Origin of the sequence: Klebsiella sp. P1927 (genome assembly GCF_018204675.1) — a bacterium.
Lineage (GTDB): Bacteria > Pseudomonadota > Gammaproteobacteria > Enterobacterales > Enterobacteriaceae > Klebsiella > Klebsiella pneumoniae.
On the sequence record NZ_CP073379.1, the window covers coordinates 57,672 to 114,075 of the forward strand.

A 56,404-nucleotide genomic window follows, 5' to 3' on the forward strand; every position below is an offset into this window, starting at 1 on the left:
AGGAGAATGGCGGGCATCGGAGGAAGGAGAATGGCGGGCATCGGAGGAAGGCACCCCACAGGGTGCGGTTATCTCGCCGCTGCTGGCAAACATCTACCTCCACTATGTCTTCGATCTGTGGGCGCATCAGTGGCGACGCCGCCATGCCACAGGCAATGTGGTCATGGTCAGATACGCAGATGACATAGTCATCGGGTTCGACAAGCGAATCGACGCTCAATGCTTTCGTATAGCCATGCAGCGCAGACTGAAGGAGTTCGGACTCGCGGTACATCCGAAGAAAACCCGACTGACGGAGTTCGGCCGCTTCGCAGCCGAAAACCGCGCCAGCAGGGGAAAAGGTAAACCAGAAACGTTCAACTTCCTCGGGTTCACGCATATCAGTGGGAAAGATCGTAGTGGCAGGTTCATGCTGATACGAAAGACACGCCGGGACAGGATGACGGCGACACTGAAAGCGATCAAGGACGGACTACGAAAGCGCTGGCATTACTCAATCCCCGAACAGGGAAAATGGCTCAGGATAGTGGTTCAGGGATACCTGAACTACCACTCAGTCCCGGGCAACTATCCCATGATGCGGAAGTTCAGGATATACGTAACAGACCTCTGGCGACGGGCGCTGAGGCGCAGGAGCCAGCAGGATGATACGACATGGACGAAAGCAAACAGACTGGCAGCCGTATGGCTGCCGAAGGTTCGGGTTCTGCATCCATGGCCTGTGGAGCGGTTCACCGCCAGACACCCAAGGCAGGAGCCCGGTGCGTGAATAGCGCACGCCGGGATCTGTGCGGGGGGTACCCGGTAACGGGTATCCCTACCGCGACATTATTTTGCGGAGGCCGTTTTTTTTCAAGTCATCTTGTTGCCGTTGTCTGTAACCATTTGCTGTTCCTGCAAAAACAGGGAAATTTCAGAAGGATCGCTGCCAGTCCGGAGAATCGTTATCTAATAAAATGTAATATACTGACGTACAGTGCATTTATTCTGAGTGGAGTGATTATGAATACGGGTTTAAGGCAGGTTCTGCGATATGCAGGCGTCCCGGTTGACGCCGCTGAACCGGTGCGCCGGCAATTCGGTAGCCGCCTGATTTTAATCGTGACGGTTGCTCTTCTTCCGCTGTTGATTGTTGACGTCCCTCAGTGGCTATTTGTGCTCTCTCAGATTATCTGGGGAAGCGGTATGTACATTGGTATCTCCGTGGCCAGTGATAAACCAGATCGCCGATAAGCTCAGAACGAGAGGTCTCCCGGGCCGCCTGGTGACGGGCAGCTGATAAACTGGCGCCATGCCATCAACACCGGATAAGGACGTCGCCGGCTTGTCTTTGCCGCCGGCTCCGCTTTGTCCGGCCCCCTCCCTCCGGTCTGCGGCCTTTATACGCAGCCATCGCGTCGCGATGCCAGCTTCTGCTTTTCTCCCTGCGCTCGTAAACCGCGACAGGGGACCTCATGTTGTATCTCCTGCATCGCTTCGGGTAGTGCCGTGCCTTCACTTTAGCCCGGCCGCTGCAGATGCAAGGGTTCGCTGGCGCCGCCATCCTCGCCCGGTCGCAGTTTTTTTAGGAAGCTCGCCGTTCTTCCCGTCGTTTTCTCGCTCAGGTTCGCTCTAAAACCGTCCAGACCAGCTTCGTGCTTTATCTGCGCTGCGGCCTCCGGTGTCGCCCTTGCATCTTCCGCTTTCCGCCGGGCTGTCGTGTCGGCACGGCACAACCCGGTGCCGCAATCTTATGAACCTGTGGAGGTTGCTATGTATCATGCCCGTCAAACCATGCTGAATGTAGAGGAGTCCGACCGTCTCTCGTTCCTGCCGGATCTGTTTGGTAACGATTTTCTGGCCGGAGAGATGCAGGTCTATGCGCTCGCTGAGAAACACATCACCGATTACTGCGGAGGCTTCTGGCATTTCATCCGTATTCCGGAGGGCGGCGGCTACATGATGCCTGACGGTGACCGTTTCCATCTGACTAACCCGGATAACTGGTTTGATCGGTCCGTCAGCGCGGATGCGGCCGGAGTTATCATTACGGCGCTGGCGATCAACCGCCGTATCTGGCTGCACCATGAACGCGGTGATGCTGCCCTGACACGCCACCTGATGCTGCGGGAATCGCAGCTGTGGAATTTCATTGACTCTCATGACGAATGCGCTGCTATTTACGCGGCTCTGGACTGATACTATATCGGGGCGCCCGACGCCCCGTTTAAGGTCAGAGACGGCACGATCTGTGAGGAGCTTACCCGGCTTCGCAGATCGGTGCGGCCGCGCGAAAATCCTGGCAGGCTTCGCCTGCCAGTGAGGCGGTTCGCCACACCTGCGGCGCTGCGTACTGGCCTCACCTCAACAGGTCGCCAGTTAAGGATTAAGAGCGTAATATCTGCGTACCTTTTCTTCTTTTGCTGATTTTGCGTATGTCGCAGTGGAATATTGCCTCTTTTTCAAAGGAGGAGCAGGACAAAGTTGCCGTCGATAAGGTGGCTGCTGATGTTGCCTGGCAGGAGCGCATGAACAAGCCCGTCATGCCGGAACTTGTTGAACGGGAACAGCCTGAACACCTGCGCGAATATTTCCATGAACGGTTCCGCGTACATCGACTGAACAGTCAGCAGCTGCCGCGCGCAAATGCACCCGAATATAATAAACCGGGCGATGATCAGCAGAATTGATTTTCTTACTCAGTGTGTCCAGGGAGGGTAATCTGTGCGTATGTCTCTGATGTTTGCTGCCGTGACGCTTTTAACCGGTATTAACCTGTTTTTTATTCCGTTTCAGCCTGTTCCGGCTCTGTGGGGGGCTATCCTGGCCGTTGCTTTTGTTCTGATTAATGTCGTGGCGGATAAGCTGCGCCTCTGGAGTGGTATTGCGTGGATTATCGTTGCCGGCATCATCATAACGCTGATGCTGAAGGGGAAAGAGCCGGGTGACGAATTTCGTGTCCTGATCACCGTTTTCGCTTTCCTGGCTTCAATCTGGTATAGCGTTGCGCAGTTCAGGAAGGAAAATAAGCTCCGTTCCTGACGCCCCGTCTGGTATGCCGCCGGTTTATCATGGCTTCTTTCCGGCGGCATGAAAAACATATTCTCTCCAGCCTGCATCTTTACGTTTCCGGCTTGCTCCCTGCTGTCTGTCTGCTTTCTCTTCTTCTTCCTGCTGTGATGTCTCTTTTTAACCCTTAAAGGCTTTAAAAGCACACCCGCACTGGACACCTTCGGCTCCCGGCCAGCTGCGCTGTCCAGTCGTCGAGCCACACTCCGCTAACCGCGAAAAGACGCGGTAAACTCCGCCGAACCCGCTACGCGGTTTCGGGCCTGGCGGCTAGTGTCTGATGTCTGAAGTCAAGGTCAACGGCAGCGCTTGCTGCGACCGTTCCGGCCGCGCCGCTTTCACCGTGCCGGCGATAAAGCTGCCGGCACTCTGCAGGGCAACGCCGTTTCGCGCCCGCGCTCTTCGTCGTTGCGGCGGGTGCCTGCTCCTTCCCCCTGGCGCCGTATCACCCGTTTGAGTCCATTCGCCGGGGCTGAGACAAGCACAGTCGCCATCATCCGTCCAGGGTAAATGGCACGCGGTAAACCGCGCCCTGGACAGCTGCCGTCGCCCGTGCTCGTTTACGCCCTTGCGGCGAACGGCTCTCAAACGGGTGAAGTTAATACCAGGGGGCAGGTTCAGCAGGTCCCCGCACAAAGTCAAAACCGCGGCCCCGGCAACTCAACGGGTGATGTTCTTTAAAAATCAGGAAAAAGAAAAATGCAGGATCCTTCATTGCGAACGTATCGGATCGCATTTCTGGGAAGCAATGCCAGCGGCAATCTGCCGATGTTTACCCGGGTGCAGGCCACGACCGGAAAACGGGCGATAAAAGCGTTTATTGAACGCTGTGAACCCGTCAAAGGCTGGTTTCTGGGCGCACCGGAAGACATTACCGATCAGGTTCAGAAGGAGGAAGAAGAGGCGGGAAGCAAACCGCAGGTATGAAAAAAGCAGGGTAAACCCTGCTTCTCCCACGCCGTAAAAATCGCACGAACGGTTTTTCCGGCTTCGTTAACTACCATAAGGAGTCAACTTTATGATCGTTTCTATTTTTTCACCTTCCGCAGGCGCTGTAAAGCCCCGTCGTCATTCGCGCATTCTGCGCGCAGATATCACCGCACCGGAGATTGATCCCGCTCTCAGAGCTTTCGGGCGTCATATCGCCAGAAGTCACCGCAAAGGGCGCGGTGTCCACATCCCCGCGATGAAAAATACCGCCCTCGGGCAGGTACTCCGCACGCTGGAACTGAAACGCGCATTTAACTGATGAGGTGAGCCGCCCCGCGAGGGGCGGCAACTGCAGGAAGGAGAAAACACAATGACACCGACTACCGCACAGATCATGACGGAAAATACCGTCAGCCAGACTTACCGGGCAACCTATTCACCCGATGATAATAAATTGCGACTTTACGCATCATTACGGCTCGATGAAGAAACGTATTCCCTGATCAACAAAGCAGGCTTTCGCTGGGCGCCCAAACAGAAACTCTTTGTGGCGCCAGCCTGGACGCCGGGGCGGGAGGATGTCCTGCTTTCGCTCGCCGGTGATATCGAGGACGAGGACAGCACCCTGTTTGATCGCCAGGAGCAGCGCGCCGGGCGGTTCAGTGACTACAGTGACCGGCGGGCGGTTGAATCGGAGCAGGCGCTTGCGCATGTTGATTCGCTGGCATCGGCTGTCCCGCTGGGACAGCCGATCCTGGTAGGCCACCACAGCGAGCGCCGCGCGCGCCGGCATGCGCAGAAAATTGAGAGCGGCATGAAACGTGCCGTGATGCTGTTCGAGCGTGCGGAATACTGGGAACAGCGCGCGCAGGCCTCTCTGCGGCACGCAAAATACAAGGAGCGTCCGGATGTGCGTTACCGCCGTATCAAAAAAATCGAGGCGGAATTACGCAAGTCCCAAAAGCACATTGCCCGGTCTGAAAAGTATATGACGATGTGGCGTGCGCAGACGCTCGATCTGAAAATGGCGTTACTGGTCAGTAATTATGATCATATTCATGCCTGCTTCACGCTCGACAAATACCCCCGCCCGGCAGAGAAAAGCCAGTATGAGGGCTCGATGTCTCTCCATTCTGCCCTGTCGGAGGAGATCATTACTTTTGAACAGGCGCGTGATATTGCGATCCGCTGTCATGAGCGCACGATTAACCACCAACAGCGCTGGGTTAATCATTACCAGAACCGCCTGGCCTACGAACGCGCGATGCTCAATGAAAACGGTGGCGTTGTCACCCGAACACAGGAATTTGAACCAGGCGGGCAGGTACTGAGCCGGGGAGAATGGTTAACCATTCTCCGGGTTAACCGGAGTAAGGGGGAGGTGAGTTCAGTCGAAACGCCCGGTTATCGCTTTCTGGGCTACAGCGGCACGATGAAACTCACGCCCGACCGTATCACGGACTACAAAGCCCCGACAGCGGAGGAAGCCAGCGACGCGAAGAAAGCGGCGAAGCGCCCACCGATCGTCAATTATCCGGGGGAAGGGTTCCGGGAAATGACAAAAGCCGAGTGGGCGAAATTACCCGCTGATTATAAAGGCGTGCGGGGTGCTGCAGAAACCGAAACACACGGCGCCTACCGCTTCCGCCGGTGCATGACGCACGGTTGTACGCTCGTGAATGTGTATATCACAGACATGAAAACCGTTGAAATTCCGAAAAAATAGCAGGAAGGCTCCCCGGCATCTTGCCGGGGAGGTCAGGGAGTACATTCATGCATCATGACCTTAAACACCGTATTCAGGCGATGCGGGTCAAACTGGAAGGGCGCGCCCCTGTCGCTGAAATTCGGGGTAGCTCGCAACTTTTTGTCACCCCCTCCCCGGAATGTCGCCGGTTAGTTGAGCTGGCTGATGTCCGGGAAACCGATCGCATTCTGGAACCCAGTGCCGGAACGGGCGCCATACTGCAGGCGATCAGGGATGCAGTCCCCCGGGCGAAGTGTGACGCCGTGGAGCTGCACGCCGGGTTAGCCCGTCACCTGCAGGCTCATTTCCCGGAGGTCCGGATCTGGTGCGGAGATTTTCTCGAATATCATCCGGAGCGCCGGTATACACGAATTATCATGAATCCGCCGTTTAATCGCGGTGATGATATCCGGCATATCCGGCGGGCATTAACTCTGCTTGAGCCTGGCGGGATTCTGACGGGCATATGTCTGGACGGGCCGCGTCAGCAAAAGGCGCTGGAGTCCCTGGCGGACGTCTGGGAGCCGTTGCCACGGGGAACATTCACGTATACCCAGGTAGCGACCGCCATTCTCAGAATAACCGTCTGATGACACGTTAAGCCGGCGGGGCACCTGTCCCCGTCTGGCCGCGCCTCGAAAGACCGCGCGCCTGCGGCGCCGGGAAAACCGGGCCGCGCTGACGCGCCGCCCGCATTTCCTTTCCGCGTCTTCCCTGTTTGCTGCCTGCTGTTTGCCTGCTTCCTCTCCTTCTCCCTGCTGTGATGCCTCTTTTTAAACCTTAAAGGCTTTAAAAGCATACCCACACTGGACACCTTCGGCTCCCGGCCAGCTGCGCTGTCCGGTCGTCGAGCCACACTCCGCCAGGGCAGCTGCTTCGCACCCGCCGGGCTCCGCCGAACCCGCTACGCGCTTTCGGGCCTGACGGCTAGTGTCTGATGTCTGAGGTCAAAGTCAACGGCAGCGCTTGCTGCGGCCGTTCCGGCCGCGCCGCTTTCACCGTGCCGGCGAAGGACTGCCGGCACTCTGCGGGGCAACGCCGTTTCGCGCCCGCGCTCTTCGTCGTTGCGGCGGGTGCCTGCTCCTTTCCCCTGGTACCCGTATCACCCGTTTGAGTCCATTCGCCGGGGCTGAGACAAGCACAACCCGTCTTGCTGTCCAGGGGACGGCAGAGCCTTTCGCAATAAATTTTTCCCGGCCATTCCGCTGCGCTTCATTAGACCGAAAAAAATTTCCCGCTCACCCCCGGACATCTGCACCGGGCCGTGCTCGTTTACGCCCTTGCGGCGAACGGCTCTCAAACGGGTGAAGGTTATATCCAGGGGCAGGTTCAGCAGGTCCCCGCACAAAGTCAAAACCGCGGCCCCGGCAACTCAACGGGTGATGGTTAAAAAATTAAACAGGTGAAGGAGAATAATATGCGTTTAGCATCCCGATTTGGACTTACTCATTCCATTCGTCAGGAACGCCCACTGACTAACGATGAATTGGTCAAGGTTGTACCTTCTGTGTTTTCAGAAGAAAAGCATAATTCACGTAGTGATCGCTATACCTATATTCCAACCATTACACTGCTGGATAAATTACGTGAAGAAGGTTTCCAGCCATTTTTTGCCTGTCAGTCACGAGTAAGGGATGAGGATAAACGGGGGCATACTAAGCATATGGTAAGACTTCGCCGTGAAGGGGCCAATAAAGGAACAGAAGTACCCGAAATCATTCTTCTTAACTCGCATGATGGATCGTCCAGTTATCAAATGATCCCGGGTATGTTCCGTTTTGTATGCACAAATGGCCTTGTGTGCGGTACGTCGTTTGGTGAGATTCGTGTACCTCATAAAGGTGATATTGTGGGAAGGGTTATCGAAGGTGCTTACGAAGTTTTGGGAATTTTCGATAAAATAACTGAAGGCGTTGATGTCATGAAGTCTATTACCTTAACCAAGGAAGAACAGCGTCTGTTTGGACAAGCTGCATTAACCTACCGATATGAAGATGAAAATAAATCTCCGGTCAGTATTGAACAGATAATTCATCCGCGCCGTTATGAAGATAAAAAAGATGACATCTGGACTACATATCAAAGGGTCCAGGAAAATCTGATTAAAGGCGGTTTGCCTGGCCGAACTGAAAAAGGGAAAAGAACAACAACCCGGCCAGTAAAAGCAATTGATGGTGATGTCAAACTCAATAAGGCATTGTGGTTAATTGCGGAGAAATTCCGCACTCTTAAAGGCTAATTATAAGCGCCGGGCAGCTGTCCGGCGTTTTGATGGTGGGAATACTTATGTTTGAATTTAAAGCTGTCTGTATCAGTATTTCACATATGGAAGAAGGTGATATCAGAGTTCTTCAGGTGCTTTCATCAACAACCAATTATCTAACTTGCGATAGTTACTTAGAGTGGATACATGATACACCTTATGGTTGTGTTATAAGGATGTATGATTTCAAACGCCATCTTCTGGCGCTAAAAAGAGGTGGGGTGTCAAAATTTTTACGCAAAAATCTCATACTAATGCACCGGGAGGGCGGGTATCTGCTTTTTCATTTTGATAGTGATGCCGATTATTATCCAGGTATAGATGCCGTAGATTTTTAAGAAATTCAAGCCTTCTTATATCAGAAGGCTTTTTAGTTCATGGCGATTTTCTGATCTTTAGAAGAAGTTCGTTTGCTTGCTTTGATAGCCGTGTAGTAGTAATGGATCTTCTTCGCATACTCGTAACGTCTTGCTGCCTGGCGCGGGGTCTTTTTGAAGCCTGCATTGTATGCCCCGACTGCATCCCACGAAACGCCCCACTTTTTAAACGCCTGAGCCAGATAATAGGCTCCGGTGTAGATGTTAAGACAAGCATCGCTAAGAAGATGATCCGGTTTTATTCCATATCGCGACAGTTCGTTGAAATGCTGCGAGTCAATTTGCATCAAGCCTGATCCATAACCCGTAACAGGATTACGACCAATCGCATCAATTTTAAATCGTGATTCTTGCCATGATATAGCACGCAGGAGATCCGGATCAATTTTGTAATCCCTGCCAGCCATATCAAAGCAGTCTGCTGCCATTGATGACAATGGTATTAAAGACAGGATGATACCAAACGCTGCTCCCTTCATGAATTCCCCTCCGTGCCAAATCCCGGAATAACCTTAACCCATCCAAGACCGAGACTCAACATATATGCACTCCTCACCACAAAATGACCACACACTACGCAAAATTAAAATTTTGCAGATTTCACTTTAGCTTCAGTGGCTTAACTGTAGTTATATTACATTATGTTATTTTTCTTTATATATATGTGAGTTGCCGGCGAGTCAGTAGTAAGTCGTCGGTAAGTCTATAGCGACTCGTTTATGACTCACTCTTTTATAATCATATATTTAAAGCGACTTAACTCTAGACTTAAGTCGCCATGTGACTCGTAATGCAACTTTCTTAGACTCTAGACTTAAGTTTAGAGTTGTAAAGAAGGTAAACTCGCGTTATCTTCTCGCCATAATAACTTGCTTGATGCTGTTTTTAATAAAGGAACCGATATGGCCAGGGTACAAGCTTATGCTAGTGATGAAGTTGCAGAGAAAATTAATGCAATAGTGGAAAAGCGAAGGGCTGAAGGGGCAAAGGAAAAGGATGTCAGTTTTTCAAGTGTCGCTTCGATGCTCCTTGAATTAGGGCTTAGGGTTTATGAGGCTCAAATGGAAAGAAAAGATTCAGGGTTTAACCAAACTGAGTTTAATAAGATTTTGCTTGAGAATGTCATGAAGACTCAGTTTACCGTATCCAAACTTTTGGCTATTGGCTCTCTAAGCCCTCATGTTACAGGTGATGAACGATTCGAGTTCCGCAGCATGGTGAGTAACATTCGAGAAGATGCAAAAGATGTTATTTCTCACTTCTTCCCCGAGCAGGAAGAAGAGTAAGAACTGGTGTGTGTTTATGGTGGTTTGTAATTAATTCAGTAGTAAAAAAAGAATAATGATCTAGCTTTAAAAAGTGACATGGAAGAATAAGGAATATAGAATACTTACAGGGTTGTAATAAAATTTGTTGAAGCGTTGACGTCCGGGGCTAGTCCCCCCGAACGTCAACTATCCATAGTGTCCTTTCCAGGAGGCGCCTATGTGTGCGAAGGATCGTAGTCATATTGCTGTGCGCAGTCAAACAGATTCCATTCATTCTATGCGCGAGATGCTTAATATTTCATCTTGCCCTGCTTTTATTCGTGATTCCCGGGGCGAAGTAATTCACACCAGCCCAACCTTTGACAAAATTTTCTTAACATCTGGTGGAACTGGAGCATTTGATACACCCAGAGCACCTGGAAGCTGGTTTCTGGATCTCTCCCTGGAGATCAAACTGGAACTGATGCAGTCAGAACTGAAATCGTTTTCAGAAGGTTCCGCTGTACTTGTTAAAAATATTTGGTTGGCAGGTTCACTTTGGACTGTTTTTATTGAAACGTTCTCGATTAATGAAGATACATACAGTAAATGGGTTTTTATAAATGAAGATGAACCGATGCCTCATCCTTCAATGGAATACAATGACTTTTCTATAAAGATGCAAAGATATATCGAAAGAATTCAGCGCTCAGCAAAGTCTGACTGGGCTATCTTTAATCTGTATGCGGTTGGGTTTTCTCATGCATCTATTTCGAAGATTACAGGTGTTGGGGTGCAAACCTCAAAAAATACAGTTAGTAAAATAAAAAAGGAACTGAGCTTTGATAATCGTGACTATATCATAATGTCATCGATCTATACTCTAAGTTATGGAAAGTTTATATCGAATGTGGTTTCGATATTAAACGATGGTGTTAATTTTTTGTTAAATCAATAGTACCGTCGGTACTTTTGATTTGTGAAAATAATTTACTCAAGATTTCTCCTTAGTTTGTTTACTTTTAAATCCTCCAATGTAAGATTTATTAAAGGTTGGTAATCTTACTTTGGAGGTCGATTGGAAAGAGCGATTAGGAGCAACGCACGACCTGCGCCTGGAAAAAATGTGCTTTTAAAATTAGATGAAGAAACTAATCGTCGACTCATCAAAGCAAAAGACAGAAGCAGAAGAAGTAAAACAGCTGAAGCTTATTTGAGACTGAAAGATCATCTAGAACGTTTTCCGGACTTTTATAACTCGGAACTAGCCGTACCAGGAGGTGAAAAGGAAGAGTGATTTAACATCATAGTCAAAAATCTGTTTTATATATCAACCATTCTTTTTAAAGGAAATAAATATGAATGCTGTATTAAGTGTTCAGGGCTCTGCTGTCTCTGAAAAAACCAAACCGTCTTTTATGTCCCGCGTTTTCAATAAAAAGAAAGCCCTGAAAGTCGCTAAAGTTGCGCTGCCGGTTGCTGCTGTGGCGGCGTTCTTCCCGGATGCTGCGATGGCCACCACCACGGCAACCGACCTGATGAAGTCCGGGGATGCGACCGTTAAAGGCACGTTTGGTAAGCAATCCAGCGTAGTCAAATGGGTGGTTCTGGCAGAAGTCGTCGCCGGTGGCATCATGTACATGATGACCAAAAACGTGAAGTTCCTGTTTGGCTTCGCGATTATTTCCACCTTTATAACCATCGGTATGTCGGTCGCCGGTTACTGACAGGAAGCACGTGATGACGGGAGACGAATTAAAGCGATACCGTTTCCCGGAAACACTGACTAACCAGTCCCGCTGGTTTGGCTTATATCTCGATGAACTTATCCCGGCCGTGATTTGTCTCGGCTGGGGTTTCTGGACCAGCAAGTTCATTTTTGGCATAGCTTCAGCGGTACTGGTTTTCTGGGGTATCAAGAAACTGAAAAAAGGGCGGGGCAGTTCCTGGCTACGCGACCTGATTTACTGGTATCTGCCAACCTCCCTTCTTAAAGGTTTCTTTCATGATGTTCCGGACTCCTGTTTCCGGCAGTGGATTAAATAAATCAACGGGGAAATAACATATGGAACATGGTGCCAGACAAAATACCACCCGCGTTATCGCTGTGGGATTTATCAGTCTGGGGACACTCCTGACCCTCAGTCTTGCAACCAATATTATCCAGGGCATAAATAATTACCGTCTGCAGACGGAACAGAAAGTGGCGGTGACACCGATGTTATTCCGTGCACCCTTTGCGGTGTCTCAGAACCAGGCTGACGCCTCTTATATTGAGCAGCTGGGCCTGTCCTTTGTTGCCCTGCGTCTGAATGTCACGCCGGAAACGGTTGATGCCCAGCATCAGCAGCTACTCCGGTATGTATTACCTGCCTCGCAGAACAGCCTCAAGGTCCATCTGGCTGAAGATGCGAAACGCATTAAAGACAATAACGTTAATTCCACCTTTTATATGACGTCGATGCGTGCCTGGCCGGCAGAGAACCGCGTGGATATCCGGGGTGAGCTGAAAACGTGGATTGGGGATTCCAAACCCTACAGTGAAATTAAAAGTTATGTCATTCAGTTCAGTCGTGTCGATGGTGTCAGCTGGCTGGCGCGTTTTGGAGAAATAAATAATGAAAAAAATTAACCCGTTATTTATTTCAGGCTGTCTGCTGTTGGTCGCCCCTGCGATGTCCGCGACCCTCAGCGGTACGCTGGAGCCGACAGTGGTTCCCCTGACCAATGGCGGTCAGGCAAATATTGCCGTGAGTAACACCGATCCGAATCTGTTCACAGTACCTGGCGATCGCATCACGGCGATAAACAGCCTGGACGGCGGCCTGACAAATCAGGAGCAGACCGACAGCGGCGGCGCCATTCTGGCGACCGTCAGTAAAAAACCATTCACCTTCATTGTGGAAACCGAACGCGGGCTGAACTTCTCCATTCGTGCCGTGCCCCGTGCGGGCTCAGGCCGGACAATTCAGCTGGTCAGCGAGCTGGCGGGTACCCCCGGTCCGGCAAAAGCCTGGGAAGAGTCGAACCCCTATGAATCGTTACTGGTTTCGCTGAATCGCGCCGTGCGCCAGGGCAGCGTACCCGATGAGTATCAGTCTGTCCCCGTCACCTCTGAAGTGCTGCAGGCGCCGGCTGGTCTGCGCGCCACTGCCGACAGGGTCTGGGTCGGCCACCACCTGAAAGTCGTCCGTTACAGTCTGGATAACGTCTCCCTGTCGCCCCGTATGGTGCGTGAAAGCGATTTCTGGCAGCCCGGAACACGTGCCGTCATGTTCAGTACCCCGGCGGGCCTGCTGACTGCCGGTGGTCGCATGCAGATCTGGGTCACGACGTCAGATGAAGGAGTGAAGCGCTGATGGCCAACTTCAACACGCTGATCAAACGTAAGCAATATATCTGGCTGGGACTCATTCTGGCGGGCGGCGCAGCAGCAGTCGGAGGCGGGCTGTATCTGTCAGATCTGAACATGAGCTCTGATGAGGAAGCCCCGGCTCAGGGCGAACCCGCGCCGGATATGACCGGGGTGGTCGACAGCAGCTTCAACAGTAAGGTGGAGCAGCACGCGACAACAGAAATGCAGGCGACTGCCGCTGATCTCAACAAGCGTTTTGACTCCCTGCAGGGGGAAGTGGACCTGCTGAGTAAGGCGCGAACCGCTGACCAGATACGTATCGACAAACTCAGCAGTGACAATGAAGCCATGCAGAATCAGCTGAAGGCGCTGGGCGTGAAACCGGCTGTCTCTGGTGGCGAGCCCGCGCCGACTCCTCCGTCACCGCCACCCGGTCCGGAAGGTGAGCCGCAACCAGCCAGTTATCCGCCGCAGACCGGCGCCGCGGTACCGCCTCCGACGGCATTCTATCCGGGGAATGGTATGGCACCGCCGCCGCAGGTCAGCTACCAGTCTGTGCCGGTACCAAACCAGATACAGCGTAAAACGTTCAGTTACGACAAAGGAAAGAACGCGAAGTCATTGCCGTACATTCCGTCGGGGAGCTTTGCAAAAAGCATGCTTATCGAGGGGGCAGATGCCAACGCGTCTGTTACCGGGAATGAATCCACTGTACCGATGCAGCTGCGTATCACCGGTCGCGTGGAAATGCCAAACAGCAAAACCTACGACCTGACAGGGTGTTTTGTGGGGCTTGAAGCCTGGGGCGACGTATCGAGTGAGCGCGCCATTGTCCGGACCCGCAATATCAGCTGTATCAAAGGTGATAAAACCATCGATCAGCCCATTAACGGCCACGTGTCATTTATGGGGAAAAACGGGGTTAAGGGAGAGGTGGTGATGCGTAACGGAAAAATCCTCGGCTGGGCATGGGGGGCCGGTTTTGTTGACGGGATTGGTCAGGGCATGGAACGGGCTTCACAGCCGGCAGTTGGCCTGGGGGCAACCGCATCTGTTGGCGCCGGTGATGTTCTGAAAATGGGCGTCGGCGGTGGTGCATCTAAAGCTGCACAGACGCTGAGCGAGTACTACATCAAAAGGGCCGAGCAGTATCACCCGGTCATTCCGATTGGTGCCGGCAATGAAGTCACCGTGGTCTTTCAGGATGGTTTTCAGCTGAAAACGATTGAAGAGCTGGAAGCGGAAAAGAACGGGCAACAGCAGGCTCAGAATCAGGAGGCGGAGCCTGCACCGCAGGCTGATGCACATCATCAGTCAGGCGGCGGTATGAACGGATTCAATACTGACGAGATGCTGAAGAAGCTGGGCAAACTTGATCCGCGGGAGTTCTCTCCGGGCGCAGCGCCGCAGGGGGAAAATAATGGCTAAGTCTCTCATTACTGCTGTTCTGTCAGCACTGCGCTGGGCTCACTGGCTGGTTAAGTATGCGGTGGTCTATCCGCTGGCCATGATGATGTTACTGGTTGTTCTGGTGTTCCGGACGGGACCGTACACGTTCGGCCAGACGCTGGTGAAAACCGTAGAGTCTGTGCAGCAGGAGGGATATGTCATTCAGGACTGCACCGGGCCGAAAGAACTCAATGGTGATGCGGTGAACGCACCACTGCCTCCGGTTTTACAGGAAGACTGCACCACCGTCAGTACGGATGCGGCAGGGTATGCAGCATATATCGACCAGAGCTATACGCATAATATTCTCTGGCTCTGGCTGCTGATGGCGGTGGTGTTTACCGGGATCGCTGTGGTTTTCCGTCGGACTCCTGTCCGCAGGGGGAGCATACGGAAAAACGGTGTTGTCGTCGGAGAGGCTGGTTCGGGTTCTTCAGGGCTGATTCTAGCCCGATCTGATGTCAGCCAGATTAAGCGTGTTTACTATGAAATGAGTCCGGATGAAGGGGATAAATTTGTTCGGGCGATTAAGGAAAATACCCAAATCAGGATGAACCTGAAGAAATAACCGATAAATAGCGAGAAATATCATGAAGGAATTAATGCTGTTAATTCCTCTGGGCAGCGCTTTGCTCTTAACCGGGTGTGCGGGCACAGAGACCGAATTTCAATGTAATGCCACGACGTCGGATACCTGTATGACGATGGAGCAGGCAAATGAAAAAGCGAAGCTGAAGGAGGTACGCAGTGATGCAAAGCCGGCTGCGGCCGGGTTGCCACAACTGGCTGAGGGTAATTTCAGAACCACGTCAGTTAATTCGTTCCCGTTGCCGCCTCAACCCAACCTGAACCGGGCCAGAGTGGCAGCGGAGAGAGAACGAGCACGTGCAGTGTACCTAAATAATCCAACGGCAAAGAATGAGGCAATATATTTCGAAACCGAGAAAAGGCTCCAGTCTTTGCCGGTAGTGAAAATGTCTTTACCAGTAGTGGCGTCAACGTTTACGTCACCGTCAACACCGCCAGGTAATTATCCCCGGCCATTAAGAAAAGGGGAGGAGACAACGTCATTGTGGATAGCGCCGTATGTGGATTCAGATGATGTATATCACCAGCCGGCAACGGTTCTTTTTGTCGTAAAACCATCGGCGTGGGGACAGCCTCGCCTTAATTGATTCACAGCGCCATTGCTGGCGCTGCAGTAGTGTTCCATTTCTGAATTATAACGAGTGCCCTCTGCGTTGAAAGGGATGGGCGGTAGCGTGTGAAATGAACGTCGATAACGAAAAATGAAAGGATTTGAAAAATGACTGACTCAATAAAATATCTATGGCTGCTTTTGCGCGAAGATTCGTCATATATTTTTATGTTGATGTTGATTGTTGGCACTGCCGTAGTAATGTCTTTCTTTTTGCAGAGGTTGTTTGTGTCATGGTGGGGTAAGTCAATCATTCTGATAATGTGTATTGTCGTCGCGATTACAGAAGTTTTTGGCTTTCTTGAGCCTGAGTCAACATATAAACAGATTCAAACCAGAAAACAGGATGTCATCTATACGCTGAAAAACTGCAGAATCTCCGCATTTGAAGCGCAGCAGGCAGGGTTTCTGGCTAAAGCGAAAGATGGCTGGTCTTGTCCGGATGGCGTAACACGGTTTATGGATGTGAGATACAGAGATAAGGCAGAGGTTAATAAACTTAGCACGGAGGGTAAGTAACGTGATGGATGAATTATTCAAATGGCTGCTTGCTCTTGCTTTTTCAGTATATCTATTGCTGTTTGCTTTCAGTAATGACCCTGTACCAGAAGCGCTAGCACACCACTGGACTCATGACTGCCACTTGCTGGAGAGGAATATTGATAAAGGTTTATTCTCTCCCACGCAAAACCGACTTCAGTGTGGTGATGTTATTGAAAATGTCAGTATGGCTGATTATGACAGAGCGATAAGTGGCGATAAGCAAGAAACTACCGCAGAGGCAATGAAATAAATATTCATTCGTTAATATATAAACAGAGGCAATAAAGTATGCATGCCTTTATTTTTCTGGTGCTGATGACACCGAGTAGTGGCGGTGGAATTTGGGATATTACTCCCATGCCTAATACAGATGTCTGCATAAAAATGCTACGGGTACTCGAAGCACGTGGAGGCAGAGGTTACGGAAGTAATACGGGAGAGTGCATTGAAATTAAAACCCGCGAGCCTTTGAACAGCGTGATGGAAACATTGAGTGAGGGTGGGTAAATGGCTGAATACCAGTTAAGTTTTGATGGTTTTGTACGACTGTTTTTTGCAATGGCAATCATTATCTGTGGTTACGGCTATGTAATTATTGGTGTTTTTATAAGAGATACGTTTGTCTGTATTTTAATGTTGTTTGGGCTTACAGGTCTCAGTGCTTTATTTTCTTTCATGGTATTCATGGATAAAAACATGTGGGCCGGTTCTCCTGATTTGACGCTGTCAGTAATAACGGGGTTTTTTACAGCCACAGTCATCTTTTATATGTTTTATGTCTTGATTTATTCCTTTGAACGGATGGGGGCAGGTGAATAGTAAGACCGATGGTCAGTATTAACAATCTCACGTTATTTGAAAGTATGCAGCATAAGGAATAAGAAAGTGAAAGCGTACTATATACTCGGACATAACGTTGCATGGCTTAACGGTATATGCCTGATTCTTTTTGTTATTGGTGTGGTCGGTGCGCTGGCAATGGTTGCCATCCCTGAAAAATTCAATCTTCGAGTTAACAGAGGCGATACATTCATATACTGTGCTCTTATAGCGGTGGTTGGGTTTTCCGGGATGTTCGTTATCTCCATTCACTCATTTTCGATGGATGAACTTGAAGCAGGTAGACACTGGAAAGACGACTGCAAGACACTTGAGGTAAACATGCCGACAGGCGCTTTTACCAGCCCTGTTAATAAACTGGACTGTGATGGCATCATCATTAATGTGCCTCAGGGACAGTATGGTGTATATATCCATCAGTGGGAGTTATATAAAGCTAAAACAAAATAAAATGCTGATTAACAAACTGGATTGACAGGTAGGGATGGAACAATGGAAAGACAACAAGATATTGAAGAGCGCTCCCGGGATTTAATAAAAAATGCCGATGAAAAAGAAAGGCAAGAATTGAAATGTTTTGATCTGCAATATGGTGTTTATTTGGTTCTTCTTTTCCTTGTGTTAGCTGGATATTTTTTTGTGCAGTATGAAGATTTTCGAGATCAGCAGGCCGCCACGCCAGAACAACTGCAAAGTATTATTCATGAGACACCTTGTGCAGGTGAGGTGTTACTTCTAGCAATTCAAACTAACACTGGCACTTCGTCAGAGCCATTAACTTTTGGTGACGCAAAAAAGATGGCGTCCGAATGCAAGGATAAAGAAGAGATTAAAGCAGTACGTGAAAAACAACTTAACGCACTGAACGATATGAGCAAATAATCAGGGGATGGATATGATGCTGTTTTTTAGAAAGTATGGATTTTTGTTTATCCCTCCAGTCTACTGGCTCATCTATCTGGGAGTCAGGCTGACGTACAATGGACTGGTCGGAGAGTTTTCTCCTGATTTCTTTCAGAGTATTCGACATGATGGTGTCTTTATCATCTGTAGTTTGTGTGTCTTTTATTTTTTCTGCCTGGAAGTGGATGTTAGTGATGGGGAGTTCTCAGCGTTCATTCTGTTCCTGATTGTCTTCTTTCATGTGGTTTTATTATTTATCACTCTGCTTATTAGTTTGTGGCGAGGGGCGATGTTGTTGGATGCGATCTTTACGGGTCAGATTATTGCTTCCATGTGTTTATTGTTTTTCATTCCTGTGTTTTCCATTATAAGAAGGAGTTTCTAGTGCGGCTGTGAATATTCTTCTTGCCATTTATTACCCTTGTTGTTTTGAATTGCTCTTAAAGGAACGCCCGCATGAGTAATAACATCATCGATACTGTCACCCAGGCTGTGAATTCACTGGTATCAGCACTGAAGCTGCCCGACGAATCCGCGAAAGCCAATGACACGCTGGGCAGCATGAATTTCCCCCAGTTCAGCCGTATTCTGCCCTATAAGGATTATGATTCCGCGACCGGTCTGTTTATTAATAACAAAACCGTCGGTTTTATGTTTGAGGCGCGTCCTTTACCCGGTGCGGATAAAAGTATCGTCGCCACACTGGAGCATTTACTGCGCAGCAAACTTCCCAGGGGCGTCCCGGTCAGTTTTCATCTGGTCTCCAGCAAACTGGTCGGCAATGATATCGACTATGGTCTGCGTGAATTCCGCTGGAGCGGTAAACAGGCTAAAAAGTTTAACGCCATTACCCGCGCCTACTATCTCCGGGCGGCGGAAACACAATTTCCCCTGCCGGACAATCTGGATTTGCCCCTGACGCTGCGTAACTACCGCGTGTACATCTCCTGCTGCGTGCCCCGGAAGAAGAACTCCGCCACGCAAATTGTGGAGATGGAGAACCAGATAAAAATCCTGCGGGCGTCACTGGGCGGGGCTTACATTCCGACGCGTATCCTTGATGCGGCCGGGCTGGTCGAACTGATGCGTGAGCTGATAAACCCGGACCCGCACGAAATGTACCGCGTACCGTATAAGCTGGACCCCTATCAGGATCTGAACTATCAGTGTGTCGATGACAGCTTTGATATGCAGGTCACCGCTGGTCATCTGAAAATTGGCCGCCTGGGGCGCGACGGGAAAGAGTGCGTGACCCGGGTGACGAGCTACCATCTGGAGAGTGATCCGGAAATGGCCTTCCTCTGGACCGCTGCGGACAACTACGCCAACCTGCTTAACCCGGAGCTCTCCATTTCCTGTCCCTTTGTCATCACGCTGACGCTGATGGTGGAGGACCAGGTGAAGACCCAGAACGAAGCCAACCTGAAGTTCATGGACGTGGAGAAGAAAAGCAAAACCTCCTACGCGAAGTACTTTCCGAACGTGATAAAGGAAATGCAGGAGTGGGGCGATATCCGCCAGCGACTGTCGACCAACCAGACCTCCCTGGTGTCCTATTTCTTTAATATCACCACGTACACCGCAGACAGCACAGAGGCCTCTCTCGCCGCTGAACAGCAGGTGCTCAACAGCTACCGTAAAGGCGGTTTCCAGCTTATCCCGGCCCGCTACCATCACCTGCGTAACTTTCTGGCCATGATGCCGTTCAAATGCGGCGAAGGCCTGTTTAAAGAGCTGCAGGCGGCAGGCGTGGTGAAGCGGGCGGAGACGTTCCAGGTGGCTAACCTCCTGCCGATCGTCGCTGACAGCCCGCTGGCGCCGGCGGGACTCCTGGCGCCCACCTATCGAAATCAGCTGGCGTTCATCGACCTGTTCTACGAGGGAATGAACAATACCAATTTCAACATGGCGGTCTGCGGGACGTCCGGGGCGGGTAAAACCGGTCTGATTCAGCCCCTCATTCGCAGTGTGCTCGACTCCGGCGGGTTTGCCTGGGTGTTCGACATGGGCGATGGCTATAAGTCCCTGTGTGAAAACATGGGGGGCGTATACCTCGATGGCGATACCCTCAAGTTTAACCCGTTCGCCAACGTGCTGGATGATGCTCACTTCGACATGTCAGCAGAACGTATACGCGATCAGATGTCGGTGATGGCCAGTCCGAACGGCAACCTCGATGAAGTCCATGAAGGCCTGCTTCTGAAGGCAGTGCAGGCGGCCTGGTTAAGCAAACGTAATCATGCACGCGTTGATGACGTAGTACATTTTTTACAGGACGCGAAGGACAGCGATGAATACGCTGATTCCCCAACAATCCGGGGCCGTCTGGACGAGATGATAATCCTGCTCGATCAGTACACGGTGAATGGGATCTACGGGGACTATTTCAACTCAGATAAACCAACACTCCACGATGATGCCCGGATGGTGGTACTGGAGCTCGGTGGCCTGGAGTCGAGGCCATCACTGCTTATCGCAGTGATGTTCTCATTGATTATCTACATCGAGAACAGGATGTATCAGTCACCGCGTGGCCTGAAAAAACTGAACGTCATCGATGAGGGCTGGAAGCTCCTTGATTTCAAGAATGAAAAAGTGGGGCAGTTCATCGAGAAAGGCTACCGTACCGCGCGTCGACATACCGGCGCATACATCACCATCACGCAAAATATCGTGGACTTCGACTCCCCGACCGCATCGAGCGCCGCACGTGCAGCGTGGGGGAACTCATCGTACAAGGCCATTCTGAAACAGTCAGCGAAGGAATTTGCCAAATATAACCAGCTGTACCCGGATCAGTTCAGCAAGCTGGAGAAAGACATGATTAACGGCTTCGGTTCGGCCAAAGAGCAGTGGTTCTCCTCTTTTATGCTGCAGGTGGAAGCGAACTGCTCCTGGCACCGCCTGTTCGTCGACCCGCTCAGCCGGGCGATGTACTCCTCAAAAGGCCCGGATTTTGAGTACATGAAAGCGCGACGGGAAGAGGGGGTCGATATCCACGATGCGGTGTACGGACTGGCGTGCAACAACTTTAAAGAAGAAATGGCTGAGCTTGAATCCCGAATACCGGTGAATGACATGGAGGATAAACAGTGATGAAAAACAACACCGAACAACCAGTCAGAACGACGTCTCTTACCTTGCGCCGGGCATCCGTCATCGTCGCTCTCGTGCTTTTCGTCCTGGCAACCAGCGCGTTTCTCTCGCGCGTGGTTCTGGAGTACTCCACGCCGCGGGTGGTGGCTTTTGATATGAAAAAGACGCTCGACAGCTTTATGGACAGTGTGAGTCAGAAGCAGCTGACAGAGGCGCAGTCAAAAGCGCTCTCTGACCGGTTTAACGACGCGCTGGAGAAGAGTCTGGCGGAGTATCAGCAGCAGCATCATGTGGTCATTCTGGTTTCACCTGCCGTGGTTCAGGGCGCGCCCGATGTGACCCGCAACATCCAGCACGACATTGCCCGCCGGATGAAAGGAGAACAGTAATGATACGACTGAAAGGCTGTCTGCTCGCCGCCTGTCTGTTATCGCTGCTGACTCAGGCGGCTGATCTCGGTACCAGGGGGGATTTATGGCCCGTCCGGGAGCAGGACATGCTGCAGCTCATCACGCAGCGTCTGCAGTCGCTGCAATCCTCTGGCCAGTGGGACCAGACGATGGATGCGTTTAAGCAGCGGGTTATCGAGAACAGTCAGCGTCCGGCGCCGGTGGAGGGCATTAAGCGTGCGGAGAAATACGAGCAGCGCTGGTTTGATCCCAGCATCCGCCTGACCGAAGACCTGAAGGACAATGAGGGGCGGGTGTTTGCCCGCAAGGGCGATGTGGTGAACCCGCTTAAAACCGTACCGTTTGTCCAGACCCTGTACTTCATCAATGGTGACGATGCCGACCAGCTGGCCTGGATGAAGCGTCAGGTGCCGGAAACCCTGATGAGCAAAATTATCCTGGTGCGTGGCAGTATCCCGGACACCTCCGCAGCGCTGGACAGCCGGATCTATTTCGACCAGAACGGTGTACTGAGCAAGCGATTTGGCCTGACGGCGGTCCCGGCGCGGATCACGCCGGCGCCCTCCGGTGAACGGCTGAATATTGAGACCTTCCCGCCCGTCCCGCACCCCTGATCTGGGGCTGCGTTTTATTCAAAAGAGGTAACCGATGCCGATGATACTGGCCTTAATAATCCTGCTCACGATGCTCTTGCTGACGCTAATGTGGTCCACCATCCGTAAGCAGGAGAATGTCATACGGGAACTCAGTACAAGAGAAAGCTGGCTGGAGAGAGAGGTTGAGCGTCTCAGGACCGATAACGAGAAGCTGTACCGCTGGCTGAGATACAACGGTGAAAAGGTTATCGATGAAATGACTTGTGAACTCGATGCACTGTCCGCCGTTCGCCAGACGAACAGGGATTCATACCGTCGCCAGCTTTACCTCTTCGACTGCCTGTCCCTGATGGTGTGGGCCGGGATGGAGGGTGCCGAAGACTCTACACGGGAAAAGGTCCGCAATAAAACCGATGCCCTCCGTCTTGTTCTCAGGGAGAAAACTGACGAATGAAAGCCATGTTTTTTTTAATCTGCATCGCGTTCTCAACGTTCAGTGGCCGCGCCGCCGCAGACCCCTCCTGTGAGGGCCGGTTTGTTAACCCGATCACCGATGTGTGCTGGCGCTGCATCTTCCCTCTGTCGCTCGGCAGCGTGCAGGTTGGTAAAGGCGACCTGCCTGATACCAGCAATCCCGGCAGTCCCCTGCAGCTGTGTCCGGCTCCGCCACCGCTTTTTGTTCGTCCCGGCCTGGCCATCGGGTACTGGGAGCCGATGGCCATGACGGACGTCAGCCGTTCGCCTGGCTGTATGGTCAATCTGGGGGGCTTCAGTATCAATCTCGGCAAGACCGGCATGGGGACCGCGAGAAAGGACGATAAGCAGGTGAACGGCGCTTTTTATCACGTTCACTGGTACAAGTACCCACTGACCTACTGGCTGAACATCATCACCTCCGCAGGCTGTCTGGAAGGCGGAGACATGGATATAGCCTATCTGTCCGAGATTGACCCGACCTGGGTGGACAGCAGCCTCACCACCATTCTGAATCCGGAAGCCATCCTGTTTGCCAACCCCATCGCACAGGGCGCCTGCGCAGCGGATGCGCTGGCCAGTGCATTCCATATGCCTCTGGATGTCCTCTTCTGGTGTGGTGGAAGCCATGGCTCACTTTACCCGTTTAACGGCCAGGTCAGTAATGAGTCCAGCCCGCTGCAGTCGTCGGTACTGGTCAGTGAGCGTATGGCCTTCAAGCTCCACCGGCAGGGACAAATTATGGAGAGTATCGGGAAGGACAAGGCAGTCTGTTACGAATATCCCTCCCCGATCATCCCGAAAGAACGCTGGCGCTATCAGATGGTGAACATGTATCCGGACAGTGGTCAGTGCCATCCGCTTGGACGCAGCGTGATGCGCTGGGAGGCCGGCAAAAATCCGCCCAACACCCGCAAGAACTATGGCTACCTGATGTGGCGTAAACGTAACTGCGTATTTTTGTAAGTCAGACAGGAAAAGGATAAATGATGGAAAAAGAACAGAATCAATGTTGCCAGCAACCCCTCCTGCATCAGGATGTATCTCCCACTACATCCCGGGTCACTTTCAGCACGGATAAAAAGGTACTAACGGCAGAGCAATACAGAGACTGGCAATACATTGGCGCTACCCTCAGAGAAAAAATGCAGTCGAATAACTGAATATGTGATGCAGGACTATGCATTTGTCATGACCTGTAGCAATAGCCAGGCACATAACTCTCTCTAATTGAGGCAATTATGAATAAAGGAATCACCGGGCTGGCCTGGGGGCTGAGTCTGCTCTGCACGACGGCGTCAGCCGCTGACAATATTAATACTCCCGGGGACCAGCAGTGGCTGAAACAGCAGGAGAACCTCAGCGAACAGCTGCGCCAGCATCCGGATAAACAGCTGCAGCAGGAGCTTGAGGCGCAAATCAGCCGCAATCCTCTACCGAAATCAGACCGCCAGTTTATCGATAATCTGGTCAGCCAGCAGAAAGCGGCGAATCAGGAAAAGCCGGCAGAAGGAGCGCTGTACTTTGTCTCCTTCTCGATACCTGAAGAGGGGCTGAAGCGGATGCTGCACGAAACCCGGCAGTACGGCATTCCGGCGACACTGCGTGGGCTCGTCAATAACGACATGAGGACCACCACTGACGCGGTGCTGCAGCTGGTGAAGGATGGCGTGACCGACGGCGTGCAGATTGACCCGACACTATACACGCAGTACGGCATCCGGAGTGTGCCGTCTCTGGTGGTACGGTGTCAGGCCGGGTATGACGTGGTACGCGGTAACATTCACGTCAAACAGGCGCTGGAGAAAGTGGCACAAACCGGTGACTGCGCACAGCTGGCCCGGCAAATACTTGATGCGCACTCGAATGCCGCCGGGAGCCAGCCATGAAAGACAGACCGTACTTCATAGCGTTACCGGAAATGGTGAGGGATGAGGGAGGGTGGAAATGAAGACGGTTATTTCCGTGCTGACCGCGCATTTTTTAGTCCTGAGCGCCTTTATCTGGCTGGCATCTCCCGCCTGCGCTGACAGTGGAAGTGACTATAAAGCTGGTTCGGATTTTGCGAAACAGGTGCAGGGCAATGGTCTGAACTCACTGAAAAATTTCAGTGGTGAGCAAAACCTGCCGGGGTATACCGCCAACCCGAATCAGACAAAATACTACGGCGGCGTCACTGCCAGCGGAGACAGCTCTCTGAAAAGCGATTCAGCCCTGGAGTTCAGCCAGGGGGACACAGGCAAAGCGGTTACGGAGTCGTTCACAAACCGGCCACCGGATCAGATATCTCAGGATGCGCCGTTTATTCAGGCCGCAAAGGATACAGAATCCCGTGCCGACAGCATTGTCGGCGATACCGGACAGTCCTGTACCGCCCAGGTTGTGAACCGCAGCGAGTTCACAAACCATACCTGCGAACGTGATCTGCAGGTGGAAAATTTTTGCACACGGGAAGCGACCCTGAAGGATAACGCCACCACGCAGAAAGTTAACCGAACCTATCAGCAGGTGGTGACGCTGAATTATGCCCGGAGTACCCGGCAATGGAGTGGCAACCTGACGATCCCGACCAATGGTCGTCTGCTGAATGCCTCGGTGGATGGTGAGCCTCTGGTGATCCCCTGGATTGAAGAATGCGATTCCGAAGGGAAGGTGCGGGATAGCTGCAAGAGTGCAGTGAGTGAAAGCCTGACCCTCTTTGAACGAACGTTCCCCATTGATGTGATCAGCTGGCCACGTTCAGAATCGATGTGTTCAGGCGGTCAGAACACGCATTGTACGAAATATACCTATGACGGGAAGGGGAAGATTCATCAGTCGTTTGGTGTGGACAAAGCGGCCACTGCTGGGCAGAACTTTTCAGTAAGCAAAACATCACGGACCGTATCATCGGCCAGCCAGAAACCCGTACAGGTCACGGTCACCCTGGTGATGGAAGAAACCGAAACCGTCTATGCACCTGAAGTCGTCTGGGTTGAAAGCTGTCCGTTCAGTAAGGATGAAGGAAAAAAAACGGGCGAGGAATGTATCAGCCCGGGAGGAACGCGAACCATCACCCTCGGAGGCAGGGATTACTCGTTCACGGAGGCCTGCTGGAAATATAAGGATACCTGGCTCACGCAACCGGCGGACAACGGCTCCTGTGAAAGCCTGATGAAAAATACGGCTTGTACTCTGTCATCCCGCCAGTGCGCCTTCTCCAGCGAGGAAGGCACGTGCCTGCATGAATATGCAACGTATTCCTGCGAAACCAGGACGAGTGGCAAACAAATGATCTGCGGCGGTGATGTCTTCTGCCTTGATGGTGAATGTGACAAAGCCACGTCCGGGAAGAGCAACGACTTTGGGCAGGCGGTGTCTGAGCTGGCGGCACTGGCTGCCGCGGGGAAGGACATCGCGGCACTGAACGGGGTGGATGTCCGGGCCTTCACCGGAAAAGCGAAGTTCTGTAAGAAGTTTGCTGCGGGCTTCAGTAACTGCTGCAAAGACAGCGGCTGGGGCCAGGATGTGGGGCTGGCACGCTGCAGCAGCGAGGAAAAGGCGCTGGCAAAAGCGAAAAAAGACAAGCTGACGGTCAGTATCGGGGAATTCTGCTCTAAAAAGGTTCTGGGGATTTGCCTGGAGAAAAAAAGGAGCTATTGCCAGTTCGACTCAAAACTGGCGCAGATCGTTCAGCAGCAGGGAAGAAACGGTCAGCTGCATATCGGTTTTGGCGGCGCCAGCAGTCCTGACTGTCGGGGGATTACGGTTGAAGAGCTCCAGAGGATCGACTTTAACATGCTTGATTTCACCAACTTTATGGACGACCTGATGAAAAATCAAAAAATACCGGAAAACGATGTTCTCACCAATAAAACCAAAGAACGAATTAAGGAAATCATGAGTCAGCAATCCGCGCAATAAACCATGCTGCCTAATAAAGAGACCGATAATCATGAAAATTAATTTTCACAAACAGCCTGCCATTGATTTTGTCCTGAGATTAACACTGACAGTAATCATTATTTCTCCGGTGATTTATTTCTCCTGGGATGCAGTCAAAGGGACGTCGGGAAGTGATTGTGTCGAAAGTGTGGTCTTTATTCTTATGGCTGGGTTTGCCATGTCTGTGTGTTATTTATTTTTCTCAGTCCTGGAGAAAGTTATAAATGCAAGGAAAAGCAAAGATGAATCGATATATCACGATTGAGAAATTTATAGACATTCTGAATGAAGAGAATTTACCCCAGGAGCATCATGTTATGGTGCTGGCTGTTCTTGCGGATATCTCTCTGCATACAGACAGGTTCCTGATTAACTCGTCCGAACTGGTTCAGATGGCCGCTCAGTACTCACCTGCTTTCCAGAAACTGCCAGCGGACCGGCAGGCTTTTATATCTTCAGTACTGAGCATGCCGCTATTCCTTATTATGTGACCAGGAGAGTTAATGGAAGAGAAAAAAGCATACGGGCTGGTCATGGTGTTTGTCGGGGTGTTTGTCTTTCTCCTGGTCAGCATTATGTCGTACAGCCTGTGGCGGGACAGGCAGGTTAACGCATTTATGACAACCAACCGGGCATGGGGGATCCAGTGCGACACTGTTTCTCAGGCCGCGTGGGTGATCAGGGACGGGGAGCGGGTGGACCTTCAGATAAATCATCTGCCTCTGTACTGCAGCGGTTATCGCTTTGAAGCCCGTGATGATGCAGGAAAGATACAGCGCCAGCTCGATAAATACAGTGTCTATCAGCATCTGTCACGCCAGTCGCATTAATTCATAAAAGGGTATTTGCCATGCGAACAATACATGCCGCCATGCTGGCGGGGTGCCTTTGCTGCGCCCTGATGCCGGCTTTCGCCAAAGACGCGGGCTGGCAGTGGTACAACGAGAAACTGAAGCCCCGTGATGAGGACAGGAAAGCCGTACCAGCGGCACCACCGCCGCAAATGGATATTCTGGAGAAACTCGCCACACTCCAGGCGGCCACCAAACGGTCGTTGTACGAAGCCATTCTGTATCCATCGTCTGAAAACTTCGTGAAGTATTTCCGGCTGCAGAACTACTGGACGCAGCAGGCAGGTTTGTTCTCGATGAGTGCGAAGAAAGCGATGCTGGAAAACCCCGAACTCGATTACAACCTGCAGTACAGCCACTACAACGGCACGGTAAAAAACCAGCTCGCTGCCGACTATGCCGAACAGCGACAGGCTATCTCCACCCTCGCACAGCACTACGGCGTGATGTTCTTCTACCGGGGCCGGGAAGCGATCGATGGCCAGCTGGTCCAGGTGATTAAAAATTTTCGCGAAACCTATGGCCTGAGCGTGATACCGGTGTCGGTTGACGGAGTGATTAACCCCATGCTGCCCGACAGCCGGCCGGACCAGGGCCAGGCAGAGCAGCTTGGCGTGAAGTTCTTCCCCGCGATGATGCTGGTTAACCCGAAAAGTGGCCAGGTGAAGCCTCTCAGTTACGGCTTTATCAGTCAGGACGACCTGGCGAAACAGTTCCTCTATGTCTCCAGTGACTTTAAACCGAATTTCTAAGGAGTGTGTCATGCGAAATATTCGTTTTCCGGATTTAGATATCACCGGGATGTGGGTGCTGGCCGTGGGCGTGTTTTTCCACCTGATAGCCCGGCTTGTCAGAAAACAGCCTGAAATGGCCGTGCAGGCCGCTGAAATTCTGGGATTAGGAATGGTGGTGTTCGGGGGATACCGCATTCTTAACGCCCTCATTGCTGAAGCCGAAAAAGAGGAGAAAGCCTGTGAAAAGCATCCTGAAGAACATCGCTAAGACGCCGCTGGCGGCGCTGGCTCTTTCCCTTGCTCTGGCCGGACTGGCACAGGCGGGAACGTTCGATGAGGTGAAGTCGCTCTGGGATCCGCGGGGAATCTCCGGTACTGAAACGGCTTCCCCGCAGAGCGACACTCCCCAGGTGGAGAGCGGGGCATCTCAGCCACGCTGGTTACGACTCAGCAACGGAAAGCAGGTGGACCTGCGCGACTGGAAAGTGGTGCTGTTCATGCAGGGACACTGTCCATACTGTCATAAATTTGACCCGGTGCTGAAGCAGCTGGCCGGACAGTATGGCTTCTCCGTGTTCTCTTACACCATTGACGGACAGGGTGATGACGCGTTTCCTGAAGCGCTGCCGGCGCCTCCTGACGTGATGCAGACCTTTTTCCCCAATATCCCGGTGGCCACCCCGACCACGTTTCTGGTCAACGTGAACACGCTGGCAGCGTACCCGATCCTGCAGGGCGCCACGGATGCACAGGGCTTTATGGCCAGAGTGGATACGGTATTTCAGATGATGCACTGAGTCTCTGTTATATCCGGTCTTAGCAAGTGATTAAGGAAAATAGCCATGAACAAATATATACGTTCGACGGGACTGTATGCGTTTTTATTTCCAGCCAGTTTAAAAGCACCCGGGCAGACAGCAGCAGAAAAAATAGAACAACTGAAGCCGGAATTTGTCCACCGGGAAAGGCGTATGGAAATCTATCTGGAATTATTCATTGTGTTTCTGACTGCAGGTGCCCTGCTGTTATGGATAATGAGATTTTTATTTAATCTCTGCGTGGCTGACTGGATAGCCAGCGGTGACCTGCGAGTAAAAGACCTGTGGAATATTATGATGTACGCCATCCCTTATGCGCTGATGGCTGTCGGGATGGGGTTCTTTGTTGCCGGAGTGACATTAGCAATCCTCAATTTTTTCAGTCATCACCTGAAAATCCTTTTTATTCTGAGAAATAACAGAGTTAAAAATAATGCTGTGCGTAATGGAGGACAGGATGCGAATTAAACTTCTGTCACTCTTCTGCGGTGCCGCGCTTGGCCTGTCATTTAGTGCCGCCGCCGACGTGAATGGCGACATGAACCAATTCTTCAATAAGCTTGGCTTTGCGTCCAATACCAGCCAGCCGCAGGTCTGGCAGGGACAGGCGGCGGGTTACGCCTCCGGCGGTTCGCTGTATGCCAGAACGCAGGTGAAAACGATCCAGCTGGTCAGCATGACCCTGCCGGATATTAACGCCGGCTGCGGCGGCATCGATGCGTACCTGGGGTCGTTCTCATTTATCAACAGCGAGCAGCTGCAGCGCTTCGGCAAACAAATTATGTCCAACGCCGCGGGCTACTTCTTTGACCTTGCCCTGCAGACCACGGTTCCGGAGATCAAAACTGCCAAAGACTTCCTGCAGAAGATGGCCAGCGACATCAACAGCATGAACCTCAGCTCCTGCCAGGCCGCTCAGGGCATTGTGGGCGGTCTGTTCCCCCGCAACCAGGTGGCGCAGCAAAAGGTCTGCCAGGACATCGCCGGTGAGAGCAACATTTTTGCGGACTGGGCGGCTTCCCGTCAGGGCTGTTCGGTGGGGGGGCAGATGGACAAAGTGCAGGATAAAGCCAGCGATAAGGACAAGGAGCGTGTAATGAAGAACATCAACATTATGTGGGATGCCCTGTCCAAAAACCGGCTCTTTGACGGCAATAAGGAGCTGAAAGAGTTTGTGATGACCCTGACCGGGACGCTGATTTTTGGTGAGAACAGTGAGATCACCCCGTTGCCGGCACGCACCACTGACCAGGATCTGATTAAAGCCATGATGGAGGGCGGCACGGCTAAAATCTATCACTGCAATGATTCGGATAAGTGTCTTAAGGTCGTTGCTGATGCCACCGTGACCATCACCTCCAGTAAGGCGCTGAAAAGCCAGATTTCCGCTTTGTTAAGCAGTATCCAGAATAAAGCGGTGGCTGATGAAAAACTGACGGATCAGGAGAAAGGGTTTATCTCCAGCACCACCATTCCGGTGTTCAAATACCTGGTCGACCCGCAGATGCTCGGTGTGTCTAACTCACTTATTTACCAGCTGACGGACTATATCGGCTACGACATCCTGCTGCAGTACATTCAGGAACTTATCCAGCAGGCCCGGGCGATGATCTCAACCGGTAATTATCCCCAGTCGACAATGGATATGATCATGGAAAACCTCAACCAGGCGAGTGTCCAGATTGCCGCTTTCCAGTCCCGCGTTCAGGTTCAGCAGGACGCCTTGCTCGTGGTGGACAGACAAATGAGTTACATGCGCCAGCAGGTCTCTGCCCGCATGATGACCCGCTACCAGAATAACTATCATTTTGGGGGGAATCAGTAATGCTTGAGGTATATGCCATTGCAGGCGGTGACTGGTTACGGGGCAACCTGAACGCGATTGCGGCGTTTATGGAGACCGGCACATGGTCGACCATAGAAAAGATGTGTATCGCCATCTCGGTACTCATTGTGGCGGGGAACTGGGTAAAAAAACACAACGTGATGGACCTTTTGGGCTGGGTCTTTTCCCTCACCCTGGTCTCTATGCTGGTTGTCATTCGCACCCCTGTGCAGATCATCGATTACAGTAACGTTGCGCAGGTCTATGAAGTCGATAATGTACCTATTGGTCTGGCCATTCCGGCGTCGCTGACAACGCGGGTAGGAAACGCGCTTATCCAGAGTTATGAGATGGTCTTCGCGCTGCCGGACAGTGTCACGTACAGTAAAACGGGGATGTTATTTGGCAGTAATCTGGTCGCGAAAAGTACGGATTTTTTGTCACAAAATCCTCAGATTACGACGCTGTTTTCCGATTACGTACAAAACTGTGTGATGGGCGATATTTTCCTCAATCATAAGTACTCTTTTGAGGAATTACTGAATTCACCTGATCCGTATACCCTGATTTTTGCAAACCCGAGTCCACTGCGTGGCGTGTTTGACAAAAACAACCAGTTCCAGACATGCGAGGAGGCCTCACGGGATCTGAAATCGGCTCTCGCGCTGGATACTCAGACAGGCGGTAAAACCTGGAACTACTATGTTCGTCAGCTGTTTGGCGGCAAACCTAATCCCGATCTGCTTTTCAGCCAGATGATTGGCGACAGCTACAATTACTTCTACAGCTCGGGACAGAGCGCCGGGCAGATTATCCGCCAGAACGTCACGATGAACGCCCTGCGCAGTGGGATCCAGAGTTATGCGGCCCGCAGCGGGGACACCGCCAGTCTGGTCAATATGGCTAACACATCATCCCTTGAAAAGCAGCGGCTGGCACAGGCCACAATGGGGCACCAGGCGCTTCGCACACTTCCGCTGATGCAGACCGTTATCATGGGGATAATGATTGGGATGTTCCCGATCATGGTGATGGCCGCCATGTTTAATATGATGACTCTGCAGGTGCTAAAGGGGTATGTGTTTGCGCTTATCTGGCTGCAGACGTGGCCATTACTGTTCGCCATCCTGAACAGCGCAATGGCCTACTATGCGAAGCAAAATGGCGTCCCAGTCGTTCTCTCTGAGTTGTCGCAGGTTCAGCTCAAAAACTCGGATATTGCGACCACCGCGGGCTATATTGCCGTGATGATACCGCCTTTGTCGTGGGGGATCGTGAAGAGCATGGGAGCAGCCTTCTCCAGTGCCTACAGCCATTTTTCTTCATCGGGGCTCAGTGCAACATCGCAGGCTGCCTCCGGCGTGGTGGACGGCAATTACTCTTTCGCCAACATGCAGATGGAGAACGTCAGCGGCTACAGCTGGGGTACCAACAGTACAACCAGTTTCGGACAGATGTCACGGCAGCTGGCGAATGGGGGCATGAGCACGCAGACGAGGGATGGATCGATGGTCTGGGACAGTGGTGGTGCAATGTCAAAACTGCCGGTGGATATCAACGTCGGTCGTCAGATAGCCAGTGCGCAGCAACAGATGGCCCGTGAGGCTGATGTCCAGGCCGAAAGCGCGCTGCATGGCTATAACAGCAGCGTGACAAGTGCCTGGAATAGTCTGCAGCAATTTGGCACCAATAAAGGGAACAGCGCCTCAACAACGACCGGAGCTGATACTACCGATTCTTCGCAGGACTCGATGGCCAGAAGCAAGATGTGGAATGCGGTTGTTGCTAATGCGAAAGCCAACAACATCAGTAATGAGGAGTCTTTCCAGCAGTTGATGGATGATTCAGCTAAAAGTACGCAGGGCGTTGATTTATACGGATCTGGTAAGTGGAGTTCAGGGGATCAGCTGTTTGGTAAGCTAGGTAAATGGGGAACTGGGTTATCTGCTGAGGCCGGAGTTAAAGGCAGTGCGGGTTGGACCCACAGCTCGGGTAACACAGATAATGTTGGCACTTCCGGTCGTGAATCGAATGACAGCCGACATGATACCAGTAGTCAGGCGGCCAAAGACTTTAAGGAAGCATCCGATTACTTTACCAGCCGCAAAACCACCACATCGGGCAACATTACCGATAATAATGCCAGCTCGCGTGTTGACCAGTTTGCCGCGTCACTCTCCAGTGCCAAAAACAGCTATGACCAGTATACAAGCAGCCGGACACGCAGCCATGAGTACAGTGAGATGGCGTCACGCACAGAGAGCATGACTGGCCAGATGAACGAAAACCTGACTCAGCAGTTTGCGAACTTTGTTCAGCATCGTGCTCCACAGGATGCCGAGGCCATTCTGACCAATACCAGTTCTCCTGAAATTGCGGCGCAGCGTGAAGCCCTGGCGCGTGAATTCGTCAAAGAGCAGGTAGAACCCAGGGTTGATGCTGCGTATCAACAGGGTCGTGAAAGCATTGGACAGAATATGGCTGGGGTGTCAGGTGGTGGTGACAATGGATCGGTAATGGCCGACTACCGACAAAATTCTGGTCGTATCGATGCTATGACGCAAGATGCGGGTATTAAGGATAATGTGGATCAGAAAGTTGGTGGGATGATTACAGAGAATAAACAACAGCAGCAGGAAACCCGCGAAAACATACAACGGCAAGGCGCAGAGGTGAAAAATGAGAATACTGAAATGGAAAAGGACCATAAAACAAAAGCAAATGAGTTTAAAGGTGATTATAATGAAAGAAAGAGTAAGGTGAAATCTTTACCAGGAGCTGACTCGCCTACTGAGTTAGAGGCAAAAGCGGCGAAAATTCAAAAGGATTATCTTGATGGTAAAAGGTAAAAATGATGATTACGAACAAACTACTTATTGAGGAAGTGGAGGAGCTGAAAAATCTACTTTCACAAGGGAAGGCTGAAATTCCATCTTTTTGGGAGTGCCTTTGGCCTGGCGTAGTGTTAGTTGCATGGAATATGCTTTGCGCTGTAATTAGTGTGGATGCTGTTTATTTGACCGGAAAGTATATATTTCATGTTTTGGTTTTTCCTGTCGGGGTCAGTATCATTATGCTCCTAGGTATTGCCAGTTCACGCTCTCTCTTTTTGTCAGTCCCTAAAAACTTTAGAGAAAAATCGAATATATATCGCTTTTTTTCTAAGAAGGTTTCGATTTATGCTGTTGTGTACATGGCAGTGATTATGTTATTAGCTATTTGTAATAGAGTGGTTTATGACACGCCATTTTCTTTTGCATTTATGGTTATTTTAACGTCTGTTTTTTTTGGTTTTGTCATGAATCTGGATTTTGGACGCTATCAGCTATCATTGCTCACCTCTGCAATAAACTCTTTCCGAGCGGAAAAGTTGGGGGGGTAATCATCCAGAAGCGACCTATCAATTATGGTGGTTTATTAACAGACTAAAAATTTCTTTTGGTTATTATTATCTGTCTAGGTTGTTATTGGTTTTTACATCTCGCTTAAAATTCGTATATAGTGAATGCGCATTCCGAAATCATAAGAGAATGTGTATTTACTCGTATTGATTATGTCACAAGGATTCAGGATGAAGCTTAATAAAGTCATGGCTGTGATGGTCGTCAGCTCTGCGCTGGTGTTATCTGGATGTAGTGCAATGGGAACCGCCATTAAAAAGAGAAATCTGGAAGTAAAAACCCAGATGAGCGAAACAATCTGGCTGGAACCTTCAAATAATAAGACGGTTTATCTGCAAATCAAAAATACCTCCGATAAGGATATGAGTGGCCTGCAGGCAAAAATTGCCAGCGCCGTCACTTCAAAGGGATATCAGGTCGTCAGTAACCCGGATACGGCGGGCTACTGGATCCAGGCGAACGTGCTTAAGGCCGATAAAATGGACCTTCGTGAGTCTCAGGGCTGGTTAAGCCGGGGTTATGAGGGCGCTGTGACTGGCGCCGCTTTAGGGGCAGGGATTACCGCTTACAACTCCAGTTCTGCGGGAGCAACCCTGGGGGTAGGACTTGCAGCCGGTCTGGTGGGGATGGCGGCTGATGCGATGGTGGAAGATGTGAACTACACCATGATCACCGATGTTCAGATCGCGGAAAGAACCAAAACTCAGGTTCAGACTGATAACGTGGCCGTATTACGTCAGGGAACATCCGGCGCAAAAGTGCAGACAAGTACTGAAACGGGTAATCAGCACAAATACCAGACTCGCGTCGTCTCTAACGCTAATAAAGTTAACCTCAAGTTCCCTGAAGCCCAGCCTGTTCTTGAAGACCAGCTGGCAAAATCGATCGCTAATATTCTGTAAGCTTTCTATTCCACGGCCCGGTCCCCGGGCCATACTGGCATCACCTTTCTGGTGTGTCAGAATTCATTCGTCAAATAATCTATGAATTCCAGATCTGAACGGTGAACAGTTGCGCAATTTATTTGTGCATCTGTGAGGCGTTGCCGCCTTCGGCGGAATCTTTTCGTCTTTATTTGATCAGAGGTTATTTATGGCAATATCTGAACCTGTCATGTCTCTTGAAACACATAAACTGATGCCTGGCGATATTTATCCACACCCTGCTATGGGGGGCTTATTCCCTGCAACCCCGTGAGGTCTGTTTTCGCTGATTAATTTGTCCTTCCGACCCTAATAATTTACTGACGGATTAGTGCCATGAGTTTCAATGCCAAAGATATGACGCAGGGCGGTCAGATCGCCAATATGCGCTTTCGCATGTTTGGTCAGATTGCCAATATTATTTTCTACGTGCTGTTTATTTTATTCTGGGTACTGTGCGGGCTGATGCTGATGTATAGGCTTAGCTGGCAAACCTTTGTGAACGGCTGCGTATACTGGTGGTGTACGACGCTGGGTCCGATGCGCGATATTATTCGTTCCCAGCCGGTATACACCATTCAGTATTACGGCCAGTCGCTGGAATATACCTCAGAACAAATCCTGGCCGATAAATATACTATCTGGTGCGGAGAGCAGCTGTGGACCAGTTTCGTCTTTGCTGCCGTGGTTTCTCTTGTTATCTGTATCGTGACGTTCTTCATCGCCAGCTGGGTGCTGGGCCGCCAGGGGAAACAGCAGAGTGAGGATGAGAATACCGGCGGGCGCCAGCTTTCCGATAAGCCCAAAGAAGTGGCCCGCCAGATGAAGCGTGATGGTATGGCCTCCGATATTAAAATTGGCGATCTGCCTATTCTTAAAAACTCCGAAATCCAGAACTTCTGCCTCCACGGTACCGTAGGCTCCGGTAAATCAGAAGTGATCCGCCGGCTACTGAACTACGTGCGTGCACGTGGCGATATGGCCATCATTTATGATCGCTCCTGTGAGTTCGTCAAAAGCTATTACGACCCGTCACTGGATAAAATCCTCAACCCGCTGGACTCGCGCTGCGCGGCCTGGGATTTGTGGAAAGAGTGCCTGACGCTGCCGGACTTCGACAACATCTCCAACACCCTTATCCCGATGGGTACCAAAGAAGACCCGTTCTGGCAGGGCTCCGGTCGCACTATCTTTGCCGAAGGCGCGTACCTGATGCGTGAAGACAAGGATCGCAGCTACGAGAAACTGGTCGATACCATGCTGTCCATTAAAATCGACAAGCTGCGCGCCTATCTGCAGAACACGCCGGCAGCGAACCTGGTTGAAGAGAAAATTGAGAAAACGGCCATCTCCATTCGTGCCGTGCTGACCAACTACGTCAAGGCTATTCGCTACCTGCAGGGCATTGAGAAGAACGGCGAGCCATTCACTATCCGGGACTGGATGCGGGGTGTCCGTGAGGACCGACCCAATGGCTGGTTGTTTATCTCCTCCAACGCTGACACCCATGCCTCCCTGAAGCCGGTTATCTCAATGTGGCTGTCGATAGCTATCCGCGGCCTGCTGGCGATGGGGGAGAACCGTAACCGGCGTGTTTGGATTTTCGCTGACGAGCTCCCGACGCTGCACAAGCTGCCGGACCTGGTCGAAATCCTCCCGGAGGCGCGTAAATTTGGTGGTTGTTATGTGTTCGGTATTCAGTCCTATGCCCAGCTGGAAGACATCTATGGTGTTAAGCCTGCCGCCACGCTCTTTGACGTAATGAACACCCGGGCCTTCTTCCGTTCACCCAGCAGGGAGATCGCGGAGTTTGCTGCCGGTGAAATTGGCGAAAAGGAAATCCTCAAGGCCAGCGAGCAGTACTCCTACGGTGCTGACCCGGTGCGTGATGGTGTATCGACCGGGAAAGAAAAAGAGCGGGAAACGCTGGTCAGTTACTCCGATATTCAGACGCTGCCTGACCTGTCCTGTTACGTCACGCTGCCCGGGCCGTATCCGGCCGTGAAACTGGCCCTCAAATACAAGCCGCGTCCGAAAATTGCCGAGGGATTTATTCCTCGCACTCTCGATGCGCGGGTGGATGCACGGCTCAGTGCTCTGCTTGAGGCCCGGGAAGCTGAAGGCAGCCTTGCCCGGGCGCTTTTCACGCCGGATGCGCCGGAACCCGGGCCAGCTGATACAGACAGTCACGCCGGTGAACAACCTGAGCCGGTCAGCCCGCCTGCGCCAGCTGAAATGACGGTATCTCCTGCACCGGTAAAAGCGCCGCCGACAACAAAGCGTCCGGCAGCGGAGCCTCCCGTCCTGCCGGTCACGCCCATACCGTTGCTCAAACCAAAAGCAGCCGCTGCTGCCGCAACAGCATCATCTGCCGGTACCCCTGCTGCAGCTGCAGGCGGGACAGAACAGGAACTGGCGCAGCAGTCCGCGGAACAGGGACAGGACATGCTGCCGGCCGGCATGAACGAGGACGGTGTCATTGAGGACATGCAGGCGTATGCCGCCTGGCTGGCAGATGAGCAGACACAGCGGGATATGCAGCGGCGTGAGGAAGTCAATATCAACCACAACCACCGGCACGATGAGCAGGATGATGTCGAGATTGGAGGGAATATCTGATGCTCAGTTTCAGCCAGGTTAAATCGGCGGGCAGTGCCGGTAACTACTACACAGAGAAAGACAATTACTACGTCATCGGGAGCATGGAGGAGCGCTGGCAGGGTAAAGGCGCAGAATTGCTGGGACTTGAAGGAAAGGTAGACAAGCAGGTCTTCACGGAGCTTCTGCAGGGAAAACTACCTGATGGCAGCGACCTGACCCGGATACAGGATGGCGTGAATAAGCACCGGCCCGGTTATGACCTGACGTTCTCGGCACCGAAAAGTGTATCGATGCTGGCTATGTTGGGCGGCGATAAGCGTCTCATCGATGCTCATAATCGCGCGGTAACAGTAGCTCTTAACCAGGTGGAGTCCCTTGCTTCCACACGGGTAAAGAAAGATGGCGTGTCTGAAACAGTCCTGACCGGGAATCTGATTATTGCCCGCTTTAACCATGATACATCGCGCGCTCAGGATCCACAGATACACACACACAGCGTGGTTATCAACGCGACACAGAACGGCGATAAATGGCAGACGCTGGCCAGCGATACCGTCGGTAAAACCGGGTTCTCCGAAACCATACTGGCCAACCGCATCGCTTTCGGAAAGATATACCAGAACTCTCTCAGGGCCGATGTTGAGTCTATGGGTTACAAGACAGTCGATGCGGGTCGGAATGGCATGTGGGAGATGGAGGGCGTGCCGGTTGAGTCGTTTTCCACGCGCAGTCAGGAACTCCTGGAGGCTGCAGGACCCGATGCCTCCCTGAAGTCACGGGATGTGGCCGCGCTCGATACCCGCAAGTCGAAAGAAGCCATCGATCCGGCAGAAAATATGGTGGAGTGGATGAACACGCTGAAGGAGACCGGGTTTGACATCCGGGGGTACCGTGAGGCCGCCGATGCGCGAGCCGCAGAGCTGGCCCGTGCACCTGCCGCGCCGGTGAACACTGACGGTCCGGATATCACGGATGTGGTGACGAAAGCGATTGCCGGTCTCAGCGACCGCAAAGTGCAATTCACGTATGCCGACCTGCTGGCACGCACGGTCGGCCAGCTGGAGGCGAAGGACGGTGTGTTTGATCTGGCGAGAAAGGGCATCGATGCCGCCATTGAACGGGAGCAGCTTATCCCTCTCGATCGCGAGAAAGGCCTGTTCACCTCAAACATCCACGTTCTCGATGAACTCGCCGTCAAAGCCCTGAGTCAGGAGGTGCAGCGCCAGAATCATGTCTCCGTCACGCCCGATGCGTCTGTGGTGCGCCAGGTCCCTTTCAGCGATGCCGTCAGCGTGCTGGCGCAGGATCGCCCGGTAATGGGTATCGTTTCCGGTCAGGGCGGTGCAACCGGCCAGCGGGAGCGGGTGGCCGAGTTAACCCTGATGGCCCGGGAGCAGGGGCGTGACGTCCATATCCTGGCGGCCGATAACCGCTCACGTGATTTTCTCGCCGGTGATGTGCGTCTGGCCGGGGAAACGGTGACCGGTAAATCCGCCCTGCAGGACGGGACGGCGTTTATTCCGGGCGGAACACTCATCGTGGATCAGGCGGAGAAGCTGAGCCTGAAGGAAACGATTTCCCTGCTCGATGGCGCGATGCGCCATAACGTGCAGGTCCTGCTCTCCGACAGCGGGAAGCGCAGCGGGACCGGCAGCGCGCTGACGGTGCTGAAGGACAGCGGCGTGAATACGTATCGCTGGCAGGGGGGCCATCAGACCACAGCCGACATCATCAGTGAACCGGATAAAGGAGCACGCTACAGCCGGCTGGCACAGGAGTTTGCCGTCAGCGTACGTGAAGGGCAGGAAAGCGTGGCCCAAATCAGCGGGACGCGTGAACAGAGCGTACTCAACGGCCTTATCCGTGACTCCCTCAGACATGAGGGGGTGCTGGGTGAGAAAGACACGACCATTACAGCCCTGACGCCGGTGTGGCTGGACAGCAAAAGCCGGGGCGTGCGGGATTATTACCGGGAGGGGATGGTGATGGAACGCTGGGATCCGGAGAACCGGACGCACGATCGCTTTGTCATTGACCGGGTGACCGCGAGCAGCAATATGCTGACCCTGAAAGACCGGGATGGGGTCCGTCTGGATCTGAAGGTTTCCGCGGTCGACAGCCAGTGGACGCTGTTCCGGGCAGATACACTGCCGGTGGCAGAGGGGGAACGTCTGGCGGTGCTCGGGAAGATACCGGACACACGCCTGAAGGGCGGGGAAAGCATCACGGTGATGAAAGTGGAGGAAGGGCAGCTGACGGTACAGCGGCCGGGGCAGAAAACCACGCAGACCCTGGCCGTGGGCGCGGGCGTGTTTGACGGTATTAAAATCGGCCACGGCTGGGTGGAAAGTCCCGGCAGGTCGGTTAGCGAGACGGCAATGGTCTTTGCGTCGGTGACGCAGCGTGAGCTGGATAACGCCACCCTCAACCAGCTGGCGCAGAGCGGAAGTCATCTCCGGCTGTACTCGGCGCAGGATGCGGCGCGCACGACGGAGAAGCTGTCGCGGCATACCGCCTTCAGCGTGGTCTCAGAGCAGCTGAAGACCCGATCCGGCGAGACGGACCTGGATGCGGCCATTGCGCAGCAGAAGGCCGGACTGCGTACCCCGGCAGAACAGGCCATTCACCTGGCCATCCCGCTGCTTGAAAGTGAGAAACTGACCTTCTCCCGGCCCCAGCTGCTGGCGACGGCGCTGGAAACCGGGGGCGGGAAGGTTCCGATGGCGGACATCGACACGACCATTCAGGCACAAATCAGGTCGGGGCAGTTGCTGAATGTACCGGTGGCGCACGGCTACGGCAATGACCTGCTGATTTCCCGTCAGACCTGGGACGCCGAAAAAAGCATCCTGACCCACGTGCTGGAAGGTAAAGACGCGGTGGCCCCCCTGATGGACCGCGTGCCGGCCAGTCTGATGACGGACCTGACCGCCGGACAGCGGGCGGCGACCCGGATGATTCTGGAAAGCACGGACCGGTTCACGGTGGTTCAGGGGTATGCCGGGGTGGGGAAAACCACCCAGTTCCGGGCAGTCATGAGTGCCATCAGTCTGCTGCCGGAAGAGACCCGTCCGCGCGTCATCGGTCTGGCGCCGACGCATCGCGCGGTCGGGGAAATGCAGAGTGCTGGCGTGGATGCGCGCACGACGGCATCGTTCCTCCACGACACGCAGCTGCTGCAGCGCAATGGCCAGACACCCGATTTCAGCAACACCCTGTTCCTGCTCGACGAGAGCTCAATGGTGGGGCTGGCCGATATGGCAAAAGCCCACTCCCTCATCGTCGCCGGCGGTGGACGGGCGGTGTCCAGTGGGGATAACGACCAGCTGCAGCCCATCGCGCCGGGCCAGCCGTTCAGGCTGATGCAGCAGCGCAGCGCCGCCGACGTTGCCATCATGAAAGAGATTGTACGCCAGATGCCTGAGCTGCGACCGGCGGTCTACAGCCTGATTGAGCGGGATGTGCACCGCGCCCTGACCACCATCGAGCAGGTCACGCCGGAGCAGGTGCCGAGAAAAGAAGGCGCATGGGCGCCGGGCAGTTCTGTGGTGGAATTCACGCCAAAGCAGGAAAAGGCGATAGAAAAGGCGCTGAGCGAGGGGAAAACCCTGCTGGAAGGTCAGCCCGCGACGCTCTACGAGGCGCTGGTGAAGGACTATACCGGACGGACCCCGGAGGCACAGTCGCAGACGCTGGTGATCACCCATCTGAATAAGGACCGGCGGGCGCTGAACAGTCTGATCCATGACGCACGGCGGGAGAACGGGGAAACCGGCAAAGAGGAAATCACACTGCCGGTGCTGGTCACGAGTAACATCCGTGACGGTGAACTGCGCAAACTGTCGACCTGGACGGCTCACAAGGAGGCGGTGGCGCTGGTTGATAACGTATACCACCGTATCAGCAAGGTGGATAAGGATAATCAGCTGATCACCCTGACAGACAGTGAAGGAAAGGAGCGATATATCTCACCCCGGGAGGCATCGGCAGAAGGCGTCACGCTCTATCGTCAGGAAAAGATAACCGTGTCTCAGGGGGACCGAATGCGCTTCAGCAAAAGTGACCTGGAGCGCGGCTATGTGGCCAACAGTATCTGGGAGGTGCAGTCTGTTTCGGGTGACAGTGTCACGCTATCTGATGGCAAACTCACCCGTACGCTGACCCCGAAGGCGGATCAGGCGCAGCAGCATATCGACCTCGCCTACGCCATTACGGCTCACGGCGCCCAGGGGGCCAGCGAACCGTATGCCATCGCGCTGGAAGGGGTGGCCGGTGGTCGGGAACAGATGGCCAGCTTTGAGTCTGCCTATGTGGCTTTATCCCGCATGAAACAGCATGTGCAGGTATACACCGACAGCCGTGAGGGCTGGATAAAGGCCATCAAGCATTCACCTGAGAAAGCGACGGCGCACGATATTCTGGAACCCCGTAACGACCGGGCGGTGAAAAGCGCCGATCTGCTGTTCGGGCGGGCAAGGCCACTGGATGAAACCGCTGCTGGCCGGGCAGCCCTGCAGCAGTCCGGTCTGGCACAGGGAAATTCACCGGGAAAATTCATTTCTCCGGGGAAAAAGTACCCTCAGCCGCATGTGGCGCTGCCGGCATTTGATAAAAACGGGAAAGCCGCCGGTATCTGGCTCAGCCCGCTGACCGATCGGGACGGACGGCTGGAGGCTATAGGCGGAGAGGGAAGGATTATGGGCAATGAAGACGCGCGGTTCGTGGCGCTGCAGAACAGCCGCAATGGTGAAAGCCTGCTGGCCGGGAATATGGGAGAGGGGGTCAGAATGGCCCGCGACAATCCCGATACCGGGGTGGTGGTGCGGCTGGCCGGTGATGACCGTCCCTGGAACCCCGGGGCCATTACCGGCGGACGGATATGGGCTGAACCGGCGCCGGTGGCTCCGGTACCGCAGACCGGGGCTGACATTATCCTCCCGCCAGAGGTTCTGGCGCAGCGGGCGGCAGAAGAACAGCAGCGCCGGGAAATGGAAAAACAGGCGGAACAGACTGCCCGGGAAGTGGCCGGGGAGGCGCGTAAAGCCGGCGAGCCGGCGGACCGGGTGAAAGAGGTTATCGGGGACGTCATTCGCGGACTGGAGCGTGACCGGCCGGGTACGGAGAAAACGACGCTACCGGATGATCCTCAGTTCCGGCGCCAGGAGGAGGCGATTCAGCAGGTGGCCTCAGAACGTCTGCAGCGTGAGCGTCTGCAGGCTGTGGAGCGTGACATGGTTCGTGACCTTAACCGCGAGAAAACCCTCGGGGGCGACTGACGCGCCTGCGGCTTGTCTGCTCCGGCAGCCTCCCCGATTAAAATCGGGCAGTCTGCCGGAGCGCTAAAAGGAAAAAAAACATGAGAGCACAACACACATTTCCAGGCGCGACAGACAGCTGGCTTCAGCGCCTGCTGACCTGGACACCGGGACAAACGGATATGATTAAAACGGTCGCACTGGTACTGATGGTGACTGACCACACCGGCTTACTGCTGGCCGGAAACAATGAAGTGATGCGCCTGCTGGGACGTGGTTGTTTTCCGCTGTTCGGTCTGGCATGGGGAATGAATCTGGCACGGCACGCGGAAATACGCCAGTCTCAACTGAACAACCTGTGGGGCTGGGCGCTGGTCGCCCAGGTGGCGTTTATGCTCATCGGGTACCCGTGGTATACCGGGAATATTCTGTTTGCCTTTGCCGTTACGGGCCAGGTCCTGCGGTGGGTCAGCCAGCCGTCCTGGTATTACACCCTCCTGGCGGCTGGACTGCTGGTCACCTGGATACCCCTGTCAACCGGCAGCTACGGCATGGCAGGAGTGGGCATGCTCACCGCCAGCTGGCTGCTTTGTCGCGCACAGCATGCACCGGAACGGCTGGGATACGGGGTGTTGTGGGCCCTCATGGTGTTGCTGATGAATATGCATGACGTGAGTGAATCAGTGGCCGGGCTGGCGATTGCGCTGCTGACGCTGATGGTGTGCTCATCTGCCGGAGAACGTGTGAAACGCTTCTGGCCGCGGCAGTTCTTCGTGATGTTCTATGCCGTGCACCTGGCGGTACTGGGTATTGTCGTCTCAATGTGAACGCAGGAGCAGGAAAGGGCGATGTCGTTCAGGTATAGTAGCTTTTATTAACTGAACGATAGGCAATTGTTATGGCAGAAGAAAAACGCCCTGTACTGAGCCTGAAACGAAAACCGGCGGAGAACAGCACGGCCCCCGCAGAGGCAACCCCTGCTCCTGGTGTGGTGCGCCGAAAGAAGGTCGTGGTGGTCTCGTCCCCGCCGGCCTGGAAGGCAAAGAAAGCGAAACTTGAGAAGGCTAAACAAGCGGCCGAAGCCGACGCGCGCAACGCTGCGCCGGCGCCGGATAAAGCGGTAAAGACGCCACCTCCGGTGCGTTATCTTCGCCTGCTGCCGCCGGAACAGGCCATCATGACCCTGAAGGCATTCTGGCCACAGCTGTTCGACGGAAACTCACCCCGTCTGCTGGCGACGGGAATGCGCGAGCAGCTGTTTGCCGACATTGTGAACCGCGACCTGCCGCTGTCGCATAAACAGGTCATTAAGTGCCTGAAGAGTCTGACCCGGTCTGCGGGCTATCTGTCCCGGATGAAGGTGGGGGCCTCCCGCTATGATCTGCAGGGGAATGCCGTTGCGACCGTCACTGCAGAGGAAGCGCAGTACGCCAGTGAGCGCATGATGAAAGAACTCCTGCGAACTGAGCGTATGCGGAGCCAGTCTGCTGAGTAAATACAATCGAGGTGAGGATATGGATTTTGAAGCGCGGAAACAAAAGGCGCTGGCGATAATGGCCAGCCGTAAGATGTGGAAAAGCAATTATGCACCGCCTCTGATACGACTGATGTGGCGGCTGGGGATAAACATTCCCCCGCCGCCGTTTGCTCCGTTCTGGCAGGTTTTTTGCGTGATGACAAGCTCTTTCTCCGTCGGATATGGGCTGTGGATGTACTGGATGGTGTGGCGGACCTAGGGGATGCCCCCCTTGTTCGCTTGCAAAATAAATTTTATCTCGGGTGTGTTATTTGGCCTGACGATGGCACTGTTTCATCTGTGGCGACGAAAGGTGAATAAATTACCTGACTGGAAAGATTTATAACGGAATAAATATAGGCTGTCAGGTGTGGGATATTCCCGATCTGACAGAACCCACATCCTCTTAAATAACATTAACCCTGTATGGTGCGGTTATTATATGTGACTGCGTCAGTAGTGGTATTACTCCTGCCCGGAAAGGTCTTTTGTGTTTCTTATTGTCTCATAGTCAGAAAAGCATATTCAAACGAAAGAGAGGTAAAAGGGTGAAAGGCTTTGTGGCTGAGGCGTGTGTGTTGACCGGGTATGGCAGACGAGAAGAGTGACAAGCCGTTCGGTACAGTGAATGGCCGCTTCGGGACTGCCTCGTCACGGTGGTATGTGACGCTTATAAGTGCTCAGTTTTCAATTTAAACCATCCACTTTCAGCATTTAACTGATTTCAATATTTTCATTACATCACGACGTGCGATTTATGAAATGCACGGGCTTTAATATCGTGCGTTAATCATCAAATAAAAAGGAATATTACTATGTTTAAATATTTTATTCTGCGCACACAGCAGCAGCTGTTCTGTTATTTCTGCGGCATCGTGCTTGCGATGGTTCTTATGCTCCTGTTCCCTTCTGTTTTCCGGGGGAGTGGGTTTTATCTGCTTTTATCGTCTGTTGTGCTGTTCTGGGCAGGTCTTGTCCTTTATACCCGTCACATCGACCGGATGAGAAAGCCAATCAGAAGAGGGACAGAAAGATGAGGAAGACGACAGGAAAACGCATCGGGAAAGAAAGGAACATCAGGGAATAAAATACATGGCAAAGATATTAATGATGGCAGGCAGCATTATTGTTGTGCTGAGTCTGCTGGGGTTTCTGGTGCTGCTTCTGAAAGGACGCGCAGTAACGCAGACTTCCCCGGTTCTGATGTCACTGAAAGCCCTGGGTATTCGCCCCTCAGAGGCTGAGCAACGGTTGTGTCGCCAGCGGGTCTGGGTGGGTAATGACACACTGTTGACGCCACGGGAACAACATTTTTTCAGGGCATTACTGAGGCATACCAGCCGAAAGCGCTGGCTGTTGTGTCCTCAGGTCCGGGTGGCAGATATTGCCACACTCTCTCCCCATATCAGGCCACGTTCCCGGACCTGGTGGCAACTCTTCCGGATGGCATCACAGTGGCACTGCGATGTGGTCATCGTTGACATCCATACCTTCGCTATCATCGGCGCAGTTGAACTGGAAGATGCCTCACACCTGAAAAAACACCGTATCCGGCGCGATATTCTGCTGGAAGAGGTTCTGAGGCAGGCCGGTATTCCACTACTACGCGATCGGGATTCAGAGAGGCTGGTAAGAAGGGTCGGAGAGTTTCTGAAATACCGGGAAGCCGGTGCTGAAGAAAAATCCATAACCGTTATGAAATCAACGACAAAGCATAGCGAACACAAGGAGAAAGAAAAATGATTATCGCCGCCGAAGTGAAACGTGATGAACAGGGGTACTGGACACATCCTGCGCTGGTACGAAGTGGCTGTGAAACTTCCGCAGAATTAAGTTACTGGCTCAGAACCCATAAACTCCAGTGCTTTGTGATGACAATGCGCGATGAAGCGCCTGAAGCTTTCGCTGCCGGATTTACGGATGAAGCCCCGGATGCCCGTGGCTGGATACCGGAGCCACCGGATGATGATGGCTGGTTTCTGGGATCTGTCCACGATACCGGCGACGGACCCGTCTGCTACAGGTTTCGTCATACCACAAAATCCTGACGCCTCCGCATCGCGTCGTTGTCCAACCCCGGGAACGGGGAAAAGCCAGTTTCCCCGCTCCCGGCGTTTCTTAAACACCCGTTAAGGAAATACTGTGAAAAAAATGAACCGTACGCTCCGCAGATGTTGTCTGTCCGGGCTTATCAGCCTGTCTTTGTTTGCACCAGTTCCGGCCGTGTATGCCGCCAGCATCGAGACGGGGTATTCGCCGGAAGGAACGGCTCTGCAGCTGGTCCTGAAGACTATTAATTCTGCACAGCAGGAAATCCGGCTGATGGGCTATTCCTTCACCTCACCCGAAGTCGCCGGCGCGCTTGTCAGGGCAAAACAGCGTGGTCTCGATGTGAAAGTGGTTCTGGACTGGAAAGCCAATACAGGCAAGCAAAACAAGGCGAGTCTGGCGGCCATGAATCTTCTGGTCAATGCCGGTATCCCGGTTCGCACAGTGTCGCAGTACAAAATCATGCACGATAAAGTCATTATTGCTGACGGCCGTAATGTTGAAGTGGGGTCTTTTAACTACACTCGAGCCGCTGATCGGTTCAATTCAGAGAATGTGCTAGTCGTGTGGGATGAACCAGTCGTTGCTCAACGCTATCTGCAGCACTGGCAAACTCGTTGGGAGATGGGAAAAGACTGGAGTTCCTCGTATTAACCTCCTCGCTCAATAGCCTGCTCATTGCGCCAACAAGGGCAGGTTATATAACAAAAAATAACGTAACTCTCGCTGCATCCAGCGACGTGTAGTATCTTTGTTCAAGTATTCAGTTATATGCTTGAGGAGGCAGAGATGTCACAGGTCGTTAAAGGAGTTACTTCCTCATCTAAACGTCCCTATAGGAAGGGCAACCCTGTTTCTGCGGCAGAACGTCAGCAGAAAGCTGTTGCCCGAAAAAAAGCGACGCACAAAGAGGTGAGAGTATTTGTGCGGGACAAGCTTAAAAACCAGCTTCAAATCATGTGTGAGAATGAAGGAATTACTCAGGCAGCAATGATTGAGAGGCTGATTGAAAGGGAATCTGCGAAACTAGGAATCGACGTAACGACGTCACATTCTTGATCATGCCTGCTATGAGTGCTAGATTACTGAACGTTTAGAATTCTTGGCTGGCCACACCATAAGGTGGCAGGGAGCTGGTTTTGTGGATGTTTACCCGGAACCAGAAAGTAAAAACCCCGATAATCTTCTTCAATCTTGGCGGACAGAAAAGATTAACGGGGCCCTCATAAACTGCATAGAACGTGTTGCTCTATGCAGGGAGTATAGATTTATGCTCAGAAAAGTTCAAGACCTTCTGTGCTCACTCCTTCCGCGCAACATAAGCGCAGGAAGCGGTGACTGATCATAACCAACAAAGCTCACGCAAGTATGTTCAGGTAAACAATCCTGCACCTGTTTTCACGGTTCCCCTGGACTACACTCCCTGGCCTTTCTCGCTGAAACTGAGCGAAGCCAGACTGAAGTGTCTGGCCGCCAAAAACAGCGGCAGGGAGAGTGCAGATGAGTAATGCGCACAATCCGCAACACTGGAGTCAGCTGGATACGGAAGAACAGATCCGTTTCTGGCAGGGGGTAGAGGACGGCCATGTGGCATCTTTTCTGGTTTCCCCGGAGAAGAAATCTACCCGTCGCCGGCGCGGCGAGCACTCCACAAAACCCAAATGTGAAAACCCGACCTGGTTTCGACCGGAGCATTACAAAAAACTGGGTGGCCAGCTGGGGCACGCCTATAACCGTCTTGTTCAAAAAGATCGCACCACTGGTGAGGTGCGACTGCGTATGCACGTATCGCTTCATCCGCTGTACGTCAGGGAACGCCGTCGGGCTGGCCGCCGGTATGGCTTCCGGCCGGAAAAGCAACGTCTGCTGGATGCTATCTGGCCAGTGCTGATCAGTTTCTGTGATGCCGGCAAGCTGACGGTCGGTATGTGTATTTCTCGTCTGGCAAAAGAACTCAGCCAGAAAGACAGTCATGGAAAAGTTATTCCGGAAACAGAGGTAACAGTCTCACGTCTGTCCCGGTTGATTGACGAACAGGTCCGTTTTGGTGTCCTGGCTGTATCTGAAGAAAATAGCTGGGACAGGGAATCCCGTACCTGGCTTCCTAAATACGTCTATATCACCGCGTTAGGGTTTCAGATGCTGGGAGTGGATCTGGAAAAACTTGATGCGGAACAACAAAAAAAGCTCCGGCAAAGCGAAGAGCATCGTCGTCTTATCGAGGAGGGGATTCTGCGTGAAGATGAGGAGATCTCCCCGCGTGCAGCACGTGAGCGCTGGTACCGTCAAAAAACTCTCGATGCACTGAAGTTCCGTCGGCAGCGTGGCGCCGAACGTAAACGAGCTAACCGCCTGGCCAGATATTCTCGTGAGCGCCAGATTCACGAAATGTCGCTTCATATCCTGAAGACAATGCCGGCAGACGAGGCTTACTGGTGTACAACGGAGCGGCTGCAGCAGCTGGCCATTCAGAACCTGTATCAGCTGGAGCTGGCCCTGGCTCCGCCGTCCTGACGGATATCATTTAGCTATTTTTTCTATGCCCCTGCCCGGGGCTTTTGGCGTTTGTCCGGATTCATGAAATTGCCTGGTTTTTATCCATCTGACGTTCCGGCCGTCGGACCATCGCTGGTTTTAGCACGTATACCCTGTGACGTTCGCACCAGGTTTTCACTTATCCACAAAAACCCGCAAATGAATAAACAGGGAATTTAGCAAAAGGGTAACAGCAAACCTGCAAAATAGTCTTACCCCCCCTTTTTTAATCCCCTGCATTGCAAGCAGCAGGGAGATCTTTTGTCTTTGCCGGCTCTGTGAATAACTCAGTGAGGCCTTCGCTTACAGCGGCCGCAAGCGTCCGCGTCGCTCAGATAAAAGTAGCTCCCATCGCTTCGCGACGGGCCCCGGCCGGAGAAGCGCATTAGTTACAGCATTCAAAAGGAAATCCATCATAAAACCGGCGCCGGTTTGCCGGCCAGGTGCCCCTCCCCACCACTGAAAAGCGCCGCCGCCCCCGGCCGAAGGCCGGGAGTAGTGTCGCTTTTAATGATGGGTGTTGTAACTATTCTTCTTCATCGCTGTGGGTGGAGCTGCGGTCGGTTGTCTGGTACACGCTCGTAAGCGGCCCTCCGGCCCGCTAACGCGGAGATACGCCCCGACTGCGGCTGTCGCCTTGTCGGGACCACTCCGACCGCGTACAGAGGCGTCTGTGATGTTTTAAGCGGGTATGGCTTATCAGGGCGGGGGAAGGGATTGGCAGAACCTGTCAAAACAGCAGCCGGCTGCGCCGGGTAACGGCGCCATTTACCCGCGGTACTCCATTCAACTTCAGCTGGCGCCTCCATGCCGCTGACGCGGCATCCGGAAGTTTCCCATGCTGTAGACTTTAACGTCTGCTTTGTGCCAAGAACGGAAGTAGCCCACAGCACTTAGTGTTAACTAACGGGGTGCAGGTCACAGTATGTGATTATATCCAGCATGACTTGAAAAAAGGTTGAAATCACTATATATAGTAATTAACCCATTTCTACTTTGGCATATATAGTGCAAATGAACCCATTTCGTGTTTTGTGCTTAGACGGTGGTGGAATGCGTGGTGTTTATCAGGCCACGTACTTACAGACTTTTTCTCAAAGGCTAAGTCAGACAGGTTTTAAACAGTCTGACCCAGGTTCTGCCTTCGATCTACTGGTAGGTACCAGTACAGGAGGGATCGTTGCCTGCGCATTAGCCTCTGGTATTCATCTTGAGAAGGTTCTTGAGCTTTACCAGACTTACGGTAAAGATATTTTCCCACGGCAGCGACTTCGTGCCCTTCCTTTTGTAGGTAAATACGTTCGCGGGTTATGCTCAGGACTAGCTTCAGGTGACTTTGCCTTACGCAAAGTTCTTAAAGATACCTTTGGTGAAGAAACTATCGGCAAAGTTTATGAACGCCGCGGGATCGGTTTAGCCATCACTACTTTAGATTTAAATCGTCACTCCTCAACTGTATTTAAAACACCGCATATGGCTCGCCTAAATGGACGAGACAATGATCGACTACTGGTTGATGTATGTATGGCAACTAGTGCTGCACCTATCCTCCGATCAATTGCACGCCTTGAGGAGCCAGGCTCTGGCGGAGCAATCGTCGATTACATTGACGGTGGGCTCTGGGCTAATAATCCAGGTGCTGTAGGTATGATAGAAGCCCATGAAATTCTCCAGTGCAGGGGCGAGACTGAACGCCCTGTGCATTTATTCATGCTGGGCACTCTTCCTGTCCAGGGAGGTGAGGAACTTGCCAGTAGCAGTATGCTGCACCGTGGTGCTTTGGGATGGTCTGCCGGCCTCAAAGCAATCACTGCGAGTATGAATGCCCAGGCGGTTGCTTGCGATTATATGGCTCGGAAAATTGCCGAGTTGAGAGGCAATGGCAGTTTTGCATACAGAATGCCAGCTCAGTGCCCCTCTGGGGAGCTACACAAATACCTCGAAAATATGGATGACGCACGCCCAAGAGTACTAAATGCATTAGCCCGGCAGGCAGTGTCCGACGTTGATCACGCATGGGCTCTGGCCGAATCGAATAATCACATGAAAGAATTTCGAACCGCCCTGTCGATTAAATCTAAATCTCTGGGAGATCAGCATGACGTTAATTAACTGCAATAAAGAAATGAAAGGGTATCATTCAGAAAAAGTAACTCTGTCAAATACCGACCAGTCTGAAATGCGTGACCGTCGTGATAATGGAAGAAAACGGCTCGAAAATGGCCTGATTCGCTTATCCCATCCATTGCCAAAAGACTTTAGCTCTCAAGGTTCTTATGCAATGCGCACCATGGTGCAGGACGATTTATGTGATTACGACATCGATGACGGAATTTATTTCAACAAAGAAGACCTTAAAGATGGAGACGGTAATTATCTTGGTGCGCAGGATGCACGAAAGCTAGTTCGAAAAGCGTTGAAAGACGACAGGCTGGCCTATGATGCCGTTGTCAAGACAAATTGCGTCCGCCAACTCTACCCTGATGGTTATCACATCGATATCCCAGTATACCGTTCATTTATCACAAAGGACTTTTGGGGTAACGAAACAACTGAATATGAGCTCGCCAGTGGCGATGAGTGGACTAAATCTGATGCCCGTAAGGTTACACGGTGGTATAACAATGCTGTTGCTTCAGAGCTTAAAACTGGTCAGGCTGATACCAGCCAACTTCGCCGTGTTACAAAGCTGACCAAGAAAATGGCTCGCTCCCGTACCTCATGGAAAAAGAAAACCACAAGCGGTATTTGTATTTCGAAATTAGTTGTAGATCATTTTGTTTGTCAGGCTGGCCGAGATGATGATGCTTTACGTGAAACGTGGAAGGTCATCAAATCTCGGCTGACATATAGCCAGCGCATAGAGCATCCAGTGTTTGCAGATAAGAATCTTGCAGAAGAAAATGATGAGGCCGTTATTTTCTTTCAAGAATGCCTAACTGAGGCGCTAAATGCACTTGAAGTGCTTGAAGAGTATAATTGCACTCGTGAAAAAGCCGCGCTTGCCTGGGATAATGTTTTCAACACTGATTATTTCAGTACAGAAATCGCTCAGGACACCAACATGTCCAAATCTCTCATGCGCCCAGCTGTCAGCGCATCGGCATATCTATCCTTCCCCGCTCACCCCGTCACACCTAATAAATCAGCGGGGTTTGCATGATGAGTTGGTTACTGGAGAATCCTGCGCGCTTTTTGCATGAGCAGAAGGAGCTCAAACGCCTTGAGAGTGAGCATGAATGGCTAAATATGGCTCTGCGCTTTCAAAGTGATGGTAAGTTGTCAGTGGAAATAAATATGACTATTCATGGTCGTATTTATGAAGGGAAGATGACTTATCCTGATTCGTTTCCAGATTCTCCACCCTATATTCGTCCCAGAGACCGTTCCGAAAGGTGGTCAAACCACCAATATGGTGAAGGGGGGTCACTGTGTCTGCAATGGCGAGCTGATAACTGGCAGCCTGACATAACCGGGGCGGATATGGTACTCAGTGCATTTGAGTTACTGAATACAGAGCAGCATCCCGAACTACCAAATTCAGTCCCTTCAGCACATCGTTTAACAGAAGGCCAGATTTTGCGGGGTTCGATCCGGCGCTTAATACTAACCACCGATATCATGGAAGCTTGGAATAATCTCCCCCCTCTATCCAGCGCCAGTTTAAAAACAGCTACCCTGTTCAGTTCTGACAAGGCTGTAACATTCATCACTCAGATTTCCGATGTAGATAATAATTTAAAAAACGTCGAAGACGTTCCACAAAGTCTTGGATCACTCACTTACTTACTTTCACTATCCGGAGAAGGATGGGTGTTCAAAAGTGAAGGATTTGACTTGAAATTGAAAATTAAATCTGCAGAAGATTTAATTCAGGCGATAACAAATGAGGGCTTTGATACAGTAGACATTCTGGTTCAGGAAGATAATAAGTACAAGGCCAGAACGATAGTGTTACTAGGTCGAGATGGCTTGTCATTGAGAACTTTTTACCTTAACCCTGGTGATGAACCCACCATACACGAATTCAGTATTATTTGGCCTTCATCCACAGAGCTTAGGTTATCAAAGGAATCACAACGGCTGACGAAGATCAGAATCGGAATAATTGGCCTAGGCTCAATGGGTAGTAAAATCGCAACATCGCTTGCCCGGTCAGGAATAAAGCGATTTTTGTTAGTTGATGATGATTACCTAGCTACCAGCAATATAGTGCGTCACGAGCTGTACTGGAATCATGTTGGCAAACATAAAGTTGAGGGCGTAAAAAGTGCACTTTCACTGATTTCTGCGGGTATTGAAGTAGATGAAAGTATTATTCGTCTGGCGGGACAAGAATCCTCGGTATTTATGGCTTCTATCCTTAATGACCTTTCAAAATGCGATCTGCTTATTGACGCAACAGCAAACCCCGAGGTTTTTCTTCAGTTATCCGCTCTTGCGAAACGCTATAAGATACCGCTGTGTTGGGGGGAAATCTTTGCAGGAGGGTACGGGGGAATGATTGCTCGTTCCCGCCCGGGTTATGACCCAAACCCTTTGGCCGTTCGCGACGCATTTTATAGTCATCTTTCAACTCTTCCTAAAGCGCCTTTTGATAGCGCCCAAAATTACGATGGCAGTGAAGAACAGCCTCTGACCGCATATGACAGTGATGTTGGATTTATCGCTACAGCACTAACCAGGCTTGCTATTGATACAGCATTATCAAGAGATCCCAGCGTATTCCCTTACTCTCTATATTTACTCGGCATGCGTTGTGAGTGGATTTTTGAGCAACCTTTTGACACGCATCCAGTCCATGTGTCTGGAGCTGGATGGGATACCGATGACACAAGCGTCAGTGAGGAGGATCGTTTAGCTGCCCTACAAGCGATACTGCAAATTTATGAAGGAGAGGAACGTGCTGAACCTGATACTTCCGGCTGAACAACAGGCAGTTATAATGGACGCTCTATCTAAAGCCGGGCGCCGCGAAATTGGTGGGGTTTTAATGGGGGAACATATTGGACCTAATGAATTTATAGTACGTGAAATGACAGTACATCGTTGTGGTGCATTTGCCTACTTTGTCAGACGGCTTGATGAAGCAATCAGTGGGTTCAGTAAATTTTTTAACGAAACAGGCCATAATTATCAGATATTTAACTATATCGGTGAATGGCACTCCCACCCGTCTTTTGAACCGTACCCCAGCAGTAAGGACGACAGATCCATGCTTCAAATTGTTCAGGATAAAAAAGTTGGGGCAAACTTCGCGGTCCTTGTTATTGTCAAATCAGGTTCGAAAGGTGAGCTAATTATAACTGCTCACACCTATCTCCCAAATGGAACGAAAAGCGAATCAGAAATAACTTTGTTATGACCCTAGCCCCGAATATACTCCAGTCATAATCAGGAATAACCGGCTTCTGACCCTGGCCTAAATTCAGTGCAGTGCTAAATCAGAGATCTTCGTCTTTCCGGAGAGTTCGGATGAATTCAGCCGGAGTCATGTCATTTAATGATGAATGCGTTCTCTCATGATTATATTCCCTGCGCCAGTTGTCGAGTTTGTCATGCGCATCTTCCAGTGACAGGAACCAGTGAATGTTCAGACATTCGTCCCGCAGGCTGCCGTTAAATGACTCAATAAACGGGTTATCGGTCAGTTTCCCGGGACGGGAGAAGTCCATCGTGACACCTTGCTCATACGCTCATTTATCCAGGCTTTTCGAGATGAACTCGCTGCCGTTATCCGTCTGGATACGTACCGGCAGGCGTTTATCCAGCACCCGTAATGCTTCCACTATGCTGACCACATCCTCGCCTTTCAGCGATTTTCCAACATGGATTGCCACACACTCCCGACTAAAATTATCCACTACAGTCAGCGCCCGGAAACGTCGTCCATTAAACAGATTATCCGACACGAAATCCATACTCCAGCACTGATCGACACCGGTCAGGACCGGACGTTGCTGACGATGTGCTGCACTGACATGCCCGCAGGGGCGCTTTTTTGCGCAGGTTGAGGCCTTCCAGACAGTAAATCCGGTGTGTTTTCTTGTGGTTAACAGGTCAGCCTTCCCGCCGCAGCTGAATATGAATACGCGGGCAACCTTAGCGGATCCGGGTTTCCGCTATTTCCCGGATACGCAGGGTTATCGCCCGATCATCCCACCAGCTCTGCCAGTGGTAAACGGTTCTTAGCTTTTGGTTAAAATCACAAGAAGAGTTTATGAAAACATACCATTGAAATGACTGTTTTTTTTTAGGATAATAAATAAAAAATGGTGAATTTATGGACATAATTCAAGAGTTAACGAAAGCTGGTATTACAGTTGCCACAACTCAATTGTTCAACAGAGTGTTTGCACTCTGGGACAGAACAAATCTGAACGCTCGCAGATTAGTAAGAGAGTTAAATAGTAGAGCATATATTAACTATCTTGAAAAACATGTTTCACGGGTAGTTAGTTTAAGAACTATTCACAGTTCAGAATATGATGTACAGCTGAAGGATATGTATCATCCTTTAAGAATTCGAGGTGTTATACCTAACTCTTCTTCACAATTAGTGAAAGATGGATTTTACATAGAGAATGAAAAAATAACTAATATTATTGGAATAGCTGGTCAAGGTAAGAGTACAATTTTACGAAAAATATTTGTTGAACAAATATTTAATGGGAACAAAATTCCATTTTTTATAGAACTTCGTAAAGTTAGTGATGAAGGTATACGTAAATCACTTCAAAATATACTAGTAAACTTAAGTTTAAAACCATCGGATATTGAAGTTGAAGAACTTCTTGCAAGTAACAAAATTATACTGATGTTAGATGGCTTTGACGAAATTAATTCTGAAAGAAAAAACACAATTCTCCACGAAATTGTCAGACTGAATTTAACGTACAACTTACAAATAATAACCACAACGAGACCTGGGACCGCAATATGCAGCGAGCCATCAATTGTTAATTTTAAAGTCCAGTTGCTTGTTGAAGACGATATTCTTTCTATCATTGAGAAGTTAAACTCAAATAATGACAGTATAGATATAGAGCAACTCCCAAAAATAAAGGAAACAATACGAAATAATAAAAACTTAGTATCGGTGATGACATCACCAATATTGGTTACCTTGTTTCACGTTTGCTATCCTTATATGGATATAATACCAAACAACACTGTTGAGTTTTATTCAAACCTATTCATGACTTTATATTTAAGACATGATAAGGTAAAGAATTTCGACCGCGAAAAATCATCGTCATTGAGTCACAATGACGCTTACGATTGCTTCTGCGCTCTATGCTTTTATTCAATTTTCAAAAATAGTTACGATTTTACTGAGCAAACTTTAATTGAATTCACTAAAGCATCAATGCAGTTGAAAGGTAAACATGACAATTGTGGCCCCGAAAATTTAGCTGTCGACTTTGTTGATGTTACGTGCCTTATACAGAGAGAGGGCTACAATAAATATATTTTTATTCATAAGTCAATTCAGG

62 protein-coding genes and 4 pseudogenes (2 of these 66 only partly in view) are annotated in these 56,404 nt (G+C 51.6%); 64 read left to right on the forward strand and 2 right to left on the reverse strand.

Translation table 11 applies throughout. The annotated features are described in order from the left end of the window. The 11 genes from KB892_RS29030 to KB892_RS29080 form a co-directional block, all read left to right on the forward strand. Nucleotides 1-769, forward strand: the 3' portion of a protein-coding gene (locus KB892_RS29030) for a group II intron reverse transcriptase/maturase (protein WP_161400820.1). 767 nt of this gene lie to the left of the window's left edge; only the last 769 of its 1,536 coding nucleotides appear in the window; its start codon lies off the left edge, out of view; the stop codon is at nt 767-769. A 233-nt stretch (nt 770-1,002) separates the two neighbouring features. Next, nucleotides 1,003-1,233, forward strand: a complete 231-nt coding sequence (locus KB892_RS29035) for a hypothetical protein (RefSeq protein ID WP_004118481.1) — start codon at nt 1,003-1,005, stop codon at nt 1,231-1,233. A gap of 519 nt (nt 1,234-1,752) precedes the next feature. Then, a complete protein-coding gene (locus KB892_RS29040; RefSeq protein WP_004118478.1) occupies nt 1,753-2,178 on the forward strand; it encodes an antirestriction protein in 426 nt (141 codons plus the stop codon). Between the two features lie 236 nt (nt 2,179-2,414). Beyond that, on the forward strand, nt 2,415-2,669 hold the full coding sequence (locus KB892_RS29045) for a DNA polymerase III subunit theta (RefSeq protein WP_004152754.1): 255 nt from the start codon (nt 2,415-2,417) through the stop codon (nt 2,667-2,669). A 34-nt stretch (nt 2,670-2,703) separates the two neighbouring features. After that, nucleotides 2,704-3,021, forward strand: a complete 318-nt coding sequence (locus tag KB892_RS29050) for a hypothetical protein (protein ID WP_004118473.1) — start codon at nt 2,704-2,706, stop codon at nt 3,019-3,021. Nucleotides 3,022-3,747: 726 nt separating this feature from the next. Next, entirely contained in the window at nt 3,748-3,975 is a 228-nt protein-coding gene (locus KB892_RS29055) for a hypothetical protein (protein WP_004182050.1), read from the forward strand. 91 nt (nt 3,976-4,066) lie between these two features. Continuing rightward, complete coding sequence (locus tag KB892_RS29060; protein WP_001568051.1) at nt 4,067-4,297, forward strand: CCDC81 family HU domain 1-containing protein; 231 nt, start codon at nt 4,067-4,069, stop codon at nt 4,295-4,297. A 51-nt stretch (nt 4,298-4,348) separates the two neighbouring features. Beyond that, nucleotides 4,349-5,704 (forward strand): DUF3560 domain-containing protein, encoded by a 1,356-nt coding sequence (locus KB892_RS29065; RefSeq protein WP_004182052.1) that lies wholly within the window; start codon nt 4,349-4,351, stop codon nt 5,702-5,704. A 47-nt stretch (nt 5,705-5,751) separates the two neighbouring features. Beyond that, a complete protein-coding gene (locus KB892_RS29070; RefSeq protein WP_004182054.1) occupies nt 5,752-6,315 on the forward strand; it encodes a methyltransferase in 564 nt (187 codons plus the stop codon). A gap of 827 nt (nt 6,316-7,142) precedes the next feature. Then, the gene (locus KB892_RS29075) at nt 7,143-7,964 is read left to right on the forward strand and encodes a DUF932 domain-containing protein (protein WP_004182076.1); all 822 of its coding nucleotides are present in this window, start codon (nt 7,143-7,145) and stop codon (nt 7,962-7,964) included. Nucleotides 7,965-7,996: 32 nt separating this feature from the next. After that, the gene (locus KB892_RS29080) at nt 7,997-8,326 is read left to right on the forward strand and encodes a DUF5983 family protein (RefSeq protein WP_011977736.1); all 330 of its coding nucleotides are present in this window, start codon (nt 7,997-7,999) and stop codon (nt 8,324-8,326) included. Between the two features lie 32 nt (nt 8,327-8,358). Here KB892_RS29080 and KB892_RS29085 read toward each other — a convergent pair whose 3' ends face one another. Continuing rightward, entirely contained in the window at nt 8,359-8,844 is a 486-nt protein-coding gene (locus tag KB892_RS29085) for a transglycosylase SLT domain-containing protein (RefSeq protein WP_004178063.1), read from the reverse strand. 390 nt (nt 8,845-9,234) lie between these two features. On the opposite strand from KB892_RS29085, the gene traM reads away from it, so the two are divergent. From traM to KB892_RS29340, 52 genes and pseudogenes are all read left to right on the forward strand, one after another. Then, entirely contained in the window at nt 9,235-9,651 is a 417-nt protein-coding gene (gene traM / locus KB892_RS29090; RefSeq protein WP_072145360.1) for a conjugal transfer relaxosome DNA-binding protein TraM, read from the forward strand. A gap of 199 nt (nt 9,652-9,850) precedes the next feature. Next, entirely contained in the window at nt 9,851-10,570 is a 720-nt protein-coding gene (locus tag KB892_RS29095; protein ID WP_016831034.1) for a conjugal transfer protein TrbJ, read from the forward strand. A gap of 168 nt (nt 10,571-10,738) precedes the next feature. Next, on the forward strand, nt 10,739-10,909 hold the full coding sequence (locus KB892_RS29100) for a TraY domain-containing protein (protein WP_004144426.1): 171 nt from the start codon (nt 10,739-10,741) through the stop codon (nt 10,907-10,909). Nucleotides 10,910-10,970: 61 nt separating this feature from the next. Beyond that, nucleotides 10,971-11,339 (forward strand): type IV conjugative transfer system pilin TraA, encoded by a 369-nt coding sequence (traA, locus tag KB892_RS29105; protein WP_004194426.1) that lies wholly within the window; start codon nt 10,971-10,973, stop codon nt 11,337-11,339. A 13-nt stretch (nt 11,340-11,352) separates the two neighbouring features. Then, nucleotides 11,353-11,658 carry a type IV conjugative transfer system protein TraL gene (gene traL / locus KB892_RS29110; protein WP_004144424.1) on the forward strand — a complete coding sequence of 102 codons (306 nt, stop codon included), beginning with the start codon at nt 11,353-11,355 and terminating at the stop codon, nt 11,656-11,658. Nucleotides 11,659-11,677: 19 nt separating this feature from the next. Next, nucleotides 11,678-12,244, forward strand: a complete 567-nt coding sequence (traE, locus tag KB892_RS29115; protein ID WP_016831035.1) for a type IV conjugative transfer system protein TraE — start codon at nt 11,678-11,680, stop codon at nt 12,242-12,244. Next, a complete protein-coding gene (traK, locus tag KB892_RS29120) occupies nt 12,231-12,971 on the forward strand; it encodes a type-F conjugative transfer system secretin TraK (RefSeq protein ID WP_047670045.1) in 741 nt (246 codons plus the stop codon). The genes traE and traK overlap by 14 nt, the downstream gene beginning before the upstream one ends. Then, entirely contained in the window at nt 12,971-14,395 is a 1,425-nt protein-coding gene (gene traB / locus KB892_RS29125; RefSeq protein WP_015632498.1) for an F-type conjugal transfer pilus assembly protein TraB, read from the forward strand. The genes traK and traB overlap by 1 nt, the downstream gene beginning before the upstream one ends. After that, the gene (gene traP / locus KB892_RS29130) at nt 14,388-14,984 is read left to right on the forward strand and encodes a conjugal transfer pilus-stabilizing protein TraP (RefSeq protein ID WP_047670043.1); all 597 of its coding nucleotides are present in this window, start codon (nt 14,388-14,390) and stop codon (nt 14,982-14,984) included. Before traB ends, traP begins: the two co-directional genes overlap by 8 nt. Before the next feature lie 22 nt (nt 14,985-15,006). Continuing rightward, nucleotides 15,007-15,591 (forward strand): type IV conjugative transfer system lipoprotein TraV, encoded by a 585-nt coding sequence (traV, locus tag KB892_RS29135; protein WP_014386196.1) that lies wholly within the window; start codon nt 15,007-15,009, stop codon nt 15,589-15,591. Nucleotides 15,592-15,722: 131 nt separating this feature from the next. Beyond that, the gene (locus KB892_RS29140; protein WP_015632501.1) at nt 15,723-16,133 is read left to right on the forward strand and encodes a hypothetical protein; all 411 of its coding nucleotides are present in this window, start codon (nt 15,723-15,725) and stop codon (nt 16,131-16,133) included. Between the two features lie 4 nt (nt 16,134-16,137). Next, on the forward strand, nt 16,138-16,407 hold the full coding sequence (locus KB892_RS29145; RefSeq protein WP_032433956.1) for a hypothetical protein: 270 nt from the start codon (nt 16,138-16,140) through the stop codon (nt 16,405-16,407). A gap of 38 nt (nt 16,408-16,445) precedes the next feature. Continuing rightward, entirely contained in the window at nt 16,446-16,664 is a 219-nt protein-coding gene (locus KB892_RS29150; protein ID WP_004171484.1) for a hypothetical protein, read from the forward strand. Further along, entirely contained in the window at nt 16,665-16,976 is a 312-nt protein-coding gene (locus KB892_RS29155) for a hypothetical protein (RefSeq protein WP_015632502.1), read from the forward strand. Nucleotides 16,977-17,042: 66 nt separating this feature from the next. After that, nucleotides 17,043-17,447, forward strand: coding sequence for a hypothetical protein (locus KB892_RS29160; RefSeq protein ID WP_032433941.1), 405 nt, complete (start codon nt 17,043-17,045; stop codon nt 17,445-17,447). 42 nt (nt 17,448-17,489) lie between these two features. Then, a complete protein-coding gene (locus KB892_RS29165; RefSeq protein WP_015632504.1) occupies nt 17,490-17,879 on the forward strand; it encodes a hypothetical protein in 390 nt (129 codons plus the stop codon). A gap of 7 nt (nt 17,880-17,886) precedes the next feature. After that, nucleotides 17,887-18,285, forward strand: coding sequence for a hypothetical protein (locus tag KB892_RS29170; protein WP_015632505.1), 399 nt, complete (start codon nt 17,887-17,889; stop codon nt 18,283-18,285). A gap of 71 nt (nt 18,286-18,356) precedes the next feature. After that, complete coding sequence (gene traC, locus KB892_RS29175; RefSeq protein ID WP_015632506.1) at nt 18,357-20,996, forward strand: type IV secretion system protein TraC; 2,640 nt, start codon at nt 18,357-18,359, stop codon at nt 20,994-20,996. Then, entirely contained in the window at nt 20,996-21,385 is a 390-nt protein-coding gene (gene trbI, locus KB892_RS29180; RefSeq protein ID WP_015632507.1) for a type-F conjugative transfer system protein TrbI, read from the forward strand. The genes traC and trbI overlap by 1 nt, the downstream gene beginning before the upstream one ends. Continuing rightward, complete coding sequence (traW, locus tag KB892_RS29185; protein WP_211778029.1) at nt 21,385-22,020, forward strand: type-F conjugative transfer system protein TraW; 636 nt, start codon at nt 21,385-21,387, stop codon at nt 22,018-22,020. The genes trbI and traW overlap by 1 nt, the downstream gene beginning before the upstream one ends. A 34-nt stretch (nt 22,021-22,054) precedes the next feature. Next, nucleotides 22,055-22,456 (forward strand): hypothetical protein, encoded by a 402-nt coding sequence (locus tag KB892_RS29190; RefSeq protein ID WP_004194979.1) that lies wholly within the window; start codon nt 22,055-22,057, stop codon nt 22,454-22,456. After that, complete coding sequence (gene traU, locus KB892_RS29195) at nt 22,453-23,442, forward strand: conjugal transfer pilus assembly protein TraU (RefSeq protein WP_015632509.1); 990 nt, start codon at nt 22,453-22,455, stop codon at nt 23,440-23,442. The genes KB892_RS29190 and traU overlap by 4 nt, the downstream gene beginning before the upstream one ends. 275 nt (nt 23,443-23,717) lie before the next feature. Next, a complete protein-coding gene (gene trbC / locus KB892_RS29200) occupies nt 23,718-24,365 on the forward strand; it encodes a type-F conjugative transfer system pilin assembly protein TrbC (RefSeq protein WP_015632510.1) in 648 nt (215 codons plus the stop codon). A gap of 58 nt (nt 24,366-24,423) precedes the next feature. Next, nucleotides 24,424-26,379, forward strand: a complete 1,956-nt coding sequence (gene traN, locus KB892_RS29205) for a type-F conjugative transfer system mating-pair stabilization protein TraN (RefSeq protein WP_015065533.1) — start codon at nt 24,424-24,426, stop codon at nt 26,377-26,379. 31 nt (nt 26,380-26,410) lie between these two features. Next, nucleotides 26,411-26,665: a conjugal transfer protein TrbE gene (locus tag KB892_RS29210; protein WP_032433943.1), complete on the forward strand. Its 255-nt coding sequence runs from the start codon at nt 26,411-26,413 to the stop codon at nt 26,663-26,665. Next, nucleotides 26,643-26,891 (forward strand): hypothetical protein, encoded by a 249-nt coding sequence (locus tag KB892_RS29215; protein ID WP_004152675.1) that lies wholly within the window; start codon nt 26,643-26,645, stop codon nt 26,889-26,891. Before KB892_RS29210 ends, KB892_RS29215 begins: the two co-directional genes overlap by 23 nt. Before the next feature lie 12 nt (nt 26,892-26,903). After that, nucleotides 26,904-27,230 (forward strand): hypothetical protein, encoded by a 327-nt coding sequence (locus KB892_RS29220; RefSeq protein WP_015632512.1) that lies wholly within the window; start codon nt 26,904-26,906, stop codon nt 27,228-27,230. 20 nt (nt 27,231-27,250) lie between these two features. Continuing rightward, the gene (gene traF, locus KB892_RS29225; protein WP_015632513.1) at nt 27,251-28,003 is read left to right on the forward strand and encodes a type-F conjugative transfer system pilin assembly protein TraF; all 753 of its coding nucleotides are present in this window, start codon (nt 27,251-27,253) and stop codon (nt 28,001-28,003) included. A gap of 10 nt (nt 28,004-28,013) precedes the next feature. Further along, a complete protein-coding gene (gene traQ, locus KB892_RS29230; RefSeq protein WP_048255490.1) occupies nt 28,014-28,253 on the forward strand; it encodes a type-F conjugative transfer system pilin chaperone TraQ in 240 nt (79 codons plus the stop codon). Further along, complete coding sequence (gene trbB, locus KB892_RS29235) at nt 28,225-28,782, forward strand: type-F conjugative transfer system pilin assembly thiol-disulfide isomerase TrbB (RefSeq protein ID WP_023158002.1); 558 nt, start codon at nt 28,225-28,227, stop codon at nt 28,780-28,782. The genes traQ and trbB overlap by 29 nt, the downstream gene beginning before the upstream one ends. A gap of 45 nt (nt 28,783-28,827) precedes the next feature. Beyond that, complete coding sequence (gene trbF / locus KB892_RS29240) at nt 28,828-29,271, forward strand: F-type conjugal transfer protein TrbF (RefSeq protein WP_023158001.1); 444 nt, start codon at nt 28,828-28,830, stop codon at nt 29,269-29,271. Next, nucleotides 29,249-30,628: a conjugal transfer pilus assembly protein TraH gene (traH, locus tag KB892_RS29245; protein ID WP_023158000.1), complete on the forward strand. Its 1,380-nt coding sequence runs from the start codon at nt 29,249-29,251 to the stop codon at nt 30,626-30,628. The genes trbF and traH overlap by 23 nt, the downstream gene beginning before the upstream one ends. Further along, the gene (gene traG / locus KB892_RS29250) at nt 30,628-33,477 is read left to right on the forward strand and encodes a conjugal transfer mating-pair stabilization protein TraG (RefSeq protein WP_023329044.1); all 2,850 of its coding nucleotides are present in this window, start codon (nt 30,628-30,630) and stop codon (nt 33,475-33,477) included. The genes traH and traG overlap by 1 nt, the downstream gene beginning before the upstream one ends. Before the next feature lie 5 nt (nt 33,478-33,482). Next, complete coding sequence (locus tag KB892_RS29255) at nt 33,483-34,010, forward strand: conjugal transfer protein TraS (RefSeq protein WP_029498351.1); 528 nt, start codon at nt 33,483-33,485, stop codon at nt 34,008-34,010. A 189-nt stretch (nt 34,011-34,199) separates the two neighbouring features. Further along, the gene (gene traT, locus KB892_RS29260; protein ID WP_004152629.1) at nt 34,200-34,931 is read left to right on the forward strand and encodes a conjugal transfer complement resistance protein TraT; all 732 of its coding nucleotides are present in this window, start codon (nt 34,200-34,202) and stop codon (nt 34,929-34,931) included. Between the two features lie 190 nt (nt 34,932-35,121). After that, nucleotides 35,122-35,233: pseudogene (locus KB892_RS31735) on the forward strand (hypothetical protein); the annotation flags it as partial. A 55-nt stretch (nt 35,234-35,288) separates the two neighbouring features. Continuing rightward, nucleotides 35,289-37,571 (forward strand): type IV conjugative transfer system coupling protein TraD, encoded by a 2,283-nt coding sequence (gene traD / locus KB892_RS29265; protein ID WP_048255491.1) that lies wholly within the window; start codon nt 35,289-35,291, stop codon nt 37,569-37,571. Beyond that, nucleotides 37,571-42,829, forward strand: coding sequence for a conjugative transfer relaxase/helicase TraI (traI, locus tag KB892_RS29270; RefSeq protein WP_029498346.1), 5,259 nt, complete (start codon nt 37,571-37,573; stop codon nt 42,827-42,829). The genes traD and traI overlap by 1 nt, the downstream gene beginning before the upstream one ends. 80 nt (nt 42,830-42,909) lie before the next feature. Beyond that, a complete protein-coding gene (gene traX, locus KB892_RS29275; RefSeq protein WP_016831060.1) occupies nt 42,910-43,635 on the forward strand; it encodes a type-F conjugative transfer system pilin acetylase TraX in 726 nt (241 codons plus the stop codon). A 71-nt stretch (nt 43,636-43,706) separates the two neighbouring features. Continuing rightward, nucleotides 43,707-44,303, forward strand: a complete 597-nt coding sequence (locus KB892_RS29280) for a fertility inhibition protein FinO (RefSeq protein WP_016831061.1) — start codon at nt 43,707-43,709, stop codon at nt 44,301-44,303. 19 nt (nt 44,304-44,322) lie between these two features. Further along, a pseudogene (locus tag KB892_RS29285) lies at nt 44,323-44,670 on the forward strand (DUF6404 family protein). A 469-nt stretch (nt 44,671-45,139) separates the two neighbouring features. Then, nucleotides 45,140-45,337: pseudogene (locus tag KB892_RS29290) on the forward strand (hypothetical protein); the annotation flags it as partial. A gap of 79 nt (nt 45,338-45,416) precedes the next feature. After that, nucleotides 45,417-46,067 carry a DUF2726 domain-containing protein gene (locus KB892_RS29295; protein WP_029498344.1) on the forward strand — a complete coding sequence of 217 codons (651 nt, stop codon included), beginning with the start codon at nt 45,417-45,419 and terminating at the stop codon, nt 46,065-46,067. Next, entirely contained in the window at nt 46,064-46,372 is a 309-nt protein-coding gene (locus KB892_RS29300) for a hypothetical protein (protein WP_016831065.1), read from the forward strand. Before KB892_RS29295 ends, KB892_RS29300 begins: the two co-directional genes overlap by 4 nt. Nucleotides 46,373-46,475: 103 nt before the next feature. Next, nucleotides 46,476-47,027: a phospholipase D family nuclease gene (locus KB892_RS29305; RefSeq protein WP_029498342.1), complete on the forward strand. Its 552-nt coding sequence runs from the start codon at nt 46,476-46,478 to the stop codon at nt 47,025-47,027. A 135-nt stretch (nt 47,028-47,162) separates the two neighbouring features. Next, the gene (locus KB892_RS29310; RefSeq protein WP_016831067.1) at nt 47,163-47,432 is read left to right on the forward strand and encodes a replication regulatory protein RepA; all 270 of its coding nucleotides are present in this window, start codon (nt 47,163-47,165) and stop codon (nt 47,430-47,432) included. Between the two features lie 211 nt (nt 47,433-47,643). Next, entirely contained in the window at nt 47,644-47,715 is a 72-nt protein-coding gene (gene tap / locus KB892_RS31585; RefSeq protein ID WP_071786674.1) for a RepA leader peptide Tap, read from the forward strand. A 158-nt stretch (nt 47,716-47,873) separates the two neighbouring features. Continuing rightward, nucleotides 47,874-48,887 (forward strand): plasmid replication initiator RepA, encoded by a 1,014-nt coding sequence (gene repA, locus KB892_RS29320; RefSeq protein WP_016831068.1) that lies wholly within the window; start codon nt 47,874-47,876, stop codon nt 48,885-48,887. Between the two features lie 1,035 nt (nt 48,888-49,922). Continuing rightward, nucleotides 49,923-51,020 (forward strand): patatin-like phospholipase family protein, encoded by a 1,098-nt coding sequence (locus KB892_RS29325; RefSeq protein ID WP_015632529.1) that lies wholly within the window; start codon nt 49,923-49,925, stop codon nt 51,018-51,020. Then, a complete protein-coding gene (locus KB892_RS29330; RefSeq protein WP_015632530.1) occupies nt 51,007-52,071 on the forward strand; it encodes a cyclic GMP-AMP synthase DncV-like nucleotidyltransferase in 1,065 nt (354 codons plus the stop codon). The genes KB892_RS29325 and KB892_RS29330 overlap by 14 nt, the downstream gene beginning before the upstream one ends. Continuing rightward, entirely contained in the window at nt 52,068-53,837 is a 1,770-nt protein-coding gene (locus KB892_RS29335; protein WP_015632531.1) for a ThiF family adenylyltransferase, read from the forward strand. The genes KB892_RS29330 and KB892_RS29335 overlap by 4 nt, the downstream gene beginning before the upstream one ends. Then, nucleotides 53,812-54,273: a M67 family metallopeptidase gene (locus KB892_RS29340; protein ID WP_032433950.1), complete on the forward strand. Its 462-nt coding sequence runs from the start codon at nt 53,812-53,814 to the stop codon at nt 54,271-54,273. The genes KB892_RS29335 and KB892_RS29340 overlap by 26 nt, the downstream gene beginning before the upstream one ends. Nucleotides 54,274-54,352: 79 nt before the next feature. Here KB892_RS29340 and KB892_RS29345 read toward each other — a convergent pair. Then, nucleotides 54,353-55,130, reverse strand: a pseudogene (locus tag KB892_RS29345) (IS3 family transposase); the annotation flags it as partial. A gap of 61 nt (nt 55,131-55,191) precedes the next feature. Here KB892_RS29345 and KB892_RS29350 point away from each other — a divergent pair. Next, nucleotides 55,192-56,404, forward strand: the 5' portion of a protein-coding gene (locus KB892_RS29350) for an NACHT domain-containing protein (RefSeq protein ID WP_211778028.1). It continues 617 nt past the right edge of the window; the window shows 1,213 of its 1,830 coding nt (coding positions 1-1,213); the start codon lies at nt 55,192-55,194; the stop codon falls past the right edge of the window.

What these genes read in the sequence shown, in the direction of transcription:
- KB892_RS29055 (WP_004182050.1), top strand. Translation starts at nt 3,748, where the DNA reads ATGCAGGATCCTTCATTGCGAACGTATCGGATCGCATTTCTGGGAAGC.
- traT (WP_004152629.1), top strand. Translation starts at nt 34,200, where the DNA reads ATGAAGCTTAATAAAGTCATGGCTGTGATGGTCGTCAGCTCTGCGCTG.
- KB892_RS29305 (WP_029498342.1), top strand. Translation starts at nt 46,476, where the DNA reads ATGAACCGTACGCTCCGCAGATGTTGTCTGTCCGGGCTTATCAGCCTG.
- KB892_RS29300 (WP_016831065.1), top strand. Translation starts at nt 46,064, where the DNA reads ATGATTATCGCCGCCGAAGTGAAACGTGATGAACAGGGGTACTGGACA.
- KB892_RS29295 (WP_029498344.1), top strand. Translation starts at nt 45,417, where the DNA reads ATGGCAAAGATATTAATGATGGCAGGCAGCATTATTGTTGTGCTGAGT.
- trbI (WP_015632507.1), top strand. Translation starts at nt 20,996, where the DNA reads ATGAAAAACAACACCGAACAACCAGTCAGAACGACGTCTCTTACCTTG.
- KB892_RS29045 (WP_004152754.1), top strand. Translation starts at nt 2,415, where the DNA reads ATGTCGCAGTGGAATATTGCCTCTTTTTCAAAGGAGGAGCAGGACAAA.
- KB892_RS29215 (WP_004152675.1), top strand. Translation starts at nt 26,643, where the DNA reads ATGAATCGATATATCACGATTGAGAAATTTATAGACATTCTGAATGAA.
- KB892_RS29070 (WP_004182054.1), top strand. Translation starts at nt 5,752, where the DNA reads ATGCATCATGACCTTAAACACCGTATTCAGGCGATGCGGGTCAAACTG.
- KB892_RS29280 (WP_016831061.1), top strand. Translation starts at nt 43,707, where the DNA reads ATGGCAGAAGAAAAACGCCCTGTACTGAGCCTGAAACGAAAACCGGCG.
- traG (WP_023329044.1), top strand. Translation starts at nt 30,628, where the DNA reads ATGCTTGAGGTATATGCCATTGCAGGCGGTGACTGGTTACGGGGCAAC.
- traD (WP_048255491.1), top strand. Translation starts at nt 35,289, where the DNA reads ATGAGTTTCAATGCCAAAGATATGACGCAGGGCGGTCAGATCGCCAAT.
- KB892_RS29255 (WP_029498351.1), top strand. Translation starts at nt 33,483, where the DNA reads ATGATTACGAACAAACTACTTATTGAGGAAGTGGAGGAGCTGAAAAAT.
- traQ (WP_048255490.1), top strand. Translation starts at nt 28,014, where the DNA reads ATGCGAAATATTCGTTTTCCGGATTTAGATATCACCGGGATGTGGGTG.
- traE (WP_016831035.1), top strand. Translation starts at nt 11,678, where the DNA reads ATGGAACATGGTGCCAGACAAAATACCACCCGCGTTATCGCTGTGGGA.
- KB892_RS29330 (WP_015632530.1), top strand. Translation starts at nt 51,007, where the DNA reads ATGACGTTAATTAACTGCAATAAAGAAATGAAAGGGTATCATTCAGAA.
- traV (WP_014386196.1), top strand. Translation starts at nt 15,007, where the DNA reads ATGAAGGAATTAATGCTGTTAATTCCTCTGGGCAGCGCTTTGCTCTTA.
- KB892_RS29075 (WP_004182076.1), top strand. Translation starts at nt 7,143, where the DNA reads ATGCGTTTAGCATCCCGATTTGGACTTACTCATTCCATTCGTCAGGAA.
- traF (WP_015632513.1), top strand. Translation starts at nt 27,251, where the DNA reads ATGCGAACAATACATGCCGCCATGCTGGCGGGGTGCCTTTGCTGCGCC.
- KB892_RS29040 (WP_004118478.1), top strand. Translation starts at nt 1,753, where the DNA reads ATGTATCATGCCCGTCAAACCATGCTGAATGTAGAGGAGTCCGACCGT.
- repA (WP_016831068.1), top strand. Translation starts at nt 47,874, where the DNA reads ATGAGTAATGCGCACAATCCGCAACACTGGAGTCAGCTGGATACGGAA.
- KB892_RS29095 (WP_016831034.1), top strand. Translation starts at nt 9,851, where the DNA reads ATGTGTGCGAAGGATCGTAGTCATATTGCTGTGCGCAGTCAAACAGAT.
- traC (WP_015632506.1), top strand. Translation starts at nt 18,357, where the DNA reads ATGAGTAATAACATCATCGATACTGTCACCCAGGCTGTGAATTCACTG.
- traW (WP_211778029.1), top strand. Translation starts at nt 21,385, where the DNA reads ATGATACGACTGAAAGGCTGTCTGCTCGCCGCCTGTCTGTTATCGCTG.
- traU (WP_015632509.1), top strand. Translation starts at nt 22,453, where the DNA reads ATGAAAGCCATGTTTTTTTTAATCTGCATCGCGTTCTCAACGTTCAGT.
- KB892_RS29080 (WP_011977736.1), top strand. Translation starts at nt 7,997, where the DNA reads ATGGTGGGAATACTTATGTTTGAATTTAAAGCTGTCTGTATCAGTATT.
- traB (WP_015632498.1), top strand. Translation starts at nt 12,971, where the DNA reads ATGGCCAACTTCAACACGCTGATCAAACGTAAGCAATATATCTGGCTG.
- KB892_RS29150 (WP_004171484.1), top strand. Translation starts at nt 16,446, where the DNA reads ATGCATGCCTTTATTTTTCTGGTGCTGATGACACCGAGTAGTGGCGGT.
- trbC (WP_015632510.1), top strand. Translation starts at nt 23,718, where the DNA reads ATGAATAAAGGAATCACCGGGCTGGCCTGGGGGCTGAGTCTGCTCTGC.
- KB892_RS29165 (WP_015632504.1), top strand. Translation starts at nt 17,490, where the DNA reads ATGGAAAGACAACAAGATATTGAAGAGCGCTCCCGGGATTTAATAAAA.
- traK (WP_047670045.1), top strand. Translation starts at nt 12,231, where the DNA reads ATGAAAAAAATTAACCCGTTATTTATTTCAGGCTGTCTGCTGTTGGTC.
- KB892_RS29310 (WP_016831067.1), top strand. Translation starts at nt 47,163, where the DNA reads ATGTCACAGGTCGTTAAAGGAGTTACTTCCTCATCTAAACGTCCCTAT.
- KB892_RS29325 (WP_015632529.1), top strand. Translation starts at nt 49,923, where the DNA reads ATGAACCCATTTCGTGTTTTGTGCTTAGACGGTGGTGGAATGCGTGGT.
- traX (WP_016831060.1), top strand. Translation starts at nt 42,910, where the DNA reads ATGAGAGCACAACACACATTTCCAGGCGCGACAGACAGCTGGCTTCAG.
- traN (WP_015065533.1), top strand. Translation starts at nt 24,424, where the DNA reads ATGAAGACGGTTATTTCCGTGCTGACCGCGCATTTTTTAGTCCTGAGC.
- KB892_RS29155 (WP_015632502.1), top strand. Translation starts at nt 16,665, where the DNA reads ATGGCTGAATACCAGTTAAGTTTTGATGGTTTTGTACGACTGTTTTTT.
- trbF (WP_023158001.1), top strand. Translation starts at nt 28,828, where the DNA reads ATGAACAAATATATACGTTCGACGGGACTGTATGCGTTTTTATTTCCA.
- traA (WP_004194426.1), top strand. Translation starts at nt 10,971, where the DNA reads ATGAATGCTGTATTAAGTGTTCAGGGCTCTGCTGTCTCTGAAAAAACC.
- KB892_RS29065 (WP_004182052.1), top strand. Translation starts at nt 4,349, where the DNA reads ATGACACCGACTACCGCACAGATCATGACGGAAAATACCGTCAGCCAG.
- traI (WP_029498346.1), top strand. Translation starts at nt 37,571, where the DNA reads ATGCTCAGTTTCAGCCAGGTTAAATCGGCGGGCAGTGCCGGTAACTAC.
- KB892_RS29220 (WP_015632512.1), top strand. Translation starts at nt 26,904, where the DNA reads ATGGAAGAGAAAAAAGCATACGGGCTGGTCATGGTGTTTGTCGGGGTG.
- KB892_RS29085 (WP_004178063.1), bottom strand. Translation starts at nt 8,844, where the DNA reads ATGAAGGGAGCAGCGTTTGGTATCATCCTGTCTTTAATACCATTGTCA.
- KB892_RS29060 (WP_001568051.1), top strand. Translation starts at nt 4,067, where the DNA reads ATGATCGTTTCTATTTTTTCACCTTCCGCAGGCGCTGTAAAGCCCCGT.
- KB892_RS29170 (WP_015632505.1), top strand. Translation starts at nt 17,887, where the DNA reads ATGGATATGATGCTGTTTTTTAGAAAGTATGGATTTTTGTTTATCCCT.
- KB892_RS29210 (WP_032433943.1), top strand. Translation starts at nt 26,411, where the DNA reads ATGAAAATTAATTTTCACAAACAGCCTGCCATTGATTTTGTCCTGAGA.
- KB892_RS29035 (WP_004118481.1), top strand. Translation starts at nt 1,003, where the DNA reads ATGAATACGGGTTTAAGGCAGGTTCTGCGATATGCAGGCGTCCCGGTT.
- KB892_RS29145 (WP_032433956.1), top strand. Translation starts at nt 16,138, where the DNA reads ATGGATGAATTATTCAAATGGCTGCTTGCTCTTGCTTTTTCAGTATAT.
- KB892_RS29190 (WP_004194979.1), top strand. Translation starts at nt 22,055, where the DNA reads ATGCCGATGATACTGGCCTTAATAATCCTGCTCACGATGCTCTTGCTG.
- traP (WP_047670043.1), top strand. Translation starts at nt 14,388, where the DNA reads ATGGCTAAGTCTCTCATTACTGCTGTTCTGTCAGCACTGCGCTGGGCT.
- traL (WP_004144424.1), top strand. Translation starts at nt 11,353, where the DNA reads ATGACGGGAGACGAATTAAAGCGATACCGTTTCCCGGAAACACTGACT.
- traH (WP_023158000.1), top strand. Translation starts at nt 29,249, where the DNA reads ATGGAGGACAGGATGCGAATTAAACTTCTGTCACTCTTCTGCGGTGCC.
- KB892_RS29140 (WP_015632501.1), top strand. Translation starts at nt 15,723, where the DNA reads ATGACTGACTCAATAAAATATCTATGGCTGCTTTTGCGCGAAGATTCG.
- KB892_RS29335 (WP_015632531.1), top strand. Translation starts at nt 52,068, where the DNA reads ATGATGAGTTGGTTACTGGAGAATCCTGCGCGCTTTTTGCATGAGCAG.